The organism is Facklamia sp. P12937 (assembly GCF_050409505.1).
Classification (GTDB): Bacteria; Bacillota; Bacilli; order Lactobacillales; family Aerococcaceae; genus Facklamia.
The window spans coordinates 1-57671 of the sequence record NZ_JBNUPI010000012.1 but is presented as its reverse complement, the minus strand read 5'-3'; the positions used below and the strand labels follow the sequence as shown (position 1 = coordinate 57671).

Genomic DNA, 57671 nt, shown 5'->3' with positions numbered 1-57671 from the left:
AGGTAAAGCCAGATAGTAATTAAAGCAAGCCATGGAGAGAGTTAAACTAAAGACAAGACTAAGAGAGATTAAAGAAAATTTAATAGCTTGCCCTTTTTCTTTTAAATACTTCAAAATGAAGTGGCTTGGTAAAAACATGGCTAAGGTCGCTGTCATACTCATTAACATCCCAATCGGAATACCAGCTTCCCCTCCCTTAAGGATATAATTAACCAAATCACGAATGAAGGCCACGGCAACTAGGCCTTGTGGTCCGTAAATTAACATACCAATTAAGGCCATAAGATCCGAAAAATCAACCTTAAGAAAAGGTGCAAATGGCAAGATTGGGAAGTCAAAAAAACGTAGAACGACTGCCCAAGCTCCTAAAATGGCTAAAAGTGTGACTTTCTGAACTTTTCGATTCTTCATAACGATTCTCCTTTTTTTACGTCTTTAGGAGGGTCCATTGATAAAAAAACCATCCACTCAAACTGAGAGGATGGTAGCCTAAATAAGCATAAACTTATCAATATCTTATCTTCTACCATCCAGACTTTACTGTCGGTACTGGAATTACACCAGTTCAACCTAGCCACAGCTAAGTTCGCGGACTCTACCGCCGGTCGGGAATTTCACCCTGCCCCGAAGACGTTATTTAATTTAAATGAATTATAGCATTTATCTCGGATTTAAGCAAGCTCTTATTCACTATCTAAAGCCATCTTACTTAATTTATCCACTTCAAAGGCAGTTAGCTCTCGCCACATACCCGGTTTCAAATTATCTAAGCCAAGAAAAGCAAAAGATTCGCGCTTCAATTTGAAGACGGGATATCCAATGGCTTCAAACATTTTCTTAACTTGATGGTTCCAGCCTTCATGGATGGTTAATTGGACAACGGCTGTACGATTATCTTGATTGCTAGAAATGAGACGAGCTCTAGCTTTGGAGGTCTTTTGACCATCAATCATTACGCCCTTTTCTAATTGTCTTAATTCCTTAGCTGTAGGAATGCCACCCAATTTCGCAATATATGTCTTATCAATCTGATGCTTAGGATGCATCATCTGATTGGCAAAGTCACCATCATTGGTTAATAAGAGTAAGCCTGTCGTATCAAAGTCTAATCTGCCAATCGGATAGATACGTTCTTCAATACCATGGATTAAATCGGTAACCACCGGACGGCCCTTGTCATCAGCCACAGCTGAAATATAGTTTTTTGGCTTGTAAAGTAAGATATAGCGCGGTTCTTCCTTATAAATAGGCACCTCGTCTACTTCAATACGGTCATTGCTGGTGACTTTGGTTCCTAATTCACGAACCACTTGTCCATTTACTTTGACGCGACCTTCTTTAATCATGTCTTCACATTTGCGTCGACTGGCAACCCCTGCGTGAGCCATAACTTTTTGTAGTCTTTCCATAGTTCCTCCTTATTCTTCTTGATCAAATAAATTAATTTCCCATCTTTTTAATGAAAAAAGTTCTTCTGAAGCGGTTTGACTGTTGAGGGCTAAATCTTCAATAGGTGGTAGATCCTCTAAGGAAGATAGCGCAAAGTAATTGAGGAAGTAATCGGTGACTCCATAAAGTATGGGTCTACCAGGCGCTTCTAACTTACCTACCTCCTTAATGAGGTCTCGGCTGACTAATTTTTGTAGCATGGCTTGGGAAGAAACGCCCCGAATTTCATCAATGGTCATGCGTGTAATCGGTTGACGGTAAGCTACGATAGCCAAGGTCTCAATAGCCGGTCGACTTAACTTTTGTTGCAGTGGCGATTGAGCAAAATTTTCAATCAAGGGGTCTAAGTCTGCTTGGGTTACATACAAGAAGCGTTCGCCAAATTGGACCAAATCAATTGGCGATAGTGGATGGTCTTTTAAAGTTTGCTGGACTTCTTCAATCATAGGCTTAATTTCTGTTGGTGAGAGATTTAAAAGAGCGGCTAACTCATTCAAGGTCACGCCTTCTTCCCCGGCAACAAAAATAATGCCTGCTATTTTTCTAAGCATAGCCTTCCTCCCTCAAACGCAGTTCAATGCTATCTAGATAACTTTCTTGTTGAAAAACCAGAACTTGCTTACGGACCATTTCTAAAACAGCAATAAATGTGGCAATAATTTCTGGTCGAGAGCCATTCGATAAAAGAGACGAAAAAGCAATGGATTGATTAGGCTTAATGGATTGAAATTGTTGCCGAATGGATTGCATTTTGTCCGTCACTGAAACTTGATCATGATGAACTTCTTTTTCTTTAGGTTGTCTTTGTTCTTGCGCTTGCAAAACGCTCTTCAAACTGGTTTGTAATTGCTCTAGCGAAAGCTCACCTTCTTCTAAGGGAATAAAAGCTATAAAGTTTGAAAGATCTGCCGCTGGTCTTGAATAGTGCTTACTACGATCCACTTGCATATCTTCTAAGGTGTCCGCTACTAGCTGAAATTGTTGATAAATGAGCAGTTGCTGAACCAGACCACTCCGCGGATCTTGGTCTTCTAAATCACCATCCAATTCATCCGGTTCAATGGGAATTAAGAGACGACTCTTGATCTCTAATAGAGTGGCCGCCATCACTAAATATTCTCCGACCTTATCGAGGTCTAATTCCTGCATCTGGTCAATATAAGCCAAATATTGGTCAGTAATTTCCGTCATGGGTATATCGTTAATATCGACTTCTAACTCTTTAATTAGGTGTAAAAGCAAATCAAACGGCCCTTGAAAGGCCGTTAATTTAAGGGTTAAGTCTTGATTGGTTCGATCCTCTTGCATTAATTGGCTTCCCCTTCACTATTTGCTTTTATCTGCTGACGATATTTCTCAGCAAACTGGGCAATCATATCTTGGGTTTCTGATTGAATGGAACCTGAGATTTGAATTTGTGGAAACATATCTTTAAGTTCTTTGAACAATTGATAATCCACGGACTCTCCTTCAAAGGAAGGAATAACCGATATAAGGTGAACGATTATTGTCGAAAGATTTTCTTGGGGATCCGTTTCAACTTTACGCTGCTCAATACCGATTAAACCAACGAAGTTGCTTGTTTCAGGATCTTTATATAAGTAAAGGTCGAAACCTTCTTGGTCGCGATATTTAGTTAAAATTTCGCCTGCTTGAGCCATTTGATCTTCACCTTCGCAAGTTAAACTTAAGAGTCCTAAGACAACTTTTTCATTCTTATGCGTTGAATGAACTAGCATTTTTTGCGACCTCCTATCTCTAATTAGATTTCCTTGAGATATTACCATGCAAAGACTGAAATTTCAACTTAAAGCTTTACAAAGTCCTATATTTGTTCAATCACTTGATAAATTAATTGCTTAAATCGTGGTTTCACTTCTCTAGAAACAGCCATCACTTCTTGGTGGTTAAGTGTCTCCTGCATACCGGCTGCATAGTTGGTAATACAAGACACTCCCAAGACTTCCAGCCCAGCATGTCTTGCTACAATAGCTTCGGGAACAGTAGACATTCCCACTGCATCGCCCCCCATCAAACGAATGGCTCTAATTTCAGCTGGGGTCTCATAAGAAGGACCGGTCATCCATGCATAAACTCCCTCTTGTAAACTAAAACCTAAACTTTTAGCTGTTTGATGTAGCAATTGAATGCCTCTTTTACTATAAGTTTGACTCATATCAACAAAGCGCGGACCTTGTGGATTGTTTTTACCAATCAAAGGATTTTCGCCTGTAAAATTAAGTTGATCCTTGATGACCATTAGATCTCCAGGTTTAAAACTATTATTAACCCCACCGGCTGCATTTGTAAGAATCAAACTTTCGACCCCTAATTCTTTAAAAATCCGAATCGGAAAGGTGATTGTTTCAAGGTCATAGCCTTCGTAATAGTGAAAACGTCCTTGTAATGCTATTACTTTTTGTCCAGCTAGGCTGCCATAGACCAATTGACCAGCATGACCTTCAACAGTTGATACTGGAAAACTTGGGATAGCTTCATAAGGGATTTTAACCGGATTTTTAATTTCATCTGCCAAATCTCCTAAACCAGAGCCTAGAATTAAACCAATTCGAGGGGCTACCATACCGTGGTCTTTTAAATATTCTAAGGTTTTTTGATACATAATCTTCTCCTATTTTAATTGTGCTAAAAACGACTGTCCTTGATCTGTCTGTTTAACACCAAAGTTATCAGAAATAGTGGCCGCGATATCAGCAAAGTGCTGCGCTTGTAGTTCACTTGCCGCTTTAAACTTTTTAGAATAGGCCAATAAAGGCACATATTCACGGGTATGATCGGTTCCCTTATAAGTCGGATCATTACCATGGTCGGCTGTGATTAATAACAAGTCCTCTTCATTCATGGCTTGAATTAGTTCAGGAATGCGGGCGTCGAAGTCTTCTAAGGCTTGACCATAGCCTTGAGGGTCACGACGGTGACCATATTTGGCATCGAAGTCCACTAAGTTGGTGAAGGATAGACCTTCAAAATCTTGCCCCATGACCTTGAGTAATTGATCGACACCGTCCATATTGGACTTAGTGCGAATCGCTTGAGTAATACCCGCTCCATTAAAGATGTCATTAATTTTGCCCACTGCAATGACCGATTTGCCGTCATCTTTTAAGAAATCAAGGGTCGTTTTGCCAAAGGGATCCAAGGCATAGTCATGACGATTGCTGGTTCTTTCGAAATTACCTATTTGACCGACATAAGGTCGGGCAATAATCCGACCAATCATGTAAGGATCTTCCAAAGTAATCTCACGGGCATATTCACAGACCTTGTAAAGTTCTTCTAAAGGAATGACTTCTTCGTGGGCAGCAATCTGTAAAACAGAATCGGCTGATGTATATACAATTAATGCCCCCGTTTCTAATTGCTCGGGTCCTAATTCTTTAATAATTTCGGTTCCAGAAGCCACCTTATTCCCAATTACCTTACGCTTAGCAAATTTTTCTAATTTTTCAATCAACTCTTGTGGGAAACCAGCTGGAAAGACTCTAAAGGGCTGGTCGATATAAAGACCCATCATTTCCCAGTGGCCAGTCATGGTGTCTTTACCAGCTGAACGTTCTTGTAATTTAGTCCAGTAGGCGGAAGCTTGATCGACGGCTTCTACCCCTTTGATGGTGTCAATTTTACCCAGACCCATTTGAGCCATATTTTTTAAGTTTAAATCAAAGTTTTCGGCAATGTGGCCTAAGGTGTGAACGTTAGAGTCTCCAAATTCTTCTGCATCGGGTGCTTGTCCAATTCCGACAGAATCCATAACGATTAAGTGTATTCTTTTAAACATTTTATTTCCTCCTTTAATCGCATCAAGCGCGTGGAAAGTTCTTACGGTAAACTTCCTGTAAGCGGTGATGTGAAATATGTGTATATATTTGAGTGGTCGATATGTCTGCATGACCCAACAGTTCTTGAACCATGCGTAAATCGGCACCATTTTCTAACAAATGAGTGGCAAAAGAGTGCCTCAACATGTGTGGTGAAACTCTTTGATTGACTCCTGCTTGTTGAACATACTTATTAAGATTTTTCCAGATGCCTTGGCGGGTGAAGGCCTTTCCTCTTTCTGTTAAGAAGAGAATCTGGCCTGCTTGAGCAGTCTTTTTACTAGCAAAAACACCTCGGGCATCTTGTAAGTATTGATCAACCCAATAGATGGCTTCATCCCCTAAGGGAATGATTCTTTCCTTATTGCCCTTACCTAAAGTTTGAACAAAACCCAAGTCTAAGTGTAAGTCAGCTAACTGAAGCTGAGTTAATTCACTCACACGTAGGCCACAAGCATAAAGGACTTCTAAAATGGCTCGGTCTCTTAAACCGGTTAAAGTGGCTATATTCGGTGCTTGAATAATGGCTTCCACTTCTTCCATTGATAGAACTTTAGGTAGGCTTTTGGCTTGCTTGGGTCCTTGAACTAATTGCAAGGGGTTTTGCTGGATAACCCCTTCTTTTAACAAATAATGAAAAAACTGTTTCATAGCTGATAAAAGCCGTGAAGTAGAAGATGTGGCATAATTTTGCTGGTGTAAATGGGCTAAAAACCCTTGCATGTAGCTATAATCGATTTGGTCTAAGCTTTGTGTAGCATGGTCTTGATGGTAGTTTATAAATTTTTTTAAATCTCTTACATAGGCTTGGATTGTATTTTTTGATTTGACTTGATCAATTTGTAAATAGCGCTTAAAATCCGTTAAATAATTTTGTAACTGTTGATTGACCGCCTTATTCATTTTCTGACGTCACCAAGTAAATCCCCTGATTAGCCTCTTGACGAATTTGCTTATTCTTCATTAAGGAACCGACCGCGCGCTTAAATTGTCCCTTAGAAATACCAAATTCTCGCTTAATAGCTTCAGGATCAGACTTGTCGTGATAAGGTAAAAAATGATTGGGCGTCTTTTCTAATAGACGTATTAACATAGTCGCATCATCGCTAATGGCTTCATGGGCTCTTGGTTTTAAGGACAAGTTTAAAGACCCATCACTTTGTACCTTGACTACCCGTCCCTTGATTTTTTGACCCAAACGCGGGGGTAACATCCATTCGCTCTCATGTATAAAGCTGCGGAAGTTCTCTTTAGAAATTGCCAAAGCTCCTACTAATTTCAATTGAAAAATGGTTACTTCTAAATCTTGATTCATCAAACGGTCAGCTGCCTTGATAAATAATTCTTCCATCTGGTCAAAACTTGCTAATTCGCCCCAAAAACGGTTCTTATTATCCACAGTCATTGTCAAGTAGAGCTGGTCCCCTTTTTGAGGCCATTGACTTTTATCATCTGGTAAATTATCCAAAGAAACTACTAGGTCCTTTTGATAAAGACCAATATCCACAAACACACCCAAGTCTTTACGCACTTGAGTTACTGTGCCCCAATCATAGTGACCACTAGCTGCCTTAGGAATGTCTAATTGAATACGGGCCTCACGATTCATATCCTCATAAATAAGCCCTTTAATTTGGTCGCCTAAGTGATAACTTTGACCTTGGATTTGATCCTTGTCTAAGCGAAAGGTTGTCCCTTCCACTTGCGCAAAATAACTGTTTTCATTCTCGTCACTTATCTTACATTCGGTAATTCTTCCTAATTTCATCTTTCATTCTCCTATCTGATCAAACTCTCTTCAAGCTGATTGAGCTATCCTAAAGTAAAGACCGACTCTATCCTAAGCAAAAGACAATTAATTCTAGTCGCTTAGTCTTCTATTAACAATTTTAACACATTCTGTAAGCAAAGAGAAAAGATGGCAAGCAAAAAGACATTTCTTCAGCCCATCAATAAATAAGCCAAGAAATGTCTTAAAATAAGTGTCTTAGATAGAACTCTGCTATACTAGATGGATACCGTTGCTCCGCGATAGATAATTCCACGACGAGCATCCACAGTAATCAGTTCATTTTGTTTAATAGCTTCCATAGCACCTTCTACTGCTACTACTACCGGTATGCCTCTTTCTAAGCCAAGAATAGCGGCATGGGAAGTAATACCTCCGCTTTCACAGATAATAGCGCCCACCCTTTCTAAGGCTGGAGTGTAATCACGGTCGGTCTGGCTAGTGACTAATACAGTATCTTCTTTGACATAAGCATTAGCCTCTTCAGCGGTATGAGCAATCACTGCCTTACCAATGAAGTTACCACTGCCAACACCTTGTCCTTCAGCTAACTTGGTTCCAATTAATTGAATCTTCATAATGTTGGTCGTGCCTTTTTCACCAACCGGAACGCCCGCAGTAATGATAATCAAGTCGCCTTCTTTAGCAAAACCTTGCCTTACTGCCATGGCTGAAGCAGAATCTAACATCTCGTCGGTTGAATCAGGCTTACCAATAACGAAAGGTTGAACCCCCCACACCAGTGTGAGTGAACGTTGTGCTTCTTCCTCAAAGGTAGCTGCTAAGATATTAGAAGACGGCCGGTATTTAGCAATCATGCGTGCCGTATAGCCAGAAGAGGTTGCTGCCACGATGGTTTGAATCCCCAGATTACGAGCAGTATGTCCCACCGCTTGACCAATAGCTTCAGTCAAGTCTGACTGATTGAATTTCTTCAAGGTAAAGGCATCCTGACCTAATAATTGTGATTCAGTCCGTTCACATATCTTAGCCATCATTTTCACAGCTTCTAAAGGATAATCCCCTGCCGCTGTTTCTCCAGAAAGCATGACAGCATCCGTTCCGTCAAAAATAGCATTGGCCACGTCTCCTGCTTCGGCTCGTGTAGGTCTAGGGTTTCTTTGCATAGAATCTAACATTTGTGTAGCTGTCACGACTGGAATACCTGCTCGATTACATTTCTTAATAATCATTTTTTGAATAAGGGGCACGTCTTCTGTTGGCACTTCGACCCCTAAATCTCCGCGGGCAACCATAATCCCATCCGATACTTCTATAATTTCATCAATATTATCGACACCCTGCCGGTTTTCAATTTTAGAGATAATCTTAATATTGGTCTTGTTTTCTTCTTCTAGAATAGCACGTATTTCCATCACATCATTTTGACGGCGCACAAAGGAGGCCGCTATAAAGTCAACATCTTGACGCGCGCCAAAACGAATATCTTGCTTGTCTTTTTCAGTGATACCCGCAATATTTAAAGAAATACCTGGTACATTAATACCCTTTTGTGATTTTAAGACACCTGAATTGACTACCACACAAGCAATTTCCTTGGCTTGATCATCAATGGCTTCGACTTCCAATTCAATTAAACCGTCATCGATTAGAATAAGCGAACCGATAGTCACATCATCAATTAAGCCTTCATAGGTGATAGAAAACTTATCAGCACTACCTAAAACCTCAGTCATCGCTATCCGGATTTTATGACCTTTTTCTAATAGAATGCCATTATTTTCCATCTTATGCGTTCTTATTTCAGGTCCCTTGGTATCTAATAAGATACCAGCTATAACACCGGCTTCTTGACGGGCCTCTTTAAATAAGTTGATATGGTTTAATTGCGATGCTTGATCACCGTGAGAAAAATTAAAACGGGCTACATTCATTCCTGCGTGAAGTAGATCGACCATTACTTTCTTTGATTGAGTTGCCGGCCCCATTGTGCCAACGATCTTTGTTTTCTTCATATTAACTCCTTTTCATGCTCAATAGCGATCCGTTAAGCTACGATTAATTTCGTACAAATCATCTCTTACTTTGTGCTTGGATTTGGTTAAGGTTTCAACGATGTCACAAACGGATAATTCTTCATTGGTAATGCCGACGAAAATACCCGATTGTCCGTGAAGAATTAAATCCACTGCCTTAGCACCCATTAATGTAGCAAAAACACGGTCACGACCTGTTGGATTACCCCCTCTTTGAATGTGGGAGAGGTTAACCCCACGAACACTTTGATCAGGGGCTTCTTTTTTGTATTCTTTGATAAATTCTTCCACGCCCATGACACCTTCGGCTAACACGATTAAAGCATGGTCTTTCCCATGACTAAGAGCCGTATTGACTCTGCGAGCAATGTCACCGATAAAGAAATCTTCTTCAGGAATAACAATGGCATCGGCTCCCACAGCCACTCCGGCCCATATAGCAATATCCCCCGCGTTACGTCCCATCACTTCGACTACAAAGGTACGGTTATGTGAGGCCGCTGTGTCAGAAATTTTATCGATGGCTTCAATCGCTGCCGACATGGCAGAGTCAAACCCTATCGTATATTCGGTCCCTGGAATATCATTATCAATGGTTCCTGGAATACCAATAGCTGGAAAACCTAATTTAGTAAGAGCTAGAGCTCCTTGGAAGGAGCCATCTCCTCCAATAACAATTAAGCCTTCAATTCCTAGGGATTCCATTTGTTGAATGGCTTTTTTTTGTACTTCTAACTGTTTAAATTCAGGGTACCTGGCTGAATAAAGGATGGTTCCTCCTCTACGAATGGCATGAGTGAGGTCGTTGATCCCTATTTTCCTATATTCACCTTCCACTAAACCTTTAAAACCGTGTTGAACACCTACTACCTCAATTTGATGATGGAGGCCCTGTTCAACAACAGCTCGAATAGCGGCGTTCATTCCGGGAGCGTCACCTCCACTTGTTAGCACTGCTAAACGTCTCATAAGTCACCTCTTCTTATTCATTAACTCTCTTAATAATATTTTAACATGAATTAAAAAGCCTGTCCGTTGATATGATTATCAGTCAGATTCATTATTTAAAATAGACATTATTTTCTCCAAAAAGAGCTTTTAACTCATCCACCACCCGATCTGCCATAGAAATATTATATAGAGACTCTAATTTCCAAGCATTGCGGTTGGCATCGACCATGATTATTTCTAAAGGACCTGGGTTTTCTACCGCTAAAGCTTTTAATTTTTCCACTAATTGCTGACTAGAAGCCCCGGCTAGTAATTTAATAAATACTTGACGAATTGGTGATGAATGGGATTGCTTTTCATCTTCTGGTAAGGGCAGTAATTTATCCAAAACAATTTGTGGCTGACCTTGTCGATCTAGGCTTAGTTGGCCTTGCAAAGCCACCACTTGACCCTCTTTGAGCTGGTGGCCAAATCGTTGATAACTTTCAGGGAAACTAACCAGAGAAATATTTTGACTGCCATCATTGAGACGGTAAAAAGCCATCTGGTCTTTTTTCTTAGTTTCAATGACTTTCATGTGCTCGATATAGGCTAGAACTTTTACTTTTTTACCTTTAGGCATTTTTAAGGATTTTAAAGCTCCAATAGATAGAAAGCTTTGATCTCCTTCAATCAGTTTTAAAAACTCATCAATAGGATGGCCAGCTAATTGCAAGCCTAGTACTTCACGCTGACGCTTGAGTAAATGGGCTTTAGGCCACTCTCTGACCAAATTAATTTTAGGTTCAATCTCTTTTAATAAGTTAATATGATTGCCTGAAATCTTGCGAAATTGAATAAAATGTTCTAAGTTCTCGGTCAAGGTCGCTCGTGTGTAACCAAAGGTGTCGAGTGCACCGGCATCTATTAGCGCTTGAATTAAATTGGTCTTTAGAAATTTAAGGGGCATCCGTGATAGAAAGTTTTGGAAATCGGTAAAAGGCCCAGCTAAATTGCGCTCATCTAAAATGACTTGACAAAAATCATGTCTGAGTCCATTGATAGCCATTAAACCAATTCGAATAGCCCCTTTTTCAATTTTAAAATTAGTATGTGAGCGATTGATATCCACCATTAAAAAGGGTCCTACCGTACGTTTGGCATCTAATAGGTATTCATCCAAACTTTGATGAATTGATCGCCCATGGTTTAAGAGGGCTGTAAAGAACTCTAATGGATAGTGAACCTTTAAATAAGCTAGTTGGTAGGCCAAAGTCGAATAAACAGCAGCGTGCGCCCGATTAAAACCATAATTGGCAAATTGATAAATATAATGGAAAACTTGCTGACTGGTTTGACTATCCAGTCCACGCTCTTGACAACCCTTTAGAAAAGCAACTTGTTGGTCTTTCATTAGGTCCATCTCTTTTTTACCCATGGCTCTTCTCAAGAGGTCGGCTTGCCCTAAACTAAAACCAGCCAACTTTTGGCAGATTTGCATAACTTGCTCTTGATAAACGATAATTCCGTAGGTTTTTTGTAAAATTCCTTCTAAAAGCGGATGGATATAATCAATTTTTTCCTTACCATGCTTGCGGTTGATAAAATGAGAAATTTGTTGCATAGGCCCCGGTCGGTATAAAGCATTGACTGCGATAATATCTTCAAAACTTTCCGGTTTTAATCTTCTTAAAACTTGGCGAATTCCTTCAGATTCAAACTGGAAGACTCCTTGGGTGTTAGCTTCTTGGAAAAGTCTTAAAGTGGCTGAATCCTCACGATCAATGGCATCGATGTCAATGGCTAAGCCTTGATTTTGCTTAATTAAATTCAAAATAGTATCTAGGATTTGTAAGTTTTTCAAGCCCAGAAAGTCCATTTTTAACAAACCTACTCGTTCGACATCTTCCATATCAAATTGCGTAAGCTGTATTTGGCCTTCTCTTGTTGTAACGGGCACCCAGCGACTCAAATCTTGATCGGCAATCACAACTCCTGAAGCATGGGTAGAAGTATGTCGTGGCAAGCCCTCAATGGTGAGAGCAGTTTTAAAAATTTGTTCATTTACAGAATCTTCAGCAATTAACTGTCTTAAAGCGCTAGACTTTTGATAAGCATCCTGCAAGCGGATGGACACTTCAGTTGGTATGGTCTTGGACCAGCGATCTTGCACCATTTTAGGATAGGACAAGACTCTGAGGGTGTCGCGTAGTGATTGCTTGGCCCCAAAACTACCGAAAGTCACCAATTGAGCTACCTGCTGGCTGCCATATTTTTGGGCGACATAACGAAGCACTTGGTCTCTTTTATCATCTGGAATATCGATATCAATATCGGGCATATTGTAGCGTTCAGGATTTAAAAAGCGTTCAAAGAGTAAATCATATTCTATCGGGTCTATCTTAGTAATTCCTAATAGATAGGCTACTAAAGAGCCAGCAGCAGACCCTCGCCCTGGACCCGTTCGGATATTATATTCATAACAAAAGGCCATAATTTCCCAAACAATTAAGAAATAATCATTGAAACCCATTTGATCGATGGTAGTTAATTCATGGTCTAAGCGTTCTTGATAAATGGGCACTTGATCAATTTTTAACTCTGCTAGCTTGTTTTGACATAGGTGTTTTAAATAGTCTTTAGCAGCTATATTATTTGGTGTTTTAAATTTAGGTAGGAGCGACTGATTAATGGGCAGCTGCACTTGCATACGTTCTTCCAAAGCATGACTATTGGTGACTACCTGCTCCAGTCCCTTTTGTAAATACAAGTCTTCTAATTCATTACGGCCGTATAAATAATGAGACGTCCGATAGGTCATAATTGAAGGATCCAAGCTTTCACCGCGATCAATCGCTTGTAAAATCCTTATAGCAAAACCTTCTTCACTGGTGAGACTTTCGACTGCTTGGTTACAAACCATCTTTAATTGGTGGTTACGAGCAAATTGAGATAGCCATGAAACTTCTAATTCATTGAAGGGATAAATCGAAAGTCCTAGATAAAAATTGTCTTGCGGAAAAATATGAAGCCAAGACTGAAGAATCGCTTGTCCTGCTTCAAAATTCTCATGTAGAAGGGCTTGTTCTAATTCTCCCTTCTTGCCGGCAGTAATGATAACCAATGATTGGCTAGCTTCTTTCATCAGATGATCGATTTGCTGATAATCTGGATGGCTTTGGTTGATTAATTTAGAAAGTTGAATCAAAGCTAAATAGCCCTGGTAATTCAGGGCATAAAGAATTATAGGATAGCTTTGACTTTGGTCCAGGCGTCCCGGCAAGTTCAAGCTAAGCCCTATCATGGCATGAAGGTCTGCTTTTTGGCAGGCTAGGTAAAACTTAAGACTAGCATGTAAGACTCCTTGATCGGCTAAGCCAAGATGCGTGTAGCCTAGGGACTTAGCTTTAGCTACATATTGATTTAAATCAAGGGTGGATTGCAATAAAGAATAAGAGCTACGAACATTGAATAGCATTTGCTTTTCTCACCTTCCACTGTGTTTATTTAGAGAATGAACATCGCATCTCCAAAACTAAAGAAACGATATTTATGATCCACTGCGTGTTGATAGGCTTGTAAAATTTTATCGCGATCATAAAAGGCTGAAACCAACATAACTAAGGTTGATTGCGGTAAGTGGAAATTAGTAATTAAATGGTCAACTGCTTGAAATTTAAAACCTGGCGTGATAAAAATATCCGTCCAACCAGAAGCTGGCACAATTTGCCCTTGATGGTCACGTGCAATTGTTTCCAAAGTGCGCACAGAGGTTGTACCGACTGCTGTGATCTTGCCACCTCTTTTACGAATGTTTTGAATTTTTTCAGCCGATTCTGGGCTGATTTGATAATATTCAGCGTGCATTTGGTGTTGGTCAATCTTTTCTACAAAAACAGGTCGGAAGGTTCCCAAGCCAACATGCAGCACAATCGGAATAATCTCAATGCCTTTATTTATTGCCTCTTGCATTAGTTCTTGAGTAAAGTGCAAGCCAGCTGTTGGAGCAGCAGCCGAACCATTTTGCTTCGCATAGACCGTTTGATAGCGATCTGGATCATCCAATTTTTCCTTTATATAAGGTGGTAAAGGCATTTGACCTAGGGATTCTAACACTTCTAGGAAAACACCTTGATAAGAAAACTCAATAACTCTTCCTCCGTCTTCCTTATGTTCGATAATTGTTCCCACTAATTGGGCTTGGTCGCCAAAATGTAAGACGGTCCCTAAACGAGCTCTTTTACCTGGTTTAACTAGACATTCCCATTGGTCACCTTGGGTGTTTTTTAATAAAAGGACCTCAATATGTCCCCCGGTATCCGGTTTAACACCAAATAAACGCGCGGGAATAACTCTGGTTTCATTAATTACTAAGCCATCCCCAGGCTTTAAATAATCAAGCATATGTTTAAAGTCTGTATCGATTGTTTGCTGACTTTGACGGTCTAAGACCAACATACGCGATGATGAGCGGTCCTTTAAGGGAGTTTGAGCAATCAATTCTTCTGGTAAATGATAATCAAAATCTTTAGTTGTATAAGTCATCGTTTTCTTCTTTCTATTTTTCTTTCAGGGGATAATTTAAATGGCGATATGTTAATTCGGTAACCATCCGTCCTCGAGGCGTACGCTTAATAAAGCCTTGTTGGACAAGATAAGGTTCATACATATCTTCCAAGGTCACGATATCTTCTCCAATGTTGGCAGCAAGGGTGGCAATTCCAACCGGTCCTCCACCATAAAATTCAATCATCGTCTTTAAAAGTTTACGATCAAGCGGGTCTAAGCCCAAAGCATCAATTTGTAAGACTTTTAAAGCTTCTTTGGTATCTTTGATATGAATATTGCCATCGCCATGAACTTGTGCAAAATCGCGCACCCGTCTTAACATACGGTTAACTATTCTTGGCGTGCCACGACTTCTTACGGCCAATTCTTTACTGGCTTGATCATCGATGTCGATTTGAAAGACTCTGGCAGACCGTTTAACGATTTTTTCTAAATCTTTGACCTCATAGTACTGCATGTGGGCCATAATGCCAAAGCGATCACGCAGGGGTTGGGTAAGCATCCCCGCCCGTGTGGTTGCTCCTATTAAAGTAAAGGGTGGCAATTCAAAATGAATGGGCTGGGAACTAGCTCCTTGTCCAATAACAATATCGACATAATAATCTTCCATGGCTGAGTAAAGTACTTCTTCAACAATGCGAGGTAAGCGGTGAATTTCATCAATAAAAAGAATATCGCCAGCATCCAGTTCATTAAGAATGGCTAATAAATCACCCGGTCGCTCAATAGCTGGGCCTGAAGTTGTTTGAATTTTAACGTCTAACTCATTGGCAATCACCATGGCAAGAGTGGTTTTACCTAAGCCAGGAGGCCCATAGAGTAAGACATGATCGAGCGCTTCTGATCGCTTCAAGGCTGCTTGAATATAGACATTCAATTCGTTTTTAACCTTCGATTGACCGATATAATCTTTTAATAATTGGGGTCTCAAAGTGGTAAGCTGTTGATCATCTTCACTCAAGCTTTCACTTGATACAAATCTTTCTTGATCCATATTGATTCCTTTCTCTTGCTTATTTTATTAAGAGCTTAAAGGCTAAACTCAAACCTTCTTGGGTTGATTGGATGGCTTCTTTTTCTATTTTTGGCATGATGCGCTTAATCTCACGCTTAGAATAGCCTAAACCATCTAAGGCTTGTTTTACTTCTTCTAAATAACTATTTTTAGCTGTTGGTAAGTCTTCACTTTCTTTCATTTGACTCAAATCAAGCTTACCTTGTAAGTCTAAAATCATTTGCTGGGCTGTTTTTTTACCCACCCCTGGGAACTTCATTAAATACTTGGCATCAGCCGATTCAATAGCTTGCACCAAGCCCACTTGATCATCTAACGCTAGAATGGATAGAGCCGACTTGGGGCCAATACCGGAAACTTTATTCAATTGTAAAAAGAGGTTCTTTTCAGCCTCGTCCATAAAACCATATAGGAGCATTGCATCTTCTCTGACTACTAATTCGATAAAGAGTGTGATACTTTCTTGCATCTTTTCTTGCCAACGGAAAGGATTAGCACACCAGATTTGGTAACCTATACCATTAGCTTCTAGAACTAAGTAAGTGGGTTGAATCTGCTTAACTTGTCCTTGAATGTATTGATACATTAACTATTCCACCCATTTCTTATAATCGCTATAACCTGCTTGGTCCATCTCCTCATAAGGAATAAAGCGTAAAGCGGCTGAGTTAATACAGTATCTCAAGCCTCCTTTATCCTTTGGCCCATCATTAAAGACATGGCCCAAATGAGAATCCGCTTGCTTGGAGCGAACTTCCGTTCGAGGTCTGGATAATTTATGGTCTTCTAATTCTTGCAATTCAGTTCCCTTAACTGGTTGAGTAAAGGATGGCCAGCCACAGCCAGCATCAAACTTATCCTTACTCGAAAATAAGGGTTCTCCTGACACAATATCAACGTAAATGCCTTTTTGGTCAAACTGGTCATATTTACCGCTAAAAGGTCTTTCAGTACCTGCTTCTTGTGTCACATGGTATTGAATGGGGTCTAATTTTTTAATTTTATCTTGATAATCTTTTTTAGTCATTTTCTCTTCCTCCTAAATGATGATCTTGAATACGTTTAAACAGTTTTTCAATAGTGGTCGGATCGAATTCGATAAATACTGGACGACCATGGGGACAATGCAATGGATCTTGCAAATCGTTCATTTCAGCAAGTAGATGAATGGCCTCACTGTCTGCTAGGCGATGGTTGGCCTTAATAGCACCACGACAAGACTGCATGATAATGCTCGCTTCTTTCAATTGATTAACTGAAAGATCTTCTTGCCGGCTCAAACGGTCTAATAAGTCTGGTACTATCTGGTCCAATTCATCGGCTTCTAACCAGGTGGGATGACTTTGCATTTGATAGGATTTAGGACCAAAAGCTTGTAAGTGAATCCCTATTTCGGCCAAACGGTCGCTGTATTCTTCTGCCGTTTGCGCCGTTTTTAAATCAAAACTAAATAACTTGGGCATCAAAAAATCCTGCTGCTGGTCAACATCCACTTGGTCAGCCATTAATTTTTCATAACGGACTCTCTCTTGGGCAGCGTGTTGATCAATTAAGTAGAAAGAAGAAGGACCTTCAGCAATTAAATAGGTGCCATGAATCTGACCTACATAGCGTAGCTGACTAAAATCAATCATCTTTGGTTTTTCTTGTTGATCCAATGCCTCTTTTTCTACTGCTTGAGAGCTTAATGCTTCCATCATCCCTTGAGGCTTTTCAGTTGGGAAGTCACTGACTTTTGTGTACTCATCCATTTTTATCTGGTTAGAATCAGGACGAGACAGCTCTATAGCTTGCTTATCTTCTGCTAGATGGGATGTTTGGCTGATCCAGTCTAATTGCCCCTTATTTTGTTGGTAGAAACGAGTAGGTCTAAATAGGCTGTCTCCTGCTTCAGGAATGGCGCGGTTTTGTAATAAGCTTGCTTGAACGGCTTGAGTTAATAGTTTAGCCAGTTCCGCTTCCTTACTTAAGCGAATAGTCTGTTTGGTAGGATGCACATTGACATCTACCAAGCGAGGATCCGTTGTTATTTGAATAAAACTCAAAGGAAAACGACCGATCATTAACTGCTTGCCATAAGCCTTGATCAACACATTATTAAGAAAAGGACTCTTGACTGTTCGACCATTGACCATCCAGTGAATATAATTGCGACTAGTTCGAGTCAAGGTGGGTGGTGAGATCAATCCTTCTAGGTCAAACTCTATGTCCGATTGCTTGAAGGCTAGCATTTCTCTTGCTTGCTGGGGTGAGTACAGTTGAGCAATGGTTTGCTTCAAATCCCCCTTACCGACCGTTTGTAGCAAACGATCTCCATCTGAAATTAAAGTAAAAGAAATATTTGGATAGGCTATAGCTAAATTCTGGATTACCTTAAGAATATGACGCATTTCAGTTTGCAGACTGGCTAAATGCTTGAGTCGGGCTGGTGTATTATAAAAAATTGAATCCACTTGCACGGTAGTCCCATTACGGGGCGGGCAAGAACCTTGATTGATTATTTTTGAATTTTCAACTTCAATAAAATGACCACTTTGACTGGCTTGGTTTGCTTCATTCCAAGTCGACTCAATTCTGATTTTGGCTACTGAAGCTATAGAAGCTAGGGCCTCTCCTCTAAATCCTAAAGAAGTAATCTGAAAAAGGTCTGGTAGGGAATATATTTTACTGGTCGCATGAGCTAAAACGGATTGGTGAAGATCTTCTTCCACCATTCCTTGACCATTATCAATCACTATAATTTGTTGAATACCCGCTTCTTTTACTTCCACTTGAATCTGATCTGCTTTGGCATCAATGGCGTTTTCACACAATTCTTTAACGACTGAAGCCGGTCTTTCAACCACTTCTCCGGCTGCAATCTGATTGGCTAGAGCAATATCCATTTGTTTAATAATTCCCATTGTGGCCTCCTTTCTTTATTTCAATTCTTGTTTTAATTGGGCTAAGAAATTTAAAGCATCTAGGGGGGTCATTTGATTAACATCTACTGCTTCAAGAGCCGTTTCAATCTTCGAAGAGCTTTCTTTAGTTTGCTCTTCTTCAGGGATTGGCAAGAGATCTATTGGATCAACTTGATGGTTGCGTAAATGCTTGGCATTAGCTTCTAACTCATCCAACACCACTTGACTTTGTCGCAAGACTGATTCCGGCAGGCCTGCTAAGCGTCCTACATGAATGCCGTAGGACTTATCCGCTGGTCCAGCTAAGATCTTATAGAGAAAGACTAAATGACCGGCTTCTTCCACTGCTCCAACATGAATGTTTTTTATTTGAGAAAGTGTTTGGTCAAGGTCCGTTAATTCATGATAATGGGTAGAGAAGATGGTAGCAGCCCCCACTTTTTGAGCAATATGGTAAAGAATCGCTTCCGCTAGGGCAATACCGTCGAAGGTGGCGGTTCCTCTACCAATCTCATCAAAGAGGATAAGACTGCGGTCTGTGGCGTTTTGTAAGGCATAATTGGTCTCTATCATTTCTACCATAAAGGTAGATTGCCCACTGGTTAAATCATCAGAAGATCCAATCCGAGTAAAGATTTGATCGACTAAGGGCAGTCTCGCCTCTTTAGCAGGGACAAAACAACCGATTTGATTAAGAATCACACTGTAGGCGATTTGACGCATATAAGTCGACTTGCCCGACATATTAGGTCCGGTTAATAGTAGAACAAATTGATCTTGGTCTAAGTCAAAGTCATTGGCGATAAACTTAGCGCGTCCGATTAACTTCTCCAAAACGGGATGACGACTTTCTTTTATTTCAAAATCTTTTCTTTGATCAGACAGATGAGCTTGGGTGAAGTTTTCTTCCTCACTTAATTCAGCAAAAGAACATAAAACATCTAGAGTGGCTACCGCTTGTGCCAATTCTTGCAGTTGGCTAGAATAGGTATTTAAACGATTGCGTAATTCAATAAAGAGATGGTACTCCAACTTTTCAGCCTTTTCCTGGGCCCCCAGAATGGTACTTTCTATTTGTTTAAGTTCGTCTGTAATATAGCGTTCATTGTTAGCTAACGTTTGCTTGCGGACATAAGTCGGATCGTCAAAGTCTTGTGCTTGCAGACGGCTCATCTCTAGGTAATAGCCAAAGACTTTATTATAGCCTACTTTTAGGGTTTTTAGGCCGGTTCTTTGACGTTCACGCTCTTGATAATCAATTAGCCAACTTTCACCATTATCTAAAGCATCACGATAACCATCCAACTGCTTATGATAGCGGTCTTTAATGATTCTACCTTCTGTTAATGAAATCGGTGGATTATCGACCAAGGCTTCATTAATAATAGCCAAAAGCTCATTAAATTCAGGCAAGGCTTGAAATTGATCCACTGAATCCATGCTTTCGTTCAATTGTTGGAGATACTGATTAAGAAGAGGTATTTGTTTTAAAGACTGGCGCAATTGGTCAACTTCTCTAGCATTGGCAGTCTGTAAAGATAGTTTTGTTACCAAGCGTTCAAGGTCATAGATATTTTTTAAAATATTGATTAATTCAAGGCGAAGAAAGTAATGATTAATTAAACCGGCTACCTTTTGATGGCGGCTAATTAAAGCTTGTTTTTGTAATAAGGGTTTATCTAACCACTGATGTAATAGTCTTCCTCCCATGGCCGTTTGCGTGCGGTCTATCAGCCACAATAAAGACCCTTTTCGCTTTTGAGTTCTTAAAGATTCGGTTAATTCTAATTGCACCTTAGTGTATTGATTCATCTGTAAATAGGCAGATAGGGTGTATTCTTCTACCTCTTTTAAATAATCAAAAGCATGGGGTTGTATCGATTGGAGATAAGCTGATAAGTATTTTAAAAGTTCCGTTTGAACAGGGCTTGCCTCTTTTAGCTTAAAGAAATTTTCTGTTAAAGCGGCAGGTGTAAAGGTTGATTTAAAAGCCGTAATCCTTTCTTGCAGTAGGCTCAGTTCTTCTTGGCTAAAACCTGATCTTCCTTCCTCATCGATAATCCACTCACTGGGTTTAACCGTTTGAATTTCACTGACAAATTGATTCCAATCTTCTGTTTGAGTCATCCGACTTTGACCCGTTGAAATATCAACATAAACCAAATGGTAAGTGTTTTTTGCTTTTAAAAAAGCGGCTAGGTAATTATTTTCTTTGTGTTTGAGTGCTTGGTCGACCAAAATGGTTCCTGGTGTAATAATTTGAACAACATCTCTTTTGACCATCCCTTTGGTGAGTCGTGGATCTTCTAATTGTTCACAAATAGCCACTTTATAGCCTTCTTGGATTAAACGACGGATATATTCGGTGGCTGAATGATAAGGAACCCCACACATGGGCACTGGATCTTGGGCTTTTTTATTACGGGAAGTCAGCGTGATTTCTAATACTCTTGCAGCAGTAATAGCATCTTCATAAAACATTTCATAAAAATCGCCTAAACGAAAAAACAAGATGGAATCTTGATGCTTGGCTTTAATGGATAGATATTGTTGCATCATAGGGGTTTCTTTACTTGACATGGCTACTCATCCTCTAGTTCATTTAATCGTTGATTGGTTTTGAATTGATATCATAATAATGACATAAGCCAAATAAGCTTTCTTTCTACTTGCTTGTTAATAATTAATTAATAACAATTTGAGATTTAAGCAAAGGTTCTCTTAGAAGTAAAGGTTTTGACTAGTTCTATTTTAGCAAAAGCTCTCATCATTATCATGATATAAAAAGCACAACTCCAAAAGGGGTTGTGCCTTGTCTTTATTTCGCATACTCTACGGCTCGTATTTCGCGTATCACCGTTACTTTAATATTTCCTGGATATTTCATTTCATTTTCAATGCGTTGTTTCACACTTCTTGCTAAAGCAGCCGCTTTAGCATCATTGATCTTGTCTGGAGCGACAATCACACGTACTTCTCGACCTGCTTGGATAGCATAGGATTGAGTAACGCCTTCATTTTCATTGGCGATTTCTTCCAATTGTTTCAAGCGACGAATGTAGTTTTCTAAGGATTCACTTCGTGCACCTGGTCTTGCAGCAGATAAGGCATCAGCCGCTGCGACTAGTTCTGAAATAACAGAAGTTGCTTTAGTATCGCCATGGTGAGAAGCAATTGCATTAATAACTACCTCATTTTCTTTATAACGATTAGCAATTTCTGCACCAATTTCAACGTGAGAACCTTCAATTTCTTGGTCTAATGCTTTACCAATATCATGAAGTAAGCCCGCTCTTTTGGCTAAGACTACATCTTCATTCAATTCACCGGCCATTACCCCTGCTAACTTTGCAACTTCAACAGAGTGTTTTAAGACATTTTGACCATAGGAAGTCCGGTAAGCTAAACGACCGATAATTTTAATTAGATCAGGATGAATAGCGTGAATACCAACATCAAAGACAGCTTCTTCACCGACTTCGCGGATGCGCTCATCCATTTCCTTACGTGCCCGCTCAACCATTTCTTCAATCCTAGCAGGATGAATTCGGCCATCTTGAATTAAATGTTCAAGAGCGAGCTTAGCAATTTCTCGACGAATTGGATCAAAGCCACTTAAAACGACTGTTTCAGGTGTGTCATCTACAATTAAATCGATACCTGTTAGACTTTCTAAGGTACGAATATTCCGTCCTTCTCGACCAATAATCCGACCCTTCATATCATCATTTGGCAAGTGCACAACCGATACAGAATTATCTGTGACTAGGTCTGTTGCCGAACGTTGAATAGCTTGAAGAATGATTTCTTTCGCATTACGGTCCGCTTCTTCTTTAGCTTTTTGATCAGCATCACGTATCATGACAGCCATTTCGTTAGAAAGTGTCTCTTCTGTCTCTTTAAGAATGATTTCTTTTGCATCATCTCTTGACATCATAGCAATTCTTTCTAATTCTTCTTGGCCTTTTAAGATAAGTTGTTCAATTTCACTTTCCTTTTCAACCAATTCATCTTTACGTTTTAAATAATCTGCTTCTTTATTTTCTAATAGAGATTCACGATTATCTAAAGTATTACTTTTCTTATCCAGGTTTTCTTCTTTTTGAATTAAACGATTTTCAAATTTTGTCGCTTCTTGGCGACGATCTTTCAGCTCGTTTTCAATCTCATTACGGTATTTGATATTTTCTTCCTTCGCTTCAAAAAGCGCTTCGCGTTTTAAAGTTTGGGCTTGATTTATCGCATCATCAATAATTGCTTCGGCATTTGCTTTTGCACCCGCAATATTTTTTTCATCTGATTTTTGTTTAACGATATAACCAATAACAAAACCAGCAATTAAAGCAACGATAGCGAAGGCGAGTGGAATCAAATTTTCCATAAGAGTCACCTCCGTATCTATTTAGTTTTTTCATTAATTAATATGGTGTAAAAATTAATCGTGGCTTTCCACAACTTTTATAATACTTTTAATCGCAGCCATAGTCAAATAATTCAAAGGATCATTATGACTATTTAGCCTCATATTTTCTGACGCTTTTTTATAAAAAAGAAGACCCTCATTGGATTGAGGGGCCTTTTTAAGCTTTATAATTTGCGTTTTGCTAGTTTTAAAAAAATATCTCAAAAAATTATTTTTTAATTTCTTTAATTTTTTCTAGTGCTTCTTCATCGGCTTCTTCAGAAGTTACTGCCGAATGTCCACCAATTTGATAATGCTGTCTAACTTGTTGATCAATCTCTTCAAAGATGTGTGGGTTATCTTCTAAGAATTGTTTAGCACTTTCGCGTCCTTGACCAATTCTTTCTTCTTTATATGAATACCAAGAACCTGCCTTGTTAATAATATCCAAATCAGATGCCATGTCTACAAGCTCTCCAATTTGCGAAATACCGTAACCATAAACAATGTCGACCATGGCTTCTTTAAACGGTGGTGCCAGTTTATTTTTAACGACTTTAATCCGTGTCCGGTTACCATACACATCACCGCCTTGCTTAAGGCTTTCAGTTCTTCTGACTTCAAGACGAATAGAAGAATAAAACTTCAAGGCACGACCACCAGGGGTTACTTCTGGGTTACCAAACATTACACCCACCTTTTCACGAATCTGGTTAATAAAGAAAGCAATCGTATTGGTTTTGTTAATTGAGCCGGACAATTTACGCATGGCTTGCGACATCAAACGCGCTTGCAAACCAATGTGCGAATCTCCCATCTCTCCTTCAATCTCAGCTCGTGGTACTAAGGCTGCTACAGAGTCAACCACTACAATATCGACTGCTCCTGATGAGACCAAGGCATCTGCTATTTCTAAAGCTTGTTCTCCTGTATCTGGTTGAGAGAGTAATAATTCGTTAATATCAACTCCTAATTTCTCAGCGTAAACAGGATCTAAAGCATGCTCAGCATCGATAAAGGCAGCCAAGCCCCCCTTCTTTTGGACAGATGCAATGGCATGTAGGGCAACAGTAGTCTTACCAGAAGATTCCGGTCCATAACATTCAATGACCCGTCCTCGTGGATAACCACCAATTCCAAGGGCCACATCTAGGGCGAGGGAGCCTGAAGGAACTGTATCAATTTCAACGCTTGTTCGATCACCCAAACGCATGATTGCACCTTTTCCATAACTTTTTTCTATATTCTTTAGCGCTTGATCTAAGGCTTTTTGTCTGTTGGCATCTACCATATTATTTCCTCCGTTCATCAAGGTAATCTTATCTTAACAATTTCTTAGTCCAAACTCAAGTTTTTTGCGAACTTTTGTTCGACTACTCTCTTAATTAATTCATAACCATAATTAGTGGCCAAGTCCCGTACATAGTCACGCCCTCGATTGGGAAGCATGAGTTTCTGCCATTCGGTCGGACGATTTTTACTTGCACAAGCCAGATAGACTTCTCCAGCTGGATGTCCTTGATCAGAGCCCGGACCTGCTACTCCGCTTAAAGCCAGAGCGAGGTCACTGCCACTTAATTTTAAGCATTGTTCGGCCATAGCACAAGCGCATTGCTCACTATAGACTGAATATTCTTCAATTATCATAGGATCAACCGATAACAAATCTACCTTGGTTTGCGCTTGATAGACCACAAAGCCACCCTTTATGACTGTTGAAGCACCTGGAATCTGAGTGAGGCGACTGAGCATTTTACCTCCTGTTAAACTCTCAGCACCAGAAAGAGTGAGATTCAGCTGCTTCAATCGATCAATCAAATAAGCTTCTATAGTATGTTCTCTTCCTTCACCTATGTAATAGTCTTTTAATTTAGCGATTATTTGCTGGGCTGTTTTATCTAATAATTGGTTATTGTCAGCTGTTTTTTCTTGCTTTTGATTCAAGACTAGGCGAATATGTCTAGGCTTAGCATAAATCGCGATTTCCAGCTCTTTTGTTTTTTTAATAATTGGATCTAATATATGGGCCACTTGCGACTCGCCAATCCCATAAAAATTTAAATAGATGGATTTAATTGCTATGGTCTGGTCAATTTTTTCTTTAAAATAAGGTAAAACTTCTTTTTCAAGCATGGCCTTTAACTCACTAGGTGGGCCTGGTAAACATAGGTAATATTGATTAGCATCAGCAGCAAAATATAAGCTGCCACAGGCTAAGCCATCTTCTGTATGAAAACAATACCCCTCTTTAAAGGTTAAAGCTTGTTTATACTCTAAGGGTGAAAGTTGACGATTTTGTTTTTTAAAATAATCTTGAATGTATTGCCATTGTTGAAAATCAACAATTAATTCTTGACCAAGAAAGTGGGCTAAACTTTCTTTGGTTAAATCATCATGGGTCGGCCCTATCCCACCAGCTAAAACAATTAGTTCTGCTCTAGTCGCAGCGATTCTAATTGCTTCTTCAAGTCGCGTTGGATTGTCGTCTACCACTTGTTGGTTGAAAGACAAAATACCTATTGAAGCAAATGCTTGAGCTAGTAGTGCTGCGTTGGTATTAATGGTCTGTCCTTGAACCAATTCGGTCCCCACTGTGATAATTTCTAACTTCATTGCAGGCCCTCCATTTTATATATACCTATTAAAATTAAAAAAGGTGTTTTCTTTAAAAAAAAGCCATCAAAACGATGACTTTTAATGAAAATAATCTACTTAATATCGGTAAAAAGATGTCTCGCTTTATAAAAATATTCTACACCTGAATATACAGTAAAGAATAAAGCAACTCCCATTAAAAAATGTGCCAATGAGAAAGGCAACCATGTAAAGCCAGCATTATTCCAAAGAAAGAACAAAATGGCAAACATTTGACTGAAGGTTTTAACTTTTCCAGGCCAGGCCGCTGCCATTACTTTACCATTAGATTGAGCGAGTAGAACTCTTAAACCGGTCACTAATAACTCACGACTAATAATAATAATAACGATCCAAGCTGGGATGAATTGGTGTTCAACCAACAGGATAAGTGCTGCAATGACTAACAGCTTGTCTGCCATTGGATCCGCAAAGACACCAAAGGAAGTGACTAAATGTAATTTTCGCGCTAAGTAACCATCCAAATAGTCCGTAAAGGATGCTATGGCAAATACGAGCCCCCCAATAAAGTAAGGGGTAGCAAGAGTCGTTCCTAACAGTGTTAGATTGCCCCAATCCAAAGGTAAAGTTAAAAGACAAACAAAGATAGGGATTAAGAATATTCTAAAAACAGTTAAACGATTAGCAATATTCATAATTTACTCTCCTGATGAATAATTGGGGTCTAATACCGCTGGACCCTCATAAGAAGTTTCTTCATTCTTTTCTCCCAGCTCATCAATGGCTAGCTCTTCAGTTGAAGAGGCAGTTTCATCTTTAACTTTAAAGATAATAACGCCAGGAACACTCGGATCAGGCTCAACTGTTTTACCGTTGACTATAAATTGAGCCCCTTCTGGATAACCTAATTCCATCCGCACAGTCTTGGTTGTATCATTGGCTTGATGTTCTAAAACTTCATCTTTAGAAATCGTTTGGTCAACTACCATACTTCCTTCTTCATAAATACCGACCCAAACAAAGGCATTTCCTTTGGCACCAAATTGATAATTTTCAATTGGACCTTCTAATTGGTAGGTTTTAATCTCGCCAGCTTGAGAGATTTCAGTAATTACTTCTTTTCCAACTAAAAGCTGGTTTTCCGCTAAGTCTTTTTTGTTATTAGCTTTTTCAGTCACCTCTGGCTCTTTTGTCGATCCATCGACTGGATTAGCCGACGGCTTAACAATTTCTAAGACATCAGCATTATTATTGGTTTGAGCGACTTGATTATCTTCCGTTGAAATCTGACGAATGGTATAAATTAAGATACCGATAATACAGATAATAATTGCTGATAGAATAGCCATGGGAATATAAGAGAGGATTTTCTCCATCCGATTCGATTCATCATTTAAATGACGGCTACGTAACCGACTTGGCATTTCAGCCTCTTCTTCTCTTATCGGACTGCTTTCATTGTTTTGCACTTCCAACTCATTAGCATATTCCTTTAAAAGAGTATCTCCATCTAAACCTACCATATCGGCATACTGTTTCACAAAGGCTCGGGCATAGAAGTTTCCCGGTAGTTCTTCCAGTTGGCCTTCTTCGATCGCTTGTAAATATTTTTTTTGAATTTTAGTCATTTGTTGCAGGGTATTAAGTGTATACCCTTTATTTACGCGTGCTTCACGTAATCTTGTTCCTAATTCACTCATAATTATGACCCCTTCTATCTCTATCATTCACATTATAGCACAGTTAAAAGCCTTGGGTCAGATAAAAGTCCCTAATTAAGTTTAGTTGGCTTCTTTCTCAAGTAAGTCACGAATAAGCGTATACATATATTTCTCAGCGTCAAAAGCTTGTAGGTCACTCGCTTGTTCACCCAAACCAATATATTTAACTGGAATATCTAATTCATGGCGAATAGAAAGAATGACGCCCCCCTTAGCTGTCCCATCTAATTTTGTTAAGACTAGTCCACTGATCTCGGTTGCTTCATTAAATTGTTTCGCTTGAATTAAGGCGTTTTGTCCGGTTGTTGCATCTAAAACCAAGAGAACTTCTTGTACGCCATTCGGATTTTCTCTTTCGATAATCCGTTTCATTTTAGCTAATTCAGCCATGAGATTTGCTTTAGTTTGTAAACGTCCTGCTGTATCAACTAAAAGGTAATCGTACTCTTCCGCATTGGCTTTTTTTACAGCGTCGAAAACTACAGAAGCAGGGTCTCCTTGGTCCGCTCCGGTCACTACTGGTATTCCTAAGCGCTCTCCCCAAACATTTAGTTGCTCAACTGCACCTGCTCTAAAAGTATCGGCAGCAGCCATTAAAACCTTATGTCCGGATTGTTTTAAATTATAAGCAATTTTACCGACAGAAGTCGTCTTGCCTACCCCGTTGACCCCCACAAATAAGACTACGGTTGGCCCGTTTGGATTTTCAATTAAATCAGGATTGACTGGTTGGTCTTTTTCATAAATTGCCACCATTTGTTCTAGCATAACACGCTTAACATCTTGAGCTTTATGAACATTTTCAGCTTCTACTGCATCACGAATAGCATCCGTTAAAGCTAGAGTCATTTTGAAGCCAACATCGGCTGAAATTAAGATTTCTTCTAGATCATCGTAGAATTCATCATCTAATTCGCGCCAAGAAGTAAATAAATCCGTGATGCGGTCAGAAAAGGATTTACGTGTTTTTTCCATCCCCTTATCATACTTCTCAAAGACAATCTGTTCTTCTTGGTCTAAAACTTCTTCTTTTACAACCTTATCTTCACCTGTGAAAGCACGTTTGATGCGATCAAATAATCCCATATGACTTCCTCCATTCTATTGAATAAATTGATAAATTGCATGAGCGACACCTTCTTGATCATTGGATAAAGTAATGTAATCAGCCCTCTGCTTTAAAGTCTCTGCGCCGTTTCCCATCACCACTCCAAGACCAGCAAATTCAATCATGCGCTCATCATTCATCTGATCTCCTATTGCCATTATAGCAGAAGGTTGAATATTTAACTGATCAGACAACTTTTTTAAAGCATTTCCTTTATTGACTCCCGCTTTCATAATTTCTAATTGGAAAGGATGGGATCTTGATAGGGTATATTGACTGACAAGTTCTTTATTTAACAGTGGAATTTGTCGCGATAAATGGGCTTCATCAATCGTGACCACAAATTTCATAAAACGATGGGCTTCATCAAAATCATTAAAATCAATTTTGGTATGGGGGGCTGTAGAAACATTGCCCACATAAAAACTTTCATAACCTTTTGGGTAAGTTAAGGGTTCATAAACTAAATCCTGGTCTAGAACGTTTAAAGGTAAATTTAAAGTTGTTAACTCTCGATACCATGAGTGAAGATCTTGGCTACTTAACTCTTCTTGTATTAAGACTTGCCCATCACTAATTCTTTGAACAAAGGCACCGTTATATAGAATTAAATAATCATCCTCACTTTTTAAGCCGATTTGATCGATTAAATGATGCATGGTTGAATAAGGTCTACCTGTACATATTACGACTTTAACGCCTCGCTCTTGAGCGTAATCAAGTGCTTCAAGGTTTTTAGCTGTAACTTCTTTGGAACTATTTAATAAGGTTCCATCTAAATCGATGGCTAGTAATTGAATCATTTTATCTACTCCTGATGGTCTAATGCTACAAAATCATTCATTTTCACCGCTGCTAGTTTAGAAATACCGGTTTGTTCCATAGTCACTCCATATAGAATATCGGCATATTCCATGGTCCCTTTGCGGTGGGTAATGACAATAAATTGCGTTTCTTGGGTAAAGTTTTGAATGTATTCCCCATAACGGTAAACATTGGCATCATCTAAAGCTGCCTCCACTTCGTCTAGAACCACAAATGGAACGGTCTTTGTTTCCAAAATAGCAAATAATAAAGCAATGGCCGTTAAAGCTCTTTCGCCTCCTGATAAGAGGGCTAAGTTTTGCTTACGCTTACCGGGTGGTTGAGCAATAATATCGACACCGGTAGTTAATAAATCGGTCGGGTCGGTTAATTCTAACTTAGCCTTACCGCCAGCAAATAAACGAGTGAAGGTCTTTTGAAATTGATGGTTAATAGCTTGAAAGGCTTCTTTAAAGCGACTACCCACTTCTGAATCCATTTCATCAATGGTATTATTTAGCTGCTCCATAGCTGTTAACAGGTCATTTTCTTGCTCAAATAACAATTGATAACGTTCATCCACTTCTTGATAGTCTTGAATTGCTGCTAAGTTGATAGGTCCTAATTGATCAATTTCCTTACGCAACTTTTTAACCACTTCTTTTACCTGAGCAACAGATTCTACAGGCTGGGCTAATTGAGTAGCTGCTTCGAACGACAAGGCGTAGGTTTCATTAAGATAGAGTAAATCTTGATCCATCTGATCTTCATATCTTTCAATCTTAGCTTGGCATTTGGCCTCTGCTTGGTATTGATATTGAAGTTGATCTTCGCTATTTTTTAAGGCCTGCTGATGACTCCTTAAACTTTCATTTAAACTCTGGCGGTCTTGGCGTAGAACGCTTAAATCAGCGTTGACTTGGTCTAAATCGCCTTCTGCTTGGCTTAAATCCACTTTAAATTGACTGATTGAATTTTCTAAGTTTTGAACTTCATTCCAGTCACTTTCTTCTAACTGTTGACTGGAAGCAATTAATTCTTCTAAATTTTGTGCTTGCTTAATTGCATTTTGCAGGCTTTCTCTTTTTTGTTTGGTTTCCATTTCCAAAAGCGCTAAATTGGTTTTGCTTTCATTCAAGTCGGCTTGAAGTTGTCCAATCTTCATTTGTTTTTCCGATTGAGACAATTGCATGGATTGAATGGTTTGATGGACTTCTTCAATTTTAGCCTTTAGAGCTTGTAAGTCTTGCTCAGCTGCTTGAAAATCTTGGTGAGAAGCCTCAAAATCTTGAGTCATTTGCTTGAATTCATCGGTTAAAATCAATAGATGTTTATTTTTTTGATCTCGCTGTGACTGTATATTTTCAATTAAATTCAGCAATTTTTGGTGGTCTTGACTAAGTTGTTGGTAATCTGATAAAGCTTTTTGATAAGCCGTTTGAAATTGCGAAACCTTCTGATCACACCTTTCAAAAGTTGCCACTTGTTCTTTTTGACTCTTTTTTAGTTCTTTCAACTCTTTTTCAAGGCTTGCAATCTCTTGAGAGCGTCCCATTACAGATTGTGACTTATGCTTATTTTTTCCCCCTGTAACAGAGCCTCCAGGAAGGATCAAGTCGCCTTCAAGTGTTACGATTTTTAACTGTTGATGGCTAGCCTTAGCAAGTGACTGGGCATTTTCAAGTGTATCAACAATCACTGTAGACCCTAATAACTGCTGAATCACTCGCTGATTTTCTGCTTTATAAGAAACTCGTTCACTAGCAATCCCCACCACTCCTTGGTTTTGTTGGAGTAGCTCTTGGTGATGGGCCTTTAGGGTCCGAGCTTTCATATTACTTCTTGGTAAAAAGGTGGCTCGTCCGGCTCTTTTGTTTTTTAAAAGTGATATAGCTTGCTTAGCAGCTTGGTCATTTTCTACAACAATATTTTGCAAACCAGCTCCTAAAGCAATGTCGATAGCAACTTGATCGTTTTTTTCAACTTCGATTAATTCGGCTACCGTTCCAATGATTCCTTGTAGTTGATCACGGTGGTTCATCACGACTCGGACTCCTTGGTAATAGCCGGCATATTCCACTTGCATTTGTAGCAAGCTTTGATACTTGGAGTGGAGCATTTGGATTTGGTGGTCTGCTTGGTAGATTACTTTCCTTAATTGATCACGATTGGCTTGGGCTTGATCCAATGCTTGGTGGGCCTTTTCCCCTTCAGTTTGAAGGCTTTCTAAGTCTGCTTTCACTTGTTTTATTTGATCGTGATAGCTAACTTCTTGGTCTTCAAGAGCTTGGATTTGAATTTGATTTTCCTTGATTTGGTCTTGATAGCTTTCCTTGCGTTGATCGAATTGTTGGCTAAATTTATCAAATTGTTGCAAGCGATTCTTTATAGCCGACTCTTGACGATAATAGTCAATCAATTCTCCCCTCAACTGATCTAACTCTTCATTCTTTAGCGCTTGAAAGTCATTAAGTTGTTGATTATATGCTTTTACTTCTTCTTTTGCTTTTCGAATACCTTCTTCTAATGAGTTTAAATTTTGATTAAGGGCCTCTTGTTGTTTTTGGTGGTCAACCCATTGATTTTGGTAGCGATCTTGATTTAGTTTTCTTTCTTGACTGGATTGATTGGCATAAAGCATTTTTTGCTGAAACACTTCAATTTGGCCCTTTAATCTCTCAATCAATTGGATAAGTTTTCGACTTTCCATCTCTTCTTGATCAATGCTTTGATTTATCAAGTCTAATTGGTTCTGTTTATCATCGATTGATTGCGAAAAAGTTTTTTGATCATTCTTAACTCGGTCTAATTCAGCTTTTATTTGTTGGTAGTGGTCCTTGGCTTGTTGCCATTTAGCTTTAAAGTCTTGTATTTGAAAGGTATATAAGGATATTTCTTCTTCTTTCAATTGGGCCGCTTTCTCTTGGTAGGTCAAAGCCTTTTCTCTTTGTTCTTTAAGTGGCTGCAGTTGATTTTTTAATTCATGTAAAATATCCCTGACACGGTTCAAATGGTCTTGTGACCGCAGCAATTTTCTTTGAGCTTCTTGTTTGCGATATTGATATTTTTGTACACCAGCTGCTTCTTCAAAAATTCCTCGTCTTTCTTCTGGTTTACTTAAAAAGATGGACTCGACTTTACCTTGGGAAATCATGGCGAAAGAATTTTTACCTAAGCCTGTATCCAACAGCATATCAGTGATATCTTTTAAGCGAACATTTTTTTGATTGATAAAAAAATAACTCTCACCATTACGGTTATATTGACGCGTTATCGTAATCGTTTTGGGGTCCATATCAATATAACGATCCTCATTATTTAAAACCAAGGATACTTTAGCAATATTGACTGGCTTTCGATCGAGTGAACCATTAAAGATAACATCTTCCATCTTGTTACCACGCAAGGATTTAGCCGATTGTTCTCCTAAGACCCAACGAATGGCTTCAGATAAATTCGATTTACCTGAACCGTTGGGACCGACTATTGCTGTCATGCCCTGATCAAAATTAATGACTGTTTTATCAGCAAAAGATTTGAAACCAGTCATTTCGATTCTTTCTAAATACAAACAGCTACACTCCTTTTTGAAGATGGTGAATGGCTTTTTTAGCGGCCTTCATTTCTGCTTCTTTTTTACTTTTGCCACTGGCCTTAGCTATTAAGTCGTTTTCTAAATACAGCCCAATGGTAAAGGTTTGTGCATGAGAAGGTCCTTGGGTTGCTAGGAGACGGTATTCAATCTTAACTGTTCCCTTGACTTGAACCATTTCTTGGAACTTGGTCTTATAATCTTGCACGGTTAGTGTCAAAATTTCTTGATGGTGATCAAAGAGGACTCTACTCAGAAAGTTTTCAACCATATCCATACCAGTATCCAAATAAACTGCCCCCAAAAAGGCTTCAAATGTATCTGCTAAAATGGAATCTCTTTCTTTACCTCCCGACAATCTTTCCCCCTTACCTAATTGGATAAATTGAGGAAAGTCTACTTGTCTAGCTAAATAAGCCAGGCTTGGTTCCCTGACGAGCTGAGCTCGCATGCGTGAAAGATCTCCTTCAGGCTTATGGGGGTATTGTCCATATAAAAATTGACTAACCAGAATCTCAAGCACAGCATCGCCTAAAAATTCTAATCGTTCATTGGACTGAATTAAGTTCTCACCTTGCTCATTAATATATGACCGATGGTAGAAAGCTTGCTGAATAATCTTCTGGTTAGTAACTTTAATTTTTAATTCTTTTTCGATGTGTTCTATTAACTGATGCATGGCTTCGACTCCTATCAAATATACACTGATTTTACCAAAAATCCCTTGATTACACAAAGTCATTCAGCAATACAAAAATGAAATACCGTATATAAATAAAAAGATCAAGCAAAGCTATGCTTGATCTTCATCTTTTAAAATTTTAAATTATTCAGCAATTGGACTTTCAGCAGTTAAGCCTACTTGTGTCCAATCAAGATTTGCTCCAATTTCAACATCCCAATTCGTCACACGCTTATTAACGGCTGTTAATTCATATCTCCAAAGCGTTGGAATAACAGGAAGCTCTTCATGCATAAATTCTTGCCAAGCGTAGAAGGCTTTTTGACGGTAGTCATCATCAAACGATTCGTCTGATTCAATATCCGCTAATAATTGGTTATGTTCTTCATTCACATAGCGACTGTAGTTGAATTGTGCTCGTTCACCAAATAATCCATTTGGATTTGGATCGCCACCAGTACCAAAAGCAGCTTGGAAAATATGTATTTCTGGATCATCCTTCTTAATACGTTCATAGAAAGAATTAAACTCTAGTAATTGTCCATCTAATAGCTCTACAGGAATACCGACTGCGTTCCATGCTTGTACATAGTACTGAGCCAATGGAGCAGCTGTTTCACCACCTGACATTGAAGCGAAGTTCAAGGTGAATTTCTCGCCATTAGGATCTTCCACTAGACCATCACCATCCACATCCTTAAAGCCAGCTTCTGCTAGAATTTCCTTAGCTTTTTCTGGATTGTATTCATAGGCCTTAACGTCAGGATTTAAGTATTCTACAAAGTTCGGTGTAATCATTGAGTCTGCAGCACGACGCAATCCTTGATAGAATTCACGGCCGACTGAATCATTATCCATGGCATAAGCCATCGCTTGACGAAGAGCTTTATTGGATGTAACTAATTCAGGATCAAATTCGTTTTTACCTTCTTCTTCATTCCATTTACCCATCTTGAAGCCAATGTATGTATAAGCATTCTGCTCATAACCAATGGTAGTAAAGTTCGTTGCATCTTTATAAGTATCATACTTATCAGTTGGTAAGGTTGCAATATCAAAATTACCAGCCTTTAATTCAGCAACAATTGAATTAGGGTTGATGACATTCATCGTCATTCCATCTAATTTAGGACGCCCCTTATAATAATTTTCATTTACAGTATAAGTGACTGCTTCACCTGGTGTCATTGATTCCACCTTAAAAGGTCCAAAGCCTACTGGTTTCTCACGTACAGGTGCAGAGTCTTCCATATCAGCTACTTCGATACCTTCAAAGACATGCTCAGGTTCGATATAAGAAGAAATTCCTCCACCAGCTTGAACCATTGAGTTCGGAAAAGCCTTATAAGTAACGGTTAGGGTATAATCATCGACACGTTCCAACCCAGAAATTTCCTCGGCTTCGCCGTTATGATACTCGTCCATTCCTACCACATTCTCAAAATCGCTACCATAACGAATGCCGGTATAATCAGGGTGTCCTACTACATAGTAAGGAAAAATAACGTCATCTATCGTAATCGGTTCGCCATCATCCCACTTAACTCCTTCTGGGATTGTGATAGTTACTTGTTTATTTTCAACATCCATTTCCACTTTGGCAAAACCGGAATCATCGATCTTGAAGTTATTGTCGTAGCCGTATAGGCCAGGGTTAAAGTAAGCAATTACGGTTGCATCTGGGTTTCCTGTGTAAAACATATTATTGAAGACACCTGCAAATGCGGTATCGGAAACAAAGGCTACCTTAAGTGTTCCACCCTCCATGACTTCACCTTCATGCTCTACAGAAGTCGAAATGTCCGGTGCGGGGGCTCCTTCTCCATCTGCTTCCTCAGCTTGGACCATAGGTAGGGAACTCAATACCAAGGAACCGATTGTCATTGTTGTCATAAACTGTATAAGATGTTTTTCTAATGATTTTCTCATACTAAGCCTCCTCTAAATGTGATAATCCTATCATATAGAAATTATATGATTAAATCAAGTCTTTTCTAATTTTTTTTTAATATTTTTATCTTTTTCTAATAAAAACAAGCTTTATTAGGGGTTTATTTATGAAAAGTTTCCAAAGCTCACTTGTCTTAAAGGTTTTTCATGAAAATGTCTTTTCATTATTTTAAAGCTTATGACTCAACTAGTAATTTCTAGCAGAAAAATCTTTTGATTTTTATTTAGCACTTACAAGATATAATAAAATTTCAAAACGAAAACTTTTCTGTAAGATTAAAATTTTCTCATAAAAAAAGAGCCCCACTTCTTACTCATCGCTTAACGCTAAAGTAAATAAAGGGTAAAGCTCTTAAAATTTTTATCCTCTTCTTTGTTTTGAATCTGCTACACGTTGGAAAGCTTGTCCGATATAGTTAATTGATAACATCATGATCAATACTAACAAGGCAGCTGGCAACCAAACCCACCATTTATTTTCAATAATATCTGGTGTTCTAGCGTAACCAATTAGCGTTCCTAAAGAAGGTGTTCCAACAGGCAAACCAAAGCCCAAGAAAGAAAGTCCTGTTTCTAAACCGATATTACCGGCAAAGGATAGGGTTAAGTTGGTGATCATTAGCGAAGAAAGATTCGGTAATAAGGAGCCGAGCATAATTTTCCAATCTCTAGTCCCCATGGTTTTTGATGCCTTGATATAATCCTTGGATGCTTCTGATAAAGAAGCCGTTCGAATCAAACGGGTCTGCCCCATCCAACCAAATAAAGATATAATCCAAATCAAAGTCCAAGGGTCGAAGCGTTTAACGATTGTTACGACCGCAATAATAATCATGATTCTCGGTAAAACGATTAAAAAGTCTACCACACGCATAATGAAATCATCCACTCGACCCCCATAATAACCGGCAATCAAACCAATAATCGTCCCAAAACCTGCTGTTAATATAGTGACAGCCCAAGCGATAATTAAGGAATTTTTTGTTCCTAGTAAAAGCTGTTCAAAAATGCCTTTTCCACCCTCATCGGTACCTAAAAGATAGCCTTTTTCTCCTGGCGGTGTAAAGCGGTCAAAAATATTAACTATGCCTGCAGCATCGGAATCAATAAAGAATGCTGATAAGACCGCCGCTACGACAATAATTAATAAAAGAATTAATGATAAAACAGCAATTTTATCACGTGCAAACTCTCGACGAATAACTTCCCAACCCATCGGTGGAGTGGAAACTTGGTCTTGCAATAGTTCTTCATTTACTGTTACCTGTGTATTATTTTCAGCCATTATTCCACCTCCTATTTAATTCGAATTCTAGGGTCAACAAAAACCATAATGATGTCTGATAATAACGAACCTAAAAGGGTTGTAAATCCGTAGATCAATGTAATAGCTATCATTACAGAAAAATCACGTAAAGCGATTGATTCGACAAATAATTTTCCCATTCCTGGATAATTAAAGACTGTCTCAGTGAAGACAGATCCGCCTAACAAACCAGTGATGGTAAAGCCTAAAAAGGCAGCAATTGGTAGGATTGAATTCCGGAAGATGTGCTTGCGATAAACAACATTTTCTGGAACGCCTTTAGCCTTAGCTGTGCGAACATAATCTTCCGTTTTAGCATCAATGACTCCTGTTCTTAAGTATTGAATAGTAGAGGTTGTTGATAAAAGTGCCATTGTAATAGCTGGTAAAATAATGTGTTTAAATCTTGACAAAGCAAAATCAAGCGTTCCAGGCTCAAGACCCGGGTCTACTGTTCCAGTTGTAGGGAACCAGCCAAGAATATAACCAAATAACCAAATCATAAATAAACCCAATACGAAAGATGGAATAGCATAAGTTACAAAGGTGTATAAGTTAACGGTTTTATCAAAAACGGAATTTTGATAACGACCAGAAAACAGACCTAATGGTAAAGCGATTCCGTACGAAATGATCACTGTTAATAAAGATAATTGTAAGGTGGGCCAAACTCTTTGACCAATAATCTTTAGAGTCGGTTGACGGTGATGCCAAGACCGTCCCCAATCACCTTGAAAGATACCAGTAATCCAATCAACATAACGCTCTGGCCACGGTTTATCTAGTCCTAGTTGCTCCCGCATGGCTGCTATTTGAGCAGGGTCCACATTTGGATCTTGTAAACCCGTCAACGCATCCCCTGGCATCAAAGCAGCCAAAACAAAGACAATGATACTTAAAAGAAAAATTTGAGGAATCATTAAAATGACCCTTCTTAAAATCGTCTTCCACATTTATTTCACTTCCTCTCTTTGAGCAAAGCCGACTTCTTTTAAAGCCACTTGGTGGTGATCATTAATCTTCTTCAGATCATAGACCCGTCCACTTTCCTCAAAATATTGACTGGCATTTTCATGATATTCTTTCTCCACTCGGAGACGCTCTATATGGTGCTCTCTTCGATTGTTTGGATCAACATGCGGTATAGCTGATAAAAGCCTTTTAGTATATATGTGTTGAGGATTTTTATAAATTTCATAATTAGAGCCATATTCAGTAAATCTTCCACGATACATAATGGCCAATTCGTCAGACATGTGTTTCACCACGCCTAAATCATGCGAAATAAACAAGTAAGAAACATTAAATTCTTCTTGAATACGTTTCATAAAGTTTAAGACTTGAGCTTGAACCGATAAGTCTAAAGCTGAAACTGGTTCGTCAGCAATGACTAATTTAGGGTTCAGCGCAACAGCTCTAGCTACCCCGATTCTTTGTCTTTGTCCTCCTGAAAATTCATGCGGATACTTGACTAAAGCTTCTGAAGTCAAACCGACTATTTCTAAGAGTTCACTTGCTTTTCTCTTTTCTTCTTCAATCGTTAAATGGGTGAAATTACGCAAGGGCTCCGCCATAATATCTAAAATCCTCTTCTTCGGATTAAAAGAAGAATATGAATCTTGGAAGATCATCTGAACATTGCGCCGATAATTTGACCTGCGACTGGATGCAGCATTCGAAACGTCTTCCCCTTCATAGATAATTTTACCCTCGGTCAATTTTTCTAAACCGATAATAGCTTTCCCAATAGTTGATTTACCTGAGCCTGATTCACCCACCAGGCCATAAGTTTTTCCTGCCTCAAAACTTAAGTCCACACCATCCACTGCGTAGACATGGTCAGTGATACGGTTAAAGAAACCGAATCGAATTGGATAGTGAACCTTTAAGTTTTCAATTGTAAGAAATTCTGACATTAGTCCACCTCCTCAGTGAAATAAAAGTGTTCATGACAAGTACAACGTACCCAATGTTCTGGTTTTACTTCATGGAGAACTGGATGCTCTTCATGATGTTCTTCAGGAATCCAAGGAATGCGAGGAGCAAAACGACAACCTTTGCGTTCTAAACGGTTTAATGGAGGTACAACCCCATGTATTACATGTAGATCGCCCTTTTCATCAACTAAATCATTGGATTGCGGAATGGACTTTAAGAGTGAGCGGGTATAAGGATGTCTCGGATCATTGAAGAGTTCTTCGACACTTGCAACTTCAACAAATTGTCCTGCATACATAACTGCTACTCGATCAGCCGTCTCTGCAACTACTCCTAAATCGTGAGTAATCAAAATAATTCCTGATTCGGTTTCCTCTTGAATTTCATTCAAAAGATCCAAAATTTGTGCTTGAATAGTTACATCTAAAGCAGTTGTCGGCTCATCTGCAATAATTATTGGTGGTTTACAAGATAATGCAATGGCAATAATTACTCTCTGACGCATTCCACCTGATAATTCATGTGGATATTGCTTGGCCATTCTTTGAGGGTTTTCAATACCTACTTGGTCGAGTAATTCAAGTACGCGCTGAGTTCGTTGTTGTCCATCTAACTTAGTATGATAATACAAAGCTTCTTCAATCTGCTCACCTACTGTCATTAAAGGGTTTAATGACGCTAAAGGGTCTTGGAAGATCATGCCAATATCATTCCCGCGAATTTTGTCATAATCTGATTCATCATAATTAACGAGATTATCACCCTTGTAATTAATTTCCCCGGTAATTTTTGTATTCATGCGATTGTGTAAGCCTATGATTGAAGTGGCCAGGGTTGATTTTCCACAGCCTGACTCCCCAACAATGGCTAACTTTTCATTACGCGCTAGGGTAAAAGAAACCCCATCGACAGCATCGAAATACTGGTCTTTAATGCGAAAACCAGTGTGCAAATCTTTAACTTCTAATAATATCTCTTTTGATTCCATTTGAGGCCTCCTTTATCAATGACTATGACATCCATTTATTTTTCTGATCGTAATTGGTCGATATAAGAAACGGCGTCCTTAATATCTGAGAGCTTTTCAATTTTTTCATCTTCGAATTCTATATCAAATTCTTCCTCAATCCCCATCACGAATTCCACCATATCTAAAGAATCGGCGCCTAGGTCTTCAAAGGTTAGATTTTCAGTTACTTGATCTTCAGTAAGATCAAAATGCTCTACTAATAAAGTTTTAACTTTTTCAAATGTTTCTGTCTTCAAATTTTCCACTCCTTAATTAAAAAGTTATACCACAATGCCGGTTATATTATAATAACGATTATTTTCTAATCTGTCTATCATTTTTGTCACTATTTTCAAAAAAAGTGCTTATTTCTTCGGAAAAACCTGATAAAACGATTTCACGAGCTTGTCGAATAGCATGATAAATGGCGATGTCATCTGCTGATCCATGCGCTTTAATTACTGGCTTTTTAACCCCTAAAAGGACTGCTCCTCCTTGCTTGCTATCATCAAAATTTTCAGCCATCTTTTTTAATGAGGGTTTAATGAGAAGGCCACCAATTTTATTGGTGATACTACTCTCACTTAGAGTTCGTTTGAGTAATTTGAAGATGGATTTTAGGCTTCCTTCCAATGTTTTTAGGATAGCATTACCGGTAAAGCCATCTGTCACCGCAATATCTACCTGCCCATTTAAAAGATCTTTGGCTTCAATATTGCCTACAAAATTTAAACCACTCGCTTGATTGAGGAGTTGGTAAGCTTGTTTACGTAATTCATCTCCCTTACCAGCCTCTGTTCCATTATTAACAAGCCCTACTCTTGCTTGCTCTATTTTTAAAACACTCTCAGCATAATAGCTAGCTAGTTGAGCATATTGTAAGAGGTGCTCTGCTTTTGATTCCGCATTGGCTCCGGCATCCATTAAAATTAAATGAGGAGATTTCTCATTAATGGTTGGGATGACCGGCATCAATCCCGGTCGATCGACACCTTTAATTCTACCAACCACCAATAAGCCGGTTGTTAATAAGGCGCCTGTATTCCCAGCCGAAAGCAGTACATCTGCTTTACCTTCTCTTACCGCCTTGGCAGCAACCACCATTGAAGCATCTTTCTTGCGACGAACAGCTTTTACCGGTTCATCTTCTCCTTTGATAACCTCAGTAGTCGGTATTCGGATTAAACGGTCATCAAACATATCTGGAAGATTTTTAAGGGCTTTCTCGTCGCCATAAAGATGAATTTCGATGTCCTTATAAGCATCTAAGGCTCTTAGAACTCCGTCAAATACGGCTTGTGGTGCATTGTCGCCACCCATTGCATCAATCGCTATTTTAATCATAAATTCCACTCCTAAATTTCTAATTTAATTAATTGGGTATACTTTTCAATTGTTTTTGTTTCTTTCTCAGTCACTATATCTGGTTGTCTCATTAAATGGTCGACTGCTTGATAAGCCGCTGTCATAATGGCTTCGTCTTGTAAGGGATGTCCATATGTAAATTGGGCAATTCCACTTTGATTTCGTCCTAGGACATCTCCCATGCCACGAATTTCCATATCCGCTTTTGATAGTTCAAAGCCATCTTGACTTTCGACCATCTTAATCAGACGTTCTTTTCCTTGTTGGGTCGTTGGGTTGGCAATTAAAAAGCAGTAAGAGGGTAATGGGCTTCGCCCTACCCGCCCTCTTAACTGATGGAGCTGGGCTAAACCAAAACGTTCGGCTGATTGAATGACCATGACCGTTGCATTCGGTACATCCACACCGACTTCAACCATAGTGGTTGCTACTAAAATTTGAATTGCTTGAGCCTTAAAAGCTTTCATCACTTCTTTTTGTTCTTCTTTACTCAATTGACCATGCAAACTATCGATTGTAACTCGTGGAAATATTTCTCTTAAACGTTGACAAGTCTCTTGTACATTTTCAACTTGTTCCATAAATTCACTGGCTTCAATTAAAGGCAATACATAATAGATTTGATGACCCTTATCTAATTCTTTTTGCATACGGTCATAGACTGTGGCAATGTGCTTATCACTAACGGCTTGTGTCTTAATTTCAACCCTTCCACGCGGTAGACCTTCCATGGTTGAGACGCAAAGGTCGGCATAAAGGGTCTGAGCCAAACTTCTGGGTATGGGAGTTGCTGTCATTTGCAGGACATTGGCTTCTTGACCAGCCAGACCTTTTTCTAATAAGTTCTGTCTTTGGCCAACACCAAAGCGGTGTTGCTCATCTATAACGATATAGCCGAGTGATTTAAAATCTACTCCCTCTTGAATTAAAGCATGGGTACCGATAATCAATCGGATGCGTCCTGTTTTTAGACCTTGTAAAACAGCTTTTTTTTCTGAAACTTGCCTCTCAGAAGTTAATATTTCTGCATGAAAACCACTCTTTTCAAAATATTGATTAAAAGATTGATAATGCTGCTGAGCTAATATTTCTGTTGGAACCATCAAGGCTGTTTGATAACCTGCTTGCACACTAGCAATCATGGTCAAGAAGGCAACTAAGGTCTTACCGCTACCTACATCTCCTTGCAATAAACGGTTCATTGGATAAGGTGATAAAAGATCGCGGCAAATTTCATTAACCGCTTTTTTTTGTGAATCCGTTAATTCAAAAGGGATGCTTTGGATAATTTGTCGTAATTCTTCAACTTGATAGTGGATTTGGATACCCTTAGTTTTTAAGCGGTTAAATTTGGCGCTTTGTAAGCGCCATTGGTAAAGAAAGAACTCCTGGAAGATGATCTTTCGCTGGGCCTGTCTTTTCGCATTATCTTGCTTAGGAAAATGCATGGCCCAAAGTGCTTCCTTCAGATTTATTAAGTTAAATTGTTGATTTAAATAAGTCGGAATGATTTCTTCAATACTTTCTTGATAATCAACAAAGGCTTGCTTGATGGCTTTGACAATCTGGCCCTGACTCAGTCCCTTGCTAGTATGGTAAATGGGTGCATAGTCCTCACCTGCTGACGGATTAATTAATTTCATGGCCATTAGCGACTGGTTACTTTCTTGCCATTTACCATAGATAGCTCGCGTTTGACCTAATTCAATTTGTTTCTTTAAGTAGGGCTGGTTAAAAAAAGAGACGGTTATCACTTGATGGCCATCTACAGCCAATTTAAAACTTAAGCGACTTTTCTTTCTACCAAAATAGTTGACCACAGCTGGACTAACAACTTTTCCCATCAAGACAACTTTTTCCTGGTCAAGAATAGTTTCTAACTGGCGTGCTTGGATATCCTCAAAACGAAATGGAAAATGAAACATTAAATCCTTTACTGTTTCAATTCCTAATTGTTTAAATAAAAGACTGGTCTTGGGGCCAACACCTTTGAGCTGATCGATAGGATCTAACCAAGACTTTCCCATCTTCTTCCTCCTCTTTGAGCAAAAAAATAAATCACCACCTAGAAACTAAGTGGTGATCAGCTATTTTCTAACAATCTAATCCACCGTTACAAAATAATTGTAGACTGGTTGGTCTCCTTGAATAAGTTCAAATTCAATCTCAGAGTTAGTTTGTTCAAAATGGTCAGCAACTTCTTGGGCTAATGAATGATCACCCTCTTCGCCAATAATAACCGTTACTAACTCACTTGATTCATCCACCATTCGATTAACCAATTGGATCAGAGTTTCTTTTAAATCAGTGTGGGTTAAGATTATATCGCCATCTAAAATACCCATAAAATCGTTTTCTTTAATGGATAGGCCATTAATTTCTGTATCTCGAATAGCATGAGTAATTTGTCCAGAAGCAACGCTTAGCGCATACTCTTCCATAGCTAGTCTGTTCTCTTCAATGGCAACTGAAGGATCATACATCAACATGGCTGAGATTCCTTGGGTGATTGACTTTGTGCCCACAACTACCGTTGGTACTTCACTGACTTCAGCCGCTTGTTGAGCCGCCATAATAATATTCTTATTATTCGGTAACAAGATAATATTTTTGGCGTTAACTCGCTCGATTGCTTTAATGAAGTCTTCGGTAGAAGGATTCATTGTCTGACCTCCAGAAAGGACTTCCTTTACTCCAATAGAATGGAAGAGCTCTGTCAAGCCTTTACCTGAAGCTACAGCAATCACTGCGTAATCTTCTTGAGTTTGAGGGACAGCTTGTTGACGCAGCGTAGTCTCTTTGTCTTCTAAGTCTCTAACTTGCTCACGCATATTATCGACTTTAATTTTAATTAACTCACCAAATTCTTGACCCAATTGCATAATCTCGCCTGGATCTTCCGTATGGATGTGGACCTTAACAATTTCATCATCGGCAACAACCAGCAAAGAATCACCTTTTTTATCAAGCGTTTGTCTAAACTCTTCATAATCAAAAGCTTTCTTAACAGTCTGTCCTTGTCCAATTCTTACCATAATTTCGGTACAGAAACCATAGGTAATCTCATCCATAGACATTGGGTGTTCATTCATTTCTTCGAAGATTGCGTGGGCATGGTCATTAGATTGGTCTTCAACTTCATCGATAATGACTTCCCCTGAAAGATTGGCAAGGAAGCCTTCATAGATACATAAAAGCCCCTTACCACCCGAATCGACTACACCCACCTGTTTTAAAACTGGTAGTAATTCAGGTGTTCGATCCAATGATTCTTTTGCCTCTGCTACGATCGTGCGCATCACTTGTATGATGTCTTCTGTTTGCTTAGCTTCTTGTTCACCTTTTACAGCAGATTCTCTAGCAACAGTTAAAATGGTTCCTTCAACTGGCTTCATCACTGCCTTATAAGCTGATTCCACACCACCAATAAAAGCCTTAGCAAAGTCTTTGGCATTTAATTCTTCACAATCTTTAATTGCCATTGAGAAGCCACGGAAAACTTGTGACAAGATAACGCCTGAATTTCCTCGAGCCCCCATTAACAGTCCTTTGGCCACGGCATTTGCTAATTCTCCAACATGATGACTAGTAGAATTACGCATATTCTCAACACCTGATTGGAAAGTCATATTCATATTAGTTCCTGTATCTCCATCAGGCACGGGAAAGACATTTAACGAATTCACTAAGTCAACATTTTCAGCCAGGCGCTCGGCACCTGCTATAAACATCTGTTTAAAGTCAGATGCTTTGATTGTTTTCAGTTCCACACTTTACCTCCTAAACGATCCTAGTCGATAGTCACACCCTGGACATGGACATGAACAAAGTCCAATTCAAAGCCCAAGAGTTGCTCGACATTGTATTTAACAGCTTGTTGAATATTTTGACAAATCACAGAGATTTTTGTCCCGTAAGAAACGACAATATAGACATCTACTGAAATATTGTCTCCTTCTTGAGAAATTAAAACACCACGTGAATAGTTTTCTTTCTTAAGAATGTCTGTTAAATTATCACGGAAGAAATGTTTACTTACCATTCCTACAACACCGTAGTTGTCAGTAACTGCTGCACCGACAATGGTTGCAATCACTTCATTTTCTAAGGATATCTCTCCATTTGGAGTTTGGATATTAATAGCCATAAAGTACCTCCTTTTTGTTGTCCACCATAGTTTAGCATAAATTTTTTAGCTTAGCACCTATTTTAATAGTTTTAGTAACGAGATATTTAAGATTAGTAGTTAATTTCATCATAATTCACTTGCTTCAAAAGTCAAATTATGGTAAATTAATTTGGTATGAAATGTAACTTTTAAATTGTTACAAGGAAAAGGAGGCAGAACCATGGCTAAAGAATGTTATTTCACAGGGCGTAAAGCTGTATCTGGTAACAATCGCTCTCATGCAATGAATAAATCAAAACGTCGTTTTGGCGCTAACTTACAAAAAGTACGTGTTATGATCGATGGCAAACCTCAAAAAGTTTGGGTTTCAGCGCGAGCATTAAAATCAGGTAAAGTTGAACGTGCTTAATCAATACATTAAAACCTCCTAGCCAATCATCATCAAGATGAAGCGCTAGGAGGCTTTTTTGTTTTGTTTAATCTTTTTCTTTTAGCATAAATTGATTGCCCTCTTCATCCACCAAATTAGATTCTTCATTTAGTTCAAAGCTGAAAAGTTCTTTATCCGCAAAAGAAATGGTTAGTTTTTGATCTTTTATTCTGTAGGTTGGATTATGTACGATAATTTCAACTGCCATAGGAACTTCATCAGAAAAGCGCAGGTTAATATATTGTTGATTTTTTAAAGATTCTGCTGCTTCATCTGTTTTTACCATCATTAAACGCCCATCCTGATTAATGCTCTCGGTATATAATTGTAGTAATGCGTCCGAATAATCACCTTCCAAAGCTGCTTGTCCAAAGTAAGACCGGCCTAAAATTACTTTCAATAAGTCTTCTTCTATTTCGAACCCCATAATATTTGAGTTTTCTTCAGTCAAATAGCGTCCCTCAAAATCAACTATCTCCTCTTGAGCAAATATAGCTGGCGGTAGCATGAGTATCATAATCATTATTAAAGCAAAAAGCTTTTTCATCCCATCAACTTCCTTTCCTAATAAAAACTTGATTAAATAAACTTCGAATATTATTTATTAAGCAAATTTTAACACAATAATGAAAGTGCTTCAATTTTATATTCCTATCTTCTATTTTTAAACTCAAGCCTTTATTTTCCTTTTTCCCAAATAACCATCAAGAGACCTTCAGTAAAAGAAAGATTTACTTTGTGCTGATCGACATACTCATTAGACACCAAGGCTCGAGGAAAAGCATAATCTGTTAAACCTAGTTCATATTTGGCCTGCTTAATCTGCAGCTGCTTAACAGCCGTCATTGAAATAATGGATAAGTAGCGGCAATTGTTCAAGTCTTGTAGAAAATAATTGCCTGGTTTAAAAAATCGCACCACTTGATCTTTTTCAATAAAGCTTAAACGGGGGATAATTGCAAAATAGCGTTCTTGAAAGACGAGCCAAAGGTTAGCAATTAAATGATCTAAACGTCCCTCTCCATTACCTATTGCGCCATATACTTCCACCGGACATCGACTGTCTTGTTTAAGAGCGAATTCAAGGCCCAACTCCATATCGGTATCATCTTTGGCAGCTGGATATTTTAAAACCTCTTGACTAGCCGCTTCAATCTTACTAAATTGGGTGGGAGTGACCGAGTCAAAGTCTCCAATTGCAACGTTCAATCGATAGCCTGCCTTCACCAATTGGAGGGCCCCTTCGTCAACTCCAATGAGATAAGTCTGATCTGTCACCTCAGACAAATGGCTGAGGGCTGGATTAGGAGCCCCAGCACAGATAATAATCTTATCCACCATACTAATTGGCCTTAGGGTCTTAAGGAAGCGATAGCTGCAGCCAGATCCATTTGCTTAAAGATGTAGGAACCAGCTACTAAAACATCTGCACCAGCTGCTATACAACTTTTAGCTGTTTGATCATTGACCCCACCGTCTACTTCAATCTCATAGTGATAATGATCATTTTCTTGACGTAATTTGGCTAGTTTTTCTACCTTCTTCATGGTTGATTCAATAAAAGCCTGACCACCAAAGCCTGGATTAACAGTCATCACCAAGACTAAATCCGCTAATTCCAATAAAGGATAAACCGCTTCGACTGGAGTTCCTGGATTAATAGCCACTCCCGCTTTTTTTCCTAAGGCTTTTATCTTTTGTAAGACTGAATGAATATGTTGGGTCGCTTCCACATGTACGGTGATAATATCCGCTCCCGCATCAGCAACCATTTCCAAATACCGCTCCGGTTGATCCACCATCATGTGACAATCAAAAACCATATGGCTATGAGATCTTAATCCTTTAAAAATCATGGGACCAAATGAAATATTCGGTACAAAGCTGCCATCCATAATATCAATATGTAGATAATCTGCTCCACCCTTTTCGATGGTCTGGATATCTTCTAACAAGTGATTAAAATCAGCGCTCAACATTGAAGGTGCAATTTTCATGACTATTCTCCTTTAATAATAAATTTTTTTGTTTTCAATTTTTTCTAAAATCTGCAAATAATTTTGATAACGGCTGTTACTTATTATGCCACTTACCACCAACTCTTTCACATGGCAATTAGGTTCGTTCTTATGGATACAAGATCTAAACCGACACTTTGCACCTGCTTGGTGAATTTCTGGGAAACAAGCGGCCAGTTCTTCTTTTTCTAAATGGTCGAAATCAATAGCTGAAAAACCGGGTGTATCGGCTAAGAGTCCTTGACCAAAACGATAAAGAGTAACTTCTCGAGTGGTATGCTTACCGCGGTTTAAATGGCTGGATATCTGGTTGGTCTTAATTTCAGCTTGAGGTAGCAGTTTGTTTAAAAGGGTCGATTTTCCCACTCCCGATTGACCGGTCATTACATATATTCCTTGTTGGAAAATGGTTTGAATAGCTTGCATCTTTTCATTGGATTGGTCAAAGAGAAAAACATCATAACCAATTACTTCATAGATTGCTCTGATTTCTGCTACTAAGTCATTGGCTGCATCCCGTCCCTGATGCTCGATTAAAAGGTCATATTTACTCAAGATAATAATGGGTTGGATGCGATGAGACTCCATCGAAACAAGGAAATAATCTAATAAATTATAGGAAAACTCAGGTTCAACTAAGGACATGACAATGAGAGCATAGTCGACATTAGCAACAGCCGGTCGAATCAAAAAGTTATCTCGTTCGAAGATCTCTTCTAATCTGCCCACTTGACTTTCATCTTGTTGATCCATGACAAATCGTACGCGATCTCCCACTAAGGGATTGGTCTTCAAGTGACGAAAGTTACCTCTTGCTTTTGTTACAAAAGATTCTCCTTGCGACCATACATAATAGAAGCCACTAACTGCTTGATAGATGATCCCTTCATGTGAGGTAATAAGCTGTTTCAAATAATTTCCTCCTTTGGTCAGTATTTATTCAGAAAAAAAGTTAAGAGTCAGTAATGCTGCTCTTAACTCTTCAAATTCTTAATTAGGATAAACGGCTGAGGACTGTGCGACAATTTCGCCGTCTCTTAAGACACGGTACTGTCCGGATCCTCCTTCGGGAATATAGAGGACGATTTGAATTTCACGCGATTCGGTGATTTCAATTTCACGCGCAACTTGAGTGATATTATTACGGTCATCTCCTATAAAAACTTGGATTTTATTCGGTAATGGCTTGCTTTGTTCGTAGTCATTTTCAGCATACTTAGGGACATAATCAAGGTATACCGTTTCTGTGGCAGTCGACACTTCTGCTTTTTCTTCACCTTGAGAAACCGTCACCTTAATGGTGTCTCCTTGAGCAATGGGTGAGCCTGAAAGTGGGTCTTGATCAATGACAATCCCTTCAGGTAGATAATCATGATATTGATAAGCTTCTTCTACATAGAGACCATAAGTGTCTGCAAACTTATAGACCATATCAATTGATAAATTAGTAAAATCTTGCATGGTCGTTTGCTCAGAATAGGATCCGATTACTAAAATAATTGAACTTTCACCAGGAACGACTTCCGTACCCGGTGCAATACTCTGTTCTAAAATTTTACCTGCTTCTGACTGACTAGCTGCTAAATACCTTAAGTCAACTATAAAACCTGCATCAATTAGTTTACGACGGACCGGCTCATAGTTTTGATTGAGGTAATCACCGATTTTGACTCTCGGCTTGCCGTCAGAGAAGGTTAAATTAACTTTAGAGCCACGATTTATGCGGTCCCCTGATTGGGGATCACTTTCAATAATTTGGCCGCGCGGAATAAGATCATCCCAAACAACAGTACTTTCGCCTAGCATTAAATCATTCTCTTCTAGTAATTCAATGGCTTGTTTTTGGTCTAGGCCAGCCAATTCAGGAACGATTACACTGGCAACGAATAAGCGATAGGCGAAAAAGACAGCTAAAGATAGTAAGGACAATATCGTAGCAAAGAAGAGAATTTTAAAAATCTTGGACCCTAAATGGCTAGTCTTTTTATCTGGTAAATCAAAAGTTGGAAACTCCTCTTCATTTAAAGGCTCAGGCCCTTCGATTGTTTCCGTCAACACACGATCAGCGGCTGGAATGGGCTGAATGGATTTAAATTGTTCTGATTCATCCAACTGACTGCTAGGAATAAAGGGTTTTTCATCAATACGTCCGACACTAAGAGAAGAAGATAAGTCGTTAAACATCTCTTGAGCCGTACGATAACGATCCTTCGCTTGCTTAGCCGTCGCTTTTAAGACGACATTCTCTAAGCTTTGAGGAACATATTCTAAGCGCTCTCGAATAGTTGGAAAGGGTTCTTGAAAATGTTTAAGTGCAATCGAAACTGCGGATTCACCATCATGTGGGACAGAACCCGTGATTAGCTCATATAAAACTACACCCATGGCATAAATATCTGATTTAGTGGTTGCACTATTGCCCTTGGCTTGCTCGGGCGATAGGTAATGAACTGAGCCTAGCAAGGTGTTGGTTTGAGTAATCGAAGTATCTGATAAAGCCACAGCAATACCAAAGTCCGTAATCTTAACCACATTATTTGCAGTAATTAAAATGTTTTGTGGTTTTATATCGCGGTGAATAATACGATTTTTGTGGGCCACATCGATAGCCGCTACAATTTGTCCCATAATGGAAACAACTAGTTCTAGCGGGACAGGTGCATTCTTTTTGATAAAAGTTTTAAGGTCTTGACCTTTTACATATTCCATCACAATATATTGCTGTTTTTCATGTTCATCGACATCATAAACTTCTACAATATTGGGATGTAGCAGTTGACTGGCTGAAATGGCTTCTCTTTGGAAACGACGAATCGCATCTTGATTATCCTGGAAGTCATAGCGTAACACCTTCACAGCTACGTCTCGATCCAAAATTAAATCATGAGCTAAAAAGACATTTGCCATGCCGCCTTGACCAATGACAGAAGTTAGGACATAACGATCGGATAGTTTATCCCCTATTTCCATGAATAATGTCACCTCCTTCGTCCTCCAAATTAAAATCGCTGGCTAGAATAATAGTAATATTATCGAGACCCCCAGCATTATTAGCCGCTGCGACTAGTTCATCACCTAAGCGGTCTAAATCTGTTTGATTATTAATTATTTGTTCAATTTCTTCATTTTTAAGCATGCCGTTTAAACCATCCGAGCAAAGCAAGAGAAGTTCCACTTTATCAAGAGAAATCTCTGAAAAAGCTGGTTCTAAAACCATTGGTGTTCCAATGGATTGGGTGACCACATTACGACGTGGGTGATCAATACTCTCTTCTACTGTTATTTCACCTGTACGAATTAACTCATTGACTAAAGAATGGTCTTCGGTTAATTGCTTTAATTGGCCCGCTCCGTATGCATAAGCCCGCGAATCACCGACATGACAAATAAGAATGGTCTGCTCGACAATTGTTGCAAGTACAATTGTCGTTCCCATTCCTTCATAATCTGGATTAAGGTCTGCTTGATTCAAAATGAAAGTATTCACTTGATTGGTCATTTGGGTCATCCAAGCATGCGCTTGGGTGATGGTCATAGGGTAATCAATTGTTTCGAATGCCCGACCAACAAACTCTGTCGTTTGTTGACTAGCAATATCTCCTGCCAAGTTGCCTCCCACGCCATCACATAGAATAAAAAGGATTTGTTGGTTTTGAGAATAAAAATAATCCGCATAATCTTGGTTAGAACTTCTCTTTCTCCCTATGTTTGAATGTATAGTGATTTTCATAACTCACCTCAATCTATTTTTTTAAGAAAACGACTGATAAAAAAGCCATCTGTTCCATGCTGTTGGGGCCAAATGCGAAGAAAGCCTTGGGAAGTTATTACATTATCTGTTAAAACTTCTTCAGCTAGGATGGACTCCACTTGCCACTCACTATTTTCCTTTAAGATTTCTTCAATTAATTGTTCATTTTCCTCATAAGTCAGGGTGCAAGTAGAATAGACTAAGCGACCACCTGGCTTGAGCAAAGAAAGCATATGATTAAATAATTGCTTTTGTAATTTAACCAGTTCTTGAATAGCGACAGGCGACTTCTGATATTTGATTTCAGGTTTACGACGCATCAAACCGATACCCGAACAGGGTGCATCTAAGTATATCACATCAAAAGCAGTTTGAGAAAGTGGTTGGAAGTCCAAGGCATCGGTTACTATTGAATCTATCTTATGACTTAAGCCTAACCGCTCGGCATGATCTTTTAAGATACTTAACTTATGCTTAGAAATATCTAAAGCTGTTAAGTGTCCATCAGTTAGAAGTGAAGCAATATGGCTAGCTTTTCCTCCTGGAGCTGCACATGCATCCAAAACATTTTCAGAACCTGTCAATTTACCTAAAGGGGCAACCAGCATGGATGATTCATCCTGAATGGTAAACAAACCTTCCTGATAAGCTTGACTATTAAAGACATCCCCTGCTGTGATTCGAAAACCAAAAGGAGAAACTTGACTGCTAGTAACCGCCAACCCTTGCTCTTTTAATTGGTCCATGATATGTGATCGTTTGGCTGTTGGACCATTGATTCTAGCACTCAAATTAGGAACTTGATTCAAACTAGAAAGAAATGCTTTGAGCTGATGTTCTGGTAAGTGCTGGTCAAAGTATTTGACCAACCAAAGCGGAACGGAATGCTCAATCGATAGTCTCTCCAAGGGTTCTGTGATTACCGTCAATGACTGAAGCTCTTGGCGGAAAAAGTTACGTAAAATAGCATTAACTAATTTTCCAATGCCTTGGTGGCCGTTTACTTTGGCTATCTCGACTGCTTCATTTACAATAGCGTGCTGAGGCACGCGGTCTAAATAAACAGCTTGATAGATAGATAATCGCAATAGGCTGCGTACCCAATCTTCTATTTTACCTTTTACTAAATCCTGTAAATAGAAATCCAAGGTCAAGCGACGTTGGACACTACCGTAAACCACCTTAACCACTAAATTTTTATCTTGACTGCTTCGATTACTTGAAGCCAGATAATTATCTATCACGATATTAGAATATTGGTCTTGGTTATCAATTTGATCTAACAATCTCAGCATGTCCCAGCGGAGATTGTTTTTCAATTTTGTTTGGCTTCTTTGTTTAATTTTCATTATTTATTAGTCCTTTTCACTGTCGAATATCTTACCAATTAAACTTTCTGCCGGTGTCCCTTTTAAGTATTCTTTAACCATCATCCTTTTTTTTCCAGCGGGTTGGTATTCACTAACTGCTAAGTAGGAATCTTGACCACATCGAACATAGAAGTGTTCTTCATCAGCAGCAACAATTTGGCCCGGAATTTCTTCTGTTAATATTCTTTCAATATTATCATCCAGTTCTTTTAAGGGTTGAGCTTGCCAGATTTTTACTCTTTGACCATCTAGTAGGGTATAGGTTGTTGGAAAAGGTCTAAAGGCGCGTATATGACGGTCAATGACACGCGCACTTTGCAACCAATTTAACTGCTCTTCATGCTTTTTGATGGTTGGAGAATATAGTACTTGGCTATATTCTTGTGGAGTCGCTTCATACTCCCCATTAAAAAATTTCGGCAAGAAATTCAATAATAATTCTTTACCAACGACAGCCAGTTTTTCAAACAGTATGCCCACATCATCCTTCTCAGAAATCGGTAAAACTGTTTGAATGAGAATATCCCCAGCATCCATTTCTTCAGTCATTTTCATAATTGTTACACCCGTCTCTTCTTCACCCCGCCAAATTGCATAATGAATTGGAGCCCCTCCACGATATTTAGGTAAGAGTGAAGCATGAACATTAATAGACCCTTGACTGGGTGCTTCTAATAAAGCAAGTGGTATTTTCTGTCCGTAAGCAGCCGTTATGATTAAATCGGCTTCTGTATTCAATAGAGTCTGATAGTCCTTTGAATCGGCTAACTTTTCCGGTTGAAAGACTGGAATATTAGCTTCTAAAGCTGTTTTTTTAACTGGAGGTAGTGTTAGAATACGTTTTCGACCAACTGGACGATCTGGTTGAGTCACTACTGCAATCACTTCATACTCTACTTGTTGAATTAATCCTTTCAGAATGGTTGCCGCAAAAGGAGGGGTTCCCATAAAAATTATTTTTTTCATTCAATAACCTCTTTCTAAATAAAATACTGGGGTTCATGGTCTATTTGAACAAAGACTCCCTTGGCCTGGCTTTCTTGACTAGCAAGAAGAATAGTTTGTAGCTGATCTTTAACTAAGTCTACTTCTTTATATTTTAAGAGCAAATGGAATTGATAATAATCATTGATTCTTTCAATTCCTCCTGTTGAGGGACCTAATATCATTAATTGGGTATTCACTTTGTCCATCAATTGATCCTTGAGTTGATAGATCATTTTTTGAGCCTTGCCTCGGTTTTTAGAAGACACCTTAATTAATGTTGTATAAAAATAAGGAGGATAATGGCTCATATGGCGTCTTCGCATTTCGTAATAAAAAAAATTGTCATAATCATGTTTTTTGGCTAGCTGAATCACATAATGGTTAGGATTATAGGTTTGAATGACCACTTCGCCTTTTAGCTTGCCTCGCCCTGTTCTTCCGGCTACTTGAGTCAGCAACTGAAAGGTTTTTTCAGCAGCTCTAAAGTCTGGTAAGTTCAAACCAGTGTCTGCATTAATAACACCAACCAGGGTTACCTGTTCATAGTCGAGACCTTTAGCAATCATCTGTGTTCCTAAAAGGATTGAACCTGCTTGACTGGCAAATGCTTTTAATAATTTTTTGTGAGCGCCCTTGCGTCGAGTGGTGTCATTATCCATACGGATAATGGGTGTTTGAGGAAAGCGTTGCTTTAAACTTTCAGCTACTTTTTGAGTGCCAATGCCTTGTTTTCTCAAATGCTTAGAACCACACTGAGGACAATTGGTTGGCAGTCCTACTTGGTAATCACAATAATGACATTTAAGCTTTTCTCCAGTCTTATGGTAAGTTAAAGAGATGTCACAATGTGGGCATTGAATGACATGACCACATTCACGGCATAAGACATAAGAGGCATAGCCTCTGCGATTTAAAAGCAAAACAACCTGTTCTTTAGACGCTAATTTTTCGGCAATTTTATCTTCTAAAAGTTGAGAAAGTTCCAGTGTTTCTTGATCCAATAAATGCTGAGTCATATCCACTATGGTTACGGGTGGTAAGGGTTGTTGATTAACACGTTGGTCCATTCTTAATAATTGATACTTACCAACTTCAGCCCGAGCACGTGATTCTAAAGAAGGTGTGGCTGAACCTAAAACTAAGGGACACTGATGGTATTTTGATCGCCATTTAGCAACTTCTCTTGCATGATAACGTGGATTGTCTCCTTGTTTATAGGTCGTTTCATGTTCTTCATCAATAATAATGATGCCGATATTTTTTAACGGAGCAAAAATAGAAGAACGCGCTCCGACGACCACTTTCGCTTCTTGCCGAATGATTCTGCGCCATTCATCATATTTTTCGGTCAATGATAAAGCTGAATGCAAAACGGCAACGCCTTTGCCAAAGCGACCAATCACCTGGTCTACCATTTGTGGTGTTAAGGCAATCTCTGGCACTAATAGAATCGCTGATTTACCAACTTTAAGGGCTTCAGCTATTAATTGTAAATAGACTTCGGTTTTACCTGATCCGGTGACTCCTTGCAATAAAAAGGTTTGGGCTTCTTCAGCTGTCATGTGATTTTTTATAGTCTCAAATGCTGTTTGTTGCTGAGCTAATAAGGCTTTGGCTGAGGAAGGAGGTGCTTGATCTACTTGATAAGCTGGCCGATAAACTTCCCTTTCTTCCAGCGTCAACCACCCCTTTTTAATCATGGTATTAAGAGTGGCCTTAGAAACTTGAGCCAGCTTTGCTAATTGATCGAACTCTATGGCTTGAGTCCATTGATGGTCGATGAGGACTGATAAAACTTGACCTTGTTTATGACTGCGTTTATCTAAATGATCGAGTAAGTCTTGGTATTCTGCCTGTGAACGATTAGGCAAGATATACTTAAGGGTCTTATGCGTTTTTTTATCAATTAACTGATAAGATAATTGAATGATTTCTTCATCTAATAATGAACGAATTTGACTAGCTGTCAACCTTTCTTCCAACCATTGGCGCGTGACACCAAGCTGATTTAACTTTGCTGGTGAACAATCGAGCACTTCAGCTAATTTTTCAGACTGTTTAACTGTAACAACCGTTTGATACTTGACTCGTAAAATACTTGGCAACATGGCTTGTAGGACTGAAATCCTAAAAGCATAAAGTTGGTCGGCAAGCACTTGAGAAAGTTCAACTAGTTCCTGACTCAAAAAAGATTCGTAATCAATCAAGCGTCTAATCGCCTTTAATTCCCCTTGATAGTCACTATTATCTTTTAAATGAACAACAAAAGCCATTAGGTTACGATATCCAAAAGGAACTTCCACTCGCATACCAACCTTTATTAAAGCTTGCATTTCAGCACTTACTTTGTAATCAAAGCTATGATTGACTTGTGCAGTAGGTATATCAATGATAACTTCAGCGATCATTCGCTCACCTCCTATTAAAAAGCTACTATGAAATCATTAAAAATGATCTGCATAGTAGCCTTCTTATTCGCCCTCTTATTTTTTAATGGATAATACGCCCGCAACAACTTCTTCTAAAGCCTTGCCTACAGGTTTATCTGATTGATAGTCTTGTAATTGCATAATTTTATAATCTTCCATTTCTTTAGCGCGTTTACTTGCCAAAGTTATTAAAGAATACTTAGATGGTTCTTTTTTCAATAATTCGTCAATTGATGGATATAGCATCATGATTGCTTAGCCTCCTCTTCAAAATATGCATTAATATCTGCCTGGATCGAATGCATGACTCTTTCAACCCTTAGATGTTCACTTTTAATTATAGCATTAATTTCATCGACCGCCTCAGAAATTTCATCATTAACTACCACGTAATCATAGTGACGCATTAATTCAATTTCCTCTTTAGCTTTATTCATACGGCGAGCGATTACTTCTTGGGAATCCGTTCCACGATCGGTTAGACGGGACTCCAACTCATTCAGACTTGGAGGCGCTAAGAAAATGAAAATTCCCTCAGGAATCTTCTCTCTCACCTTACGGGCACCTTGAACTTCAATTTCAAGAAATACATCGCGTCCTTGCGCTAAATTTTCTTCAATAGATGCTAGCGGCGTCCCGTAGTAATTTCCAACATATTCCGCGTACTCTAACAAGGCTTCTTGGGAAATTAAGTCCTCAAATGATTCTCTACTCATAAAGAAGTAGTCTACCCCTTCTAATTCACCTGGTCGACGCTCTCGAGTAGTTGCTGAAACAGAATAAACATAGTCACAATTTGAATCTTCAAAAATCGCGCTGCGAACTGTTCCTTTTCCGACACCCGAAGGGCCTGATAAAACGATTAATAATCCCCTTTGTTTTAACATGACTTCCCTCCATTACTTCATGTTCTATATAGTACCACAATTCACTCTCTACATAAAGATAAGCTGAAAAATAAATAAAATACAGCGATTATGAAATGCGAAAATTTGTTCGTAAAAAGGTTGACAAAAAGAACCTTTGTTCGTATAATATAATTACAAACAAACGTTCGATATTAAAGGAGAGGTTTTTATGGAATTACCCATCAAAAGACAAACTAACTGGCTTGGCCGTGTAAGCCAATCCCTTTTTCAACCTTTCTTTCAACCCACTCCACTTATCAAAGAATCCATTGAAATGATGCCCCTTGCACAAGTTGAAAGAATCCTTCATCAAGCTTATATCAAGCAAGTTCCTTTAAACATACTCATTGAATATTATTTACCCGATCAAACAATGGATATGACCGAAATGGAAGCATATGTACTGGCTCCAATTGGTTCACAAAACAACGTTAGCCTGCAAGTAGGAGCCAATCACTTCCTTTTAAATTTGAATCAAATTATTAATGTGACTGCCATCACAGAAACTTTAATTGCTTAAGTCCATTAATCGATTAAAGATTTGATTAAAACAGCATCCTCCCCGCTGTTTTTTAAAAGGGGCTGTATCATAAGTCTCAAACCGAAAAACCACTATAAACGTTGTTTAAATAATGTTTATAGTGGTTTTTATGGTATAATAAAGATATAAAAAAGCAGAAAGTTGA

50 protein-coding genes and 1 riboswitch (1 of these 51 running past the window's edge) are annotated in these 57671 nt (G+C 38.8%); of the genes, 2 read left to right on the top strand and 48 right to left on the bottom strand.

Features of this window, described 5'->3' with window-relative positions:
• From ACQV2R_RS05835 to ACQV2R_RS05655, 37 genes are all read right to left on the bottom strand, one after another.
• Positions 1 to 411, bottom strand: the 5' portion of a protein-coding gene (locus ACQV2R_RS05835) for an ECF transporter S component (RefSeq protein ID WP_428876360.1). It extends 219 nt beyond the left edge of the window; 411 of the gene's 630 nt are visible here — the first part of the coding sequence; the start codon lies at positions 409 to 411; its stop codon lies beyond the left edge, outside the window.
• Between the two features lie 103 nt (positions 412 to 514).
• Positions 515 to 636: riboswitch (FMN riboswitch) on the bottom strand.
• A 47-nt stretch (positions 637 to 683) separates the two neighbouring features.
• The gene (locus ACQV2R_RS05830) at positions 684 to 1409 is read right to left on the bottom strand and encodes a pseudouridine synthase (RefSeq protein ID WP_428873716.1); all 726 of its coding nucleotides are present in this window, start codon (positions 1407 to 1409) and stop codon (positions 684 to 686) included.
• 9 nt (positions 1410 to 1418) lie between these two features.
• On the bottom strand, positions 1419 to 2000 hold the full coding sequence (scpB, locus tag ACQV2R_RS05825; RefSeq protein ID WP_428873717.1) for an SMC-Scp complex subunit ScpB: 582 nt from the start codon (positions 1998 to 2000) through the stop codon (positions 1419 to 1421).
• Positions 1993 to 2757, bottom strand: coding sequence for a segregation and condensation protein A (locus ACQV2R_RS05820; protein ID WP_428891944.1), 765 nt, complete (start codon positions 2755 to 2757; stop codon positions 1993 to 1995). The genes scpB and ACQV2R_RS05820 overlap by 8 nt, the downstream gene beginning before the upstream one ends.
• Positions 2757 to 3188, bottom strand: coding sequence for a hypothetical protein (locus ACQV2R_RS05815; protein WP_428873719.1), 432 nt, complete (start codon positions 3186 to 3188; stop codon positions 2757 to 2759). Before ACQV2R_RS05815 ends, ACQV2R_RS05820 begins: the two co-directional genes overlap by 1 nt.
• An 86-nt stretch (positions 3189 to 3274) precedes the next feature.
• Entirely contained in the window at positions 3275 to 4072 is a 798-nt protein-coding gene (locus tag ACQV2R_RS05810) for a purine-nucleoside phosphorylase (protein ID WP_428874794.1), read from the bottom strand.
• 9 nt (positions 4073 to 4081) lie between these two features.
• Complete coding sequence (gene deoB / locus ACQV2R_RS05805; RefSeq protein ID WP_428891943.1) at positions 4082 to 5248, bottom strand: phosphopentomutase; 1167 nt, start codon at positions 5246 to 5248, stop codon at positions 4082 to 4084.
• A 22-nt stretch (positions 5249 to 5270) separates the two neighbouring features.
• Entirely contained in the window at positions 5271 to 6191 is a 921-nt protein-coding gene (xerD, locus tag ACQV2R_RS05800; protein ID WP_428891942.1) for a site-specific tyrosine recombinase XerD, read from the bottom strand.
• Positions 6184 to 7056, bottom strand: a complete 873-nt coding sequence (locus tag ACQV2R_RS05795; RefSeq protein WP_428873724.1) for a CvfB family protein — start codon at positions 7054 to 7056, stop codon at positions 6184 to 6186. The genes xerD and ACQV2R_RS05795 overlap by 8 nt, the downstream gene beginning before the upstream one ends.
• Positions 7057 to 7295: 239 nt before the next feature.
• On the bottom strand, positions 7296 to 9053 hold the full coding sequence (gene pyk / locus ACQV2R_RS05790) for a pyruvate kinase (RefSeq protein ID WP_428873725.1): 1758 nt from the start codon (positions 9051 to 9053) through the stop codon (positions 7296 to 7298).
• An 18-nt stretch (positions 9054 to 9071) separates the two neighbouring features.
• The gene (locus ACQV2R_RS05785; RefSeq protein WP_428873726.1) at positions 9072 to 10043 is read right to left on the bottom strand and encodes an ATP-dependent 6-phosphofructokinase; all 972 of its coding nucleotides are present in this window, start codon (positions 10041 to 10043) and stop codon (positions 9072 to 9074) included.
• Between the two features lie 91 nt (positions 10044 to 10134).
• Entirely contained in the window at positions 10135 to 13482 is a 3348-nt protein-coding gene (dnaE, locus tag ACQV2R_RS05780; RefSeq protein WP_428891941.1) for a DNA polymerase III subunit alpha, read from the bottom strand.
• A 29-nt stretch (positions 13483 to 13511) separates the two neighbouring features.
• Entirely contained in the window at positions 13512 to 14549 is a 1038-nt protein-coding gene (queA, locus tag ACQV2R_RS05775; RefSeq protein ID WP_428873728.1) for a tRNA preQ1(34) S-adenosylmethionine ribosyltransferase-isomerase QueA, read from the bottom strand.
• 13 nt (positions 14550 to 14562) lie between these two features.
• Entirely contained in the window at positions 14563 to 15567 is a 1005-nt protein-coding gene (ruvB, locus tag ACQV2R_RS05770) for a Holliday junction branch migration DNA helicase RuvB (protein WP_428873729.1), read from the bottom strand.
• A gap of 19 nt (positions 15568 to 15586) precedes the next feature.
• Complete coding sequence (gene ruvA / locus ACQV2R_RS05765) at positions 15587 to 16174, bottom strand: Holliday junction branch migration protein RuvA (protein WP_428891940.1); 588 nt, start codon at positions 16172 to 16174, stop codon at positions 15587 to 15589.
• A gap of 3 nt (positions 16175 to 16177) precedes the next feature.
• Positions 16178 to 16615 carry a peptide-methionine (R)-S-oxide reductase MsrB gene (gene msrB, locus ACQV2R_RS05760; protein ID WP_428876364.1) on the bottom strand — a complete coding sequence of 146 codons (438 nt, stop codon included), beginning with the start codon at positions 16613 to 16615 and terminating at the stop codon, positions 16178 to 16180.
• The gene (gene mutL / locus ACQV2R_RS05755; RefSeq protein WP_428891939.1) at positions 16608 to 18491 is read right to left on the bottom strand and encodes a DNA mismatch repair endonuclease MutL; all 1884 of its coding nucleotides are present in this window, start codon (positions 18489 to 18491) and stop codon (positions 16608 to 16610) included. The genes msrB and mutL overlap by 8 nt, the downstream gene beginning before the upstream one ends.
• A gap of 15 nt (positions 18492 to 18506) precedes the next feature.
• Entirely contained in the window at positions 18507 to 21071 is a 2565-nt protein-coding gene (mutS, locus tag ACQV2R_RS05750; RefSeq protein ID WP_428876365.1) for a DNA mismatch repair protein MutS, read from the bottom strand.
• A 238-nt stretch (positions 21072 to 21309) separates the two neighbouring features.
• Positions 21310 to 22872: a ribonuclease Y gene (gene rny, locus ACQV2R_RS05745; protein WP_428874802.1), complete on the bottom strand. Its 1563-nt coding sequence runs from the start codon at positions 22870 to 22872 to the stop codon at positions 21310 to 21312.
• A 250-nt stretch (positions 22873 to 23122) separates the two neighbouring features.
• Entirely contained in the window at positions 23123 to 24184 is a 1062-nt protein-coding gene (gene recA / locus ACQV2R_RS05740; protein WP_428874803.1) for a recombinase RecA, read from the bottom strand.
• 44 nt (positions 24185 to 24228) lie between these two features.
• Complete coding sequence (locus ACQV2R_RS05735; protein WP_428874805.1) at positions 24229 to 25506, bottom strand: competence/damage-inducible protein A; 1278 nt, start codon at positions 25504 to 25506, stop codon at positions 24229 to 24231.
• 95 nt (positions 25507 to 25601) lie between these two features.
• Entirely contained in the window at positions 25602 to 26183 is a 582-nt protein-coding gene (gene pgsA / locus ACQV2R_RS05730) for a CDP-diacylglycerol--glycerol-3-phosphate 3-phosphatidyltransferase (protein ID WP_428873737.1), read from the bottom strand.
• A gap of 3 nt (positions 26184 to 26186) precedes the next feature.
• Entirely contained in the window at positions 26187 to 27188 is a 1002-nt protein-coding gene (locus ACQV2R_RS05725) for a helix-turn-helix domain-containing protein (RefSeq protein ID WP_428874806.1), read from the bottom strand.
• Between the two features lie 81 nt (positions 27189 to 27269).
• Positions 27270 to 28295, bottom strand: a complete 1026-nt coding sequence (gene ftsY, locus ACQV2R_RS05720) for a signal recognition particle-docking protein FtsY (protein WP_428881882.1) — start codon at positions 28293 to 28295, stop codon at positions 27270 to 27272.
• Between the two features lie 15 nt (positions 28296 to 28310).
• A complete protein-coding gene (locus ACQV2R_RS05715) occupies positions 28311 to 29120 on the bottom strand; it encodes a Cof-type HAD-IIB family hydrolase (protein WP_428891938.1) in 810 nt (269 codons plus the stop codon).
• Between the two features lie 5 nt (positions 29121 to 29125).
• Positions 29126 to 32692 (bottom strand): chromosome segregation protein SMC, encoded by a 3567-nt coding sequence (smc, locus tag ACQV2R_RS05710; protein WP_428891937.1) that lies wholly within the window; start codon positions 32690 to 32692, stop codon positions 29126 to 29128.
• Positions 32693 to 32696: 4 nt separating this feature from the next.
• A complete protein-coding gene (gene rnc, locus ACQV2R_RS05705) occupies positions 32697 to 33392 on the bottom strand; it encodes a ribonuclease III (protein ID WP_428876370.1) in 696 nt (231 codons plus the stop codon).
• 147 nt (positions 33393 to 33539) lie between these two features.
• The gene (locus ACQV2R_RS05700; RefSeq protein WP_428874813.1) at positions 33540 to 35324 is read right to left on the bottom strand and encodes an oligopeptide ABC transporter substrate-binding protein; all 1785 of its coding nucleotides are present in this window, start codon (positions 35322 to 35324) and stop codon (positions 33540 to 33542) included.
• A gap of 382 nt (positions 35325 to 35706) precedes the next feature.
• On the bottom strand, positions 35707 to 36630 hold the full coding sequence (locus ACQV2R_RS05695; RefSeq protein WP_428873744.1) for an ABC transporter permease: 924 nt from the start codon (positions 36628 to 36630) through the stop codon (positions 35707 to 35709).
• A gap of 11 nt (positions 36631 to 36641) precedes the next feature.
• On the bottom strand, positions 36642 to 37604 hold the full coding sequence (gene opp4B / locus ACQV2R_RS05690) for an oligopeptide ABC transporter permease (RefSeq protein ID WP_428873745.1): 963 nt from the start codon (positions 37602 to 37604) through the stop codon (positions 36642 to 36644).
• Positions 37605 to 38567 carry an ATP-binding cassette domain-containing protein gene (locus ACQV2R_RS05685; protein ID WP_428891936.1) on the bottom strand — a complete coding sequence of 321 codons (963 nt, stop codon included), beginning with the start codon at positions 38565 to 38567 and terminating at the stop codon, positions 37605 to 37607.
• Positions 38567 to 39577: an ABC transporter ATP-binding protein gene (locus ACQV2R_RS05680; RefSeq protein ID WP_428873748.1), complete on the bottom strand. Its 1011-nt coding sequence runs from the start codon at positions 39575 to 39577 to the stop codon at positions 38567 to 38569. Before ACQV2R_RS05680 ends, ACQV2R_RS05685 begins: the two co-directional genes overlap by 1 nt.
• 35 nt (positions 39578 to 39612) lie before the next feature.
• Entirely contained in the window at positions 39613 to 39855 is a 243-nt protein-coding gene (acpP, locus tag ACQV2R_RS05675) for an acyl carrier protein (RefSeq protein WP_428874816.1), read from the bottom strand.
• 58 nt (positions 39856 to 39913) lie between these two features.
• The gene (gene plsX / locus ACQV2R_RS05670) at positions 39914 to 40939 is read right to left on the bottom strand and encodes a phosphate acyltransferase PlsX (RefSeq protein WP_428873768.1); all 1026 of its coding nucleotides are present in this window, start codon (positions 40937 to 40939) and stop codon (positions 39914 to 39916) included.
• 14 nt (positions 40940 to 40953) lie between these two features.
• Positions 40954 to 42990 (bottom strand): ATP-dependent DNA helicase RecG, encoded by a 2037-nt coding sequence (gene recG / locus ACQV2R_RS05665; protein ID WP_428884820.1) that lies wholly within the window; start codon positions 42988 to 42990, stop codon positions 40954 to 40956.
• Positions 42991 to 43065: 75 nt separating this feature from the next.
• Positions 43066 to 44733, bottom strand: coding sequence for a DAK2 domain-containing protein (locus ACQV2R_RS05660; RefSeq protein ID WP_428873751.1), 1668 nt, complete (start codon positions 44731 to 44733; stop codon positions 43066 to 43068).
• A 20-nt stretch (positions 44734 to 44753) separates the two neighbouring features.
• Entirely contained in the window at positions 44754 to 45110 is a 357-nt protein-coding gene (locus ACQV2R_RS05655; protein ID WP_428873752.1) for an Asp23/Gls24 family envelope stress response protein, read from the bottom strand.
• A 202-nt stretch (positions 45111 to 45312) separates the two neighbouring features.
• Between ACQV2R_RS05655 and rpmB the strand changes: the two genes are divergently transcribed.
• The gene (gene rpmB, locus ACQV2R_RS05650) at positions 45313 to 45501 is read left to right on the top strand and encodes a 50S ribosomal protein L28 (RefSeq protein ID WP_258436016.1); all 189 of its coding nucleotides are present in this window, start codon (positions 45313 to 45315) and stop codon (positions 45499 to 45501) included.
• 67 nt (positions 45502 to 45568) lie between these two features.
• Here the strand turns inward: rpmB and ACQV2R_RS05645 are convergent, their stop codons facing one another.
• The 11 genes from ACQV2R_RS05645 to gmk form a co-directional block, all read right to left on the bottom strand.
• Entirely contained in the window at positions 45569 to 46069 is a 501-nt protein-coding gene (locus ACQV2R_RS05645) for a hypothetical protein (protein ID WP_428884821.1), read from the bottom strand.
• A gap of 131 nt (positions 46070 to 46200) precedes the next feature.
• A complete protein-coding gene (locus ACQV2R_RS05640) occupies positions 46201 to 46863 on the bottom strand; it encodes a thiamine diphosphokinase (RefSeq protein WP_428876397.1) in 663 nt (220 codons plus the stop codon).
• 11 nt (positions 46864 to 46874) lie between these two features.
• Entirely contained in the window at positions 46875 to 47519 is a 645-nt protein-coding gene (gene rpe, locus ACQV2R_RS05635) for a ribulose-phosphate 3-epimerase (RefSeq protein WP_428884822.1), read from the bottom strand.
• A gap of 12 nt (positions 47520 to 47531) precedes the next feature.
• Entirely contained in the window at positions 47532 to 48452 is a 921-nt protein-coding gene (gene rsgA / locus ACQV2R_RS05630) for a ribosome small subunit-dependent GTPase A (protein ID WP_428891935.1), read from the bottom strand.
• 78 nt (positions 48453 to 48530) lie between these two features.
• The gene (gene pknB / locus ACQV2R_RS05625; RefSeq protein ID WP_428873757.1) at positions 48531 to 50510 is read right to left on the bottom strand and encodes a Stk1 family PASTA domain-containing Ser/Thr kinase; all 1980 of its coding nucleotides are present in this window, start codon (positions 50508 to 50510) and stop codon (positions 48531 to 48533) included.
• A complete protein-coding gene (locus ACQV2R_RS05620) occupies positions 50494 to 51270 on the bottom strand; it encodes a Stp1/IreP family PP2C-type Ser/Thr phosphatase (RefSeq protein ID WP_428873758.1) in 777 nt (258 codons plus the stop codon). The genes pknB and ACQV2R_RS05620 overlap by 17 nt, the downstream gene beginning before the upstream one ends.
• Before the next feature lie 8 nt (positions 51271 to 51278).
• Positions 51279 to 52640: a 16S rRNA (cytosine(967)-C(5))-methyltransferase RsmB gene (gene rsmB / locus ACQV2R_RS05615; RefSeq protein ID WP_428884823.1), complete on the bottom strand. Its 1362-nt coding sequence runs from the start codon at positions 52638 to 52640 to the stop codon at positions 51279 to 51281.
• Between the two features lie 6 nt (positions 52641 to 52646).
• Positions 52647 to 53627, bottom strand: coding sequence for a methionyl-tRNA formyltransferase (gene fmt / locus ACQV2R_RS05610; protein ID WP_428873760.1), 981 nt, complete (start codon positions 53625 to 53627; stop codon positions 52647 to 52649).
• 14 nt (positions 53628 to 53641) lie between these two features.
• A complete protein-coding gene (gene priA, locus ACQV2R_RS05605; protein WP_428891934.1) occupies positions 53642 to 56056 on the bottom strand; it encodes a primosomal protein N' in 2415 nt (804 codons plus the stop codon).
• A 75-nt stretch (positions 56057 to 56131) separates the two neighbouring features.
• Positions 56132 to 56326, bottom strand: coding sequence for a DNA-directed RNA polymerase subunit omega (gene rpoZ / locus ACQV2R_RS05600; protein WP_428873762.1), 195 nt, complete (start codon positions 56324 to 56326; stop codon positions 56132 to 56134).
• Positions 56323 to 56964 carry a guanylate kinase gene (gene gmk / locus ACQV2R_RS05595; protein ID WP_428873763.1) on the bottom strand — a complete coding sequence of 214 codons (642 nt, stop codon included), beginning with the start codon at positions 56962 to 56964 and terminating at the stop codon, positions 56323 to 56325. Before gmk ends, rpoZ begins: the two co-directional genes overlap by 4 nt.
• Before the next feature lie 190 nt (positions 56965 to 57154).
• On the opposite strand from gmk, the gene ACQV2R_RS05590 reads away from it, so the two are divergent.
• A complete protein-coding gene (locus ACQV2R_RS05590; RefSeq protein ID WP_428873764.1) occupies positions 57155 to 57505 on the top strand; it encodes a hypothetical protein in 351 nt (116 codons plus the stop codon).
• The last annotated feature ends 166 nt before the right edge of the window (positions 57506 to 57671 follow it).

What these genes read in the sequence shown, in the direction of transcription:
- ACQV2R_RS05830 (WP_428873716.1), bottom strand. Translation starts at nt 1,409, where the DNA reads ATGGAAAGACTACAAAAAGTTATGGCTCACGCAGGGGTTGCCAGTCGA.
- scpB (WP_428873717.1), bottom strand. Translation starts at nt 2,000, where the DNA reads ATGCTTAGAAAAATAGCAGGCATTATTTTTGTTGCCGGGGAAGAAGGC.
- ACQV2R_RS05820 (WP_428891944.1), bottom strand. Translation starts at nt 2,757, where the DNA reads ATGCAAGAGGATCGAACCAATCAAGACTTAACCCTTAAATTAACGGCC.
- ACQV2R_RS05815 (WP_428873719.1), bottom strand. Translation starts at nt 3,188, where the DNA reads ATGCTAGTTCATTCAACGCATAAGAATGAAAAAGTTGTCTTAGGACTC.
- ACQV2R_RS05810 (WP_428874794.1), bottom strand. Translation starts at nt 4,072, where the DNA reads ATGTATCAAAAAACCTTAGAATATTTAAAAGACCACGGTATGGTAGCC.
- deoB (WP_428891943.1), bottom strand. Translation starts at nt 5,248, where the DNA reads ATGTTTAAAAGAATACACTTAATCGTTATGGATTCTGTCGGAATTGGA.
- xerD (WP_428891942.1), bottom strand. Translation starts at nt 6,191, where the DNA reads ATGAATAAGGCGGTCAATCAACAGTTACAAAATTATTTAACGGATTTT.
- ACQV2R_RS05795 (WP_428873724.1), bottom strand. Translation starts at nt 7,056, where the DNA reads ATGAAATTAGGAAGAATTACCGAATGTAAGATAAGTGACGAGAATGAA.
- pyk (WP_428873725.1), bottom strand. Translation starts at nt 9,053, where the DNA reads ATGAAGAAAACAAAGATCGTTGGCACAATGGGGCCGGCAACTCAATCA.
- ACQV2R_RS05785 (WP_428873726.1), bottom strand. Translation starts at nt 10,043, where the DNA reads ATGAGACGTTTAGCAGTGCTAACAAGTGGAGGTGACGCTCCCGGAATG.
- dnaE (WP_428891941.1), bottom strand. Translation starts at nt 13,482, where the DNA reads ATGCTATTCAATGTTCGTAGCTCTTATTCTTTATTGCAATCCACCCTT.
- queA (WP_428873728.1), bottom strand. Translation starts at nt 14,549, where the DNA reads ATGACTTATACAACTAAAGATTTTGATTATCATTTACCAGAAGAATTG.
- ruvB (WP_428873729.1), bottom strand. Translation starts at nt 15,567, where the DNA reads ATGGATCAAGAAAGATTTGTATCAAGTGAAAGCTTGAGTGAAGATGAT.
- ruvA (WP_428891940.1), bottom strand. Translation starts at nt 16,174, where the DNA reads ATGTATCAATACATTCAAGGACAAGTTAAGCAGATTCAACCCACTTAC.
- msrB (WP_428876364.1), bottom strand. Translation starts at nt 16,615, where the DNA reads ATGACTAAAAAAGATTATCAAGATAAAATTAAAAAATTAGACCCCATT.
- mutL (WP_428891939.1), bottom strand. Translation starts at nt 18,491, where the DNA reads ATGGGAATTATTAAACAAATGGATATTGCTCTAGCCAATCAGATTGCA.
- mutS (WP_428876365.1), bottom strand. Translation starts at nt 21,071, where the DNA reads ATGTCAAGTAAAGAAACCCCTATGATGCAACAATATCTATCCATTAAA.
- rny (WP_428874802.1), bottom strand. Translation starts at nt 22,872, where the DNA reads ATGGAAAATTTGATTCCACTCGCCTTCGCTATCGTTGCTTTAATTGCT.
- recA (WP_428874803.1), bottom strand. Translation starts at nt 24,184, where the DNA reads ATGGTAGATGCCAACAGACAAAAAGCCTTAGATCAAGCGCTAAAGAAT.
- ACQV2R_RS05735 (WP_428874805.1), bottom strand. Translation starts at nt 25,506, where the DNA reads ATGAAGTTAGAAATTATCACAGTGGGGACCGAATTGGTTCAAGGACAG.
- pgsA (WP_428873737.1), bottom strand. Translation starts at nt 26,183, where the DNA reads ATGAATATTGCTAATCGTTTAACTGTTTTTAGAATATTCTTAATCCCT.
- ACQV2R_RS05725 (WP_428874806.1), bottom strand. Translation starts at nt 27,188, where the DNA reads ATGAGTGAATTAGGAACAAGATTACGTGAAGCACGCGTAAATAAAGGG.
- ftsY (WP_428881882.1), bottom strand. Translation starts at nt 28,295, where the DNA reads ATGGGATTATTTGATCGCATCAAACGTGCTTTCACAGGTGAAGATAAG.
- ACQV2R_RS05715 (WP_428891938.1), bottom strand. Translation starts at nt 29,120, where the DNA reads ATGATTCAATTACTAGCCATCGATTTAGATGGAACCTTATTAAATAGT.
- rnc (WP_428876370.1), bottom strand. Translation starts at nt 33,392, where the DNA reads ATGCATCAGTTAATAGAACACATCGAAAAAGAATTAAAAATTAAAGTT.
- ACQV2R_RS05700 (WP_428874813.1), bottom strand. Translation starts at nt 35,324, where the DNA reads ATGAGAAAATCATTAGAAAAACATCTTATACAGTTTATGACAACAATG.
- ACQV2R_RS05695 (WP_428873744.1), bottom strand. Translation starts at nt 36,630, where the DNA reads ATGGCTGAAAATAATACACAGGTAACAGTAAATGAAGAACTATTGCAA.
- opp4B (WP_428873745.1), bottom strand. Translation starts at nt 37,604, where the DNA reads ATGTGGAAGACGATTTTAAGAAGGGTCATTTTAATGATTCCTCAAATT.
- ACQV2R_RS05685 (WP_428891936.1), bottom strand. Translation starts at nt 38,567, where the DNA reads ATGTCAGAATTTCTTACAATTGAAAACTTAAAGGTTCACTATCCAATT.
- ACQV2R_RS05680 (WP_428873748.1), bottom strand. Translation starts at nt 39,577, where the DNA reads ATGGAATCAAAAGAGATATTATTAGAAGTTAAAGATTTGCACACTGGT.
- recG (WP_428884820.1), bottom strand. Translation starts at nt 42,990, where the DNA reads ATGGGAAAGTCTTGGTTAGATCCTATCGATCAGCTCAAAGGTGTTGGC.
- ACQV2R_RS05655 (WP_428873752.1), bottom strand. Translation starts at nt 45,110, where the DNA reads ATGGCTATTAATATCCAAACTCCAAATGGAGAGATATCCTTAGAAAAT.
- rpmB (WP_258436016.1), top strand. Translation starts at nt 45,313, where the DNA reads ATGGCTAAAGAATGTTATTTCACAGGGCGTAAAGCTGTATCTGGTAAC.
- ACQV2R_RS05645 (WP_428884821.1), bottom strand. Translation starts at nt 46,069, where the DNA reads ATGAAAAAGCTTTTTGCTTTAATAATGATTATGATACTCATGCTACCG.
- ACQV2R_RS05640 (WP_428876397.1), bottom strand. Translation starts at nt 46,863, where the DNA reads ATGGTGGATAAGATTATTATCTGTGCTGGGGCTCCTAATCCAGCCCTC.
- rpe (WP_428884822.1), bottom strand. Translation starts at nt 47,519, where the DNA reads ATGAAAATTGCACCTTCAATGTTGAGCGCTGATTTTAATCACTTGTTA.
- pknB (WP_428873757.1), bottom strand. Translation starts at nt 50,510, where the DNA reads ATGGAAATAGGGGATAAACTATCCGATCGTTATGTCCTAACTTCTGTC.
- ACQV2R_RS05620 (WP_428873758.1), bottom strand. Translation starts at nt 51,270, where the DNA reads ATGAAAATCACTATACATTCAAACATAGGGAGAAAGAGAAGTTCTAAC.
- rsmB (WP_428884823.1), bottom strand. Translation starts at nt 52,640, where the DNA reads ATGAAAATTAAACAAAGAAGCCAAACAAAATTGAAAAACAATCTCCGC.
- fmt (WP_428873760.1), bottom strand. Translation starts at nt 53,627, where the DNA reads ATGAAAAAAATAATTTTTATGGGAACCCCTCCTTTTGCGGCAACCATT.
- priA (WP_428891934.1), bottom strand. Translation starts at nt 56,056, where the DNA reads ATGATCGCTGAAGTTATCATTGATATACCTACTGCACAAGTCAATCAT.
- rpoZ (WP_428873762.1), bottom strand. Translation starts at nt 56,326, where the DNA reads ATGATGCTATATCCATCAATTGACGAATTATTGAAAAAAGAACCATCT.
- gmk (WP_428873763.1), bottom strand. Translation starts at nt 56,964, where the DNA reads ATGTTAAAACAAAGGGGATTATTAATCGTTTTATCAGGCCCTTCGGGT.
- ACQV2R_RS05590 (WP_428873764.1), top strand. Translation starts at nt 57,155, where the DNA reads ATGGAATTACCCATCAAAAGACAAACTAACTGGCTTGGCCGTGTAAGC.